37 protein-coding genes and 2 pseudogenes are annotated in these 45,969 nt (G+C 63.4%); 29 read left to right on the forward strand and 10 right to left on the reverse strand.

The window, feature by feature from the left end; genetic code table 11:
• Positions 1-135 precede the first annotated feature (135 nt).
• Entirely contained in the window at positions 136-567 is a 432-nt protein-coding gene (locus QN413_RS23660; RefSeq protein WP_323499050.1) for a hypothetical protein, read from the forward strand.
• On the opposite strand, the gene QN413_RS23665 is transcribed toward QN413_RS23660, so the two are convergent.
• Positions 507-1,379, reverse strand: a complete 873-nt coding sequence (locus tag QN413_RS23665; protein WP_323499051.1) for a branched-chain amino acid ABC transporter permease — start codon at positions 1,377-1,379, stop codon at positions 507-509. The two genes, QN413_RS23660 and QN413_RS23665, sit on opposite strands and share 61 nt — an antisense overlap.
• 305 nt (positions 1,380-1,684) lie before the next feature.
• Here QN413_RS23665 and QN413_RS23670 point away from each other — a divergent pair, with 305 nt between their 5' ends.
• From QN413_RS23670 to QN413_RS23685, 4 genes and pseudogenes are all read left to right on the forward strand, one after another.
• A complete protein-coding gene (locus QN413_RS23670; protein ID WP_323499052.1) occupies positions 1,685-2,878 on the forward strand; it encodes an ABC-three component system protein in 1,194 nt (397 codons plus the stop codon).
• A complete protein-coding gene (locus QN413_RS23675) occupies positions 2,875-3,363 on the forward strand; it encodes a three component ABC system middle component (RefSeq protein WP_323499054.1) in 489 nt (162 codons plus the stop codon). Before QN413_RS23670 ends, QN413_RS23675 begins: the two co-directional genes overlap by 4 nt.
• Positions 3,360-5,336, forward strand: coding sequence for a DUF3732 domain-containing protein (locus tag QN413_RS23680; RefSeq protein ID WP_323499055.1), 1,977 nt, complete (start codon positions 3,360-3,362; stop codon positions 5,334-5,336). Before QN413_RS23675 ends, QN413_RS23680 begins: the two co-directional genes overlap by 4 nt.
• 220 nt (positions 5,337-5,556) lie before the next feature.
• Positions 5,557-5,909, forward strand: a pseudogene (locus QN413_RS23685) (phage integrase N-terminal SAM-like domain-containing protein); the annotation flags it as partial.
• A gap of 1,332 nt (positions 5,910-7,241) precedes the next feature.
• Here the strand turns inward: QN413_RS23685 and QN413_RS23690 are convergent.
• Positions 7,242-8,819: a recombinase family protein gene (locus tag QN413_RS23690; RefSeq protein ID WP_323499057.1), complete on the reverse strand. Its 1,578-nt coding sequence runs from the start codon at positions 8,817-8,819 to the stop codon at positions 7,242-7,244.
• A gap of 29 nt (positions 8,820-8,848) precedes the next feature.
• On the opposite strand from QN413_RS23690, the pseudogene QN413_RS23695 reads away from it, so the two are divergent.
• From QN413_RS23695 to QN413_RS23710, 4 genes and pseudogenes are all read left to right on the forward strand, one after another.
• A pseudogene (locus tag QN413_RS23695) lies at positions 8,849-10,423 on the forward strand (DNA internalization-related competence protein ComEC/Rec2); the annotation flags it as partial.
• 67 nt (positions 10,424-10,490) lie between these two features.
• Entirely contained in the window at positions 10,491-11,993 is a 1,503-nt protein-coding gene (locus tag QN413_RS23700; protein WP_323499059.1) for a circularly permuted type 2 ATP-grasp protein, read from the forward strand.
• A 37-nt stretch (positions 11,994-12,030) separates the two neighbouring features.
• Positions 12,031-12,990, forward strand: coding sequence for an alpha-E domain-containing protein (locus tag QN413_RS23705; RefSeq protein WP_187051468.1), 960 nt, complete (start codon positions 12,031-12,033; stop codon positions 12,988-12,990).
• A 104-nt stretch (positions 12,991-13,094) separates the two neighbouring features.
• Positions 13,095-13,457, forward strand: coding sequence for a response regulator (locus QN413_RS23710; RefSeq protein ID WP_323499061.1), 363 nt, complete (start codon positions 13,095-13,097; stop codon positions 13,455-13,457).
• A gap of 6 nt (positions 13,458-13,463) precedes the next feature.
• On the opposite strand, the gene glpK is transcribed toward QN413_RS23710, so the two are convergent.
• Positions 13,464-14,993 (reverse strand): glycerol kinase GlpK, encoded by a 1,530-nt coding sequence (gene glpK / locus QN413_RS23715; RefSeq protein WP_323499062.1) that lies wholly within the window; start codon positions 14,991-14,993, stop codon positions 13,464-13,466.
• 11 nt (positions 14,994-15,004) lie between these two features.
• A complete protein-coding gene (locus QN413_RS23720; protein ID WP_323499063.1) occupies positions 15,005-15,775 on the reverse strand; it encodes a DeoR/GlpR family DNA-binding transcription regulator in 771 nt (256 codons plus the stop codon).
• A gap of 101 nt (positions 15,776-15,876) precedes the next feature.
• Here QN413_RS23720 and glpD point away from each other — a divergent pair, with 101 nt between their 5' ends.
• The 8 genes from glpD (at position 15,877) to QN413_RS23760 (ending at position 24,480) form a co-directional block, all read left to right on the forward strand.
• The gene (gene glpD / locus QN413_RS23725; RefSeq protein WP_323499064.1) at positions 15,877-17,520 is read left to right on the forward strand and encodes a glycerol-3-phosphate dehydrogenase; all 1,644 of its coding nucleotides are present in this window, start codon (positions 15,877-15,879) and stop codon (positions 17,518-17,520) included.
• A gap of 16 nt (positions 17,521-17,536) precedes the next feature.
• Positions 17,537-18,610 carry an ABC transporter ATP-binding protein gene (locus QN413_RS23730; RefSeq protein WP_323499065.1) on the forward strand — a complete coding sequence of 358 codons (1,074 nt, stop codon included), beginning with the start codon at positions 17,537-17,539 and terminating at the stop codon, positions 18,608-18,610.
• A gap of 1 nt (position 18,611) precedes the next feature.
• Positions 18,612-19,679 carry an ABC transporter ATP-binding protein gene (locus QN413_RS23735; RefSeq protein WP_187051474.1) on the forward strand — a complete coding sequence of 356 codons (1,068 nt, stop codon included), beginning with the start codon at positions 18,612-18,614 and terminating at the stop codon, positions 19,677-19,679.
• 58 nt (positions 19,680-19,737) lie between these two features.
• Entirely contained in the window at positions 19,738-20,628 is an 891-nt protein-coding gene (locus QN413_RS23740) for a sugar ABC transporter permease (protein ID WP_323499066.1), read from the forward strand.
• Between the two features lie 82 nt (positions 20,629-20,710).
• Entirely contained in the window at positions 20,711-21,523 is an 813-nt protein-coding gene (locus tag QN413_RS23745; protein WP_187051476.1) for a carbohydrate ABC transporter permease, read from the forward strand.
• Complete coding sequence (locus tag QN413_RS23750; protein WP_323499068.1) at positions 21,523-21,831, forward strand: DUF2160 domain-containing protein; 309 nt, start codon at positions 21,523-21,525, stop codon at positions 21,829-21,831. The genes QN413_RS23745 and QN413_RS23750 overlap by 1 nt, the downstream gene beginning before the upstream one ends.
• A 93-nt stretch (positions 21,832-21,924) precedes the next feature.
• Positions 21,925-23,655, forward strand: coding sequence for an ABC transporter substrate-binding protein (locus QN413_RS23755; protein WP_323499070.1), 1,731 nt, complete (start codon positions 21,925-21,927; stop codon positions 23,653-23,655).
• Positions 23,656-23,775: 120 nt separating this feature from the next.
• Positions 23,776-24,480: a hypothetical protein gene (locus tag QN413_RS23760; protein ID WP_323499071.1), complete on the forward strand. Its 705-nt coding sequence runs from the start codon at positions 23,776-23,778 to the stop codon at positions 24,478-24,480.
• Positions 24,481-24,489: 9 nt separating this feature from the next.
• Here QN413_RS23760 and QN413_RS23765 read toward each other — a convergent pair whose 3' ends face one another.
• From QN413_RS23765 to QN413_RS23790, 6 genes are all read right to left on the reverse strand, one after another.
• Entirely contained in the window at positions 24,490-25,119 is a 630-nt protein-coding gene (locus QN413_RS23765; RefSeq protein WP_323499073.1) for a tetratricopeptide repeat protein, read from the reverse strand.
• A gap of 3 nt (positions 25,120-25,122) precedes the next feature.
• Complete coding sequence (locus QN413_RS23770) at positions 25,123-25,764, reverse strand: N-methyl-D-aspartate receptor NMDAR2C subunit (protein WP_323499074.1); 642 nt, start codon at positions 25,762-25,764, stop codon at positions 25,123-25,125.
• Positions 25,764-26,825: a lytic murein transglycosylase B gene (gene mltB, locus QN413_RS23775; protein WP_416352239.1), complete on the reverse strand. Its 1,062-nt coding sequence runs from the start codon at positions 26,823-26,825 to the stop codon at positions 25,764-25,766. Before mltB ends, QN413_RS23770 begins: the two co-directional genes overlap by 1 nt.
• Positions 26,826-26,919: 94 nt before the next feature.
• Complete coding sequence (locus QN413_RS23780) at positions 26,920-28,920, reverse strand: DUF3488 and transglutaminase-like domain-containing protein (RefSeq protein ID WP_323499078.1); 2,001 nt, start codon at positions 28,918-28,920, stop codon at positions 26,920-26,922.
• Complete coding sequence (locus tag QN413_RS23785) at positions 28,914-29,891, reverse strand: DUF58 domain-containing protein (protein ID WP_323499079.1); 978 nt, start codon at positions 29,889-29,891, stop codon at positions 28,914-28,916. Before QN413_RS23785 ends, QN413_RS23780 begins: the two co-directional genes overlap by 7 nt.
• A complete protein-coding gene (locus QN413_RS23790) occupies positions 29,888-30,808 on the reverse strand; it encodes a MoxR family ATPase (RefSeq protein WP_323499080.1) in 921 nt (306 codons plus the stop codon). Before QN413_RS23790 ends, QN413_RS23785 begins: the two co-directional genes overlap by 4 nt.
• Positions 30,809-30,885: 77 nt before the next feature.
• Here QN413_RS23790 and QN413_RS23795 point away from each other — a divergent pair, with 77 nt between their 5' ends.
• The 12 genes from QN413_RS23795 to cydX all read left to right on the forward strand — a co-directional run bounded on the left by QN413_RS23795 (position 30,886) and on the right by cydX (position 45,922).
• Positions 30,886-31,839 carry a histone deacetylase family protein gene (locus QN413_RS23795; protein WP_323499081.1) on the forward strand — a complete coding sequence of 318 codons (954 nt, stop codon included), beginning with the start codon at positions 30,886-30,888 and terminating at the stop codon, positions 31,837-31,839.
• A gap of 36 nt (positions 31,840-31,875) precedes the next feature.
• On the forward strand, positions 31,876-33,168 hold the full coding sequence (locus QN413_RS23800; protein WP_323499082.1) for a mechanosensitive ion channel family protein: 1,293 nt from the start codon (positions 31,876-31,878) through the stop codon (positions 33,166-33,168).
• A gap of 153 nt (positions 33,169-33,321) precedes the next feature.
• Positions 33,322-34,071: an electron transfer flavoprotein subunit beta/FixA family protein gene (locus QN413_RS23805; protein ID WP_323499083.1), complete on the forward strand. Its 750-nt coding sequence runs from the start codon at positions 33,322-33,324 to the stop codon at positions 34,069-34,071.
• A gap of 2 nt (positions 34,072-34,073) precedes the next feature.
• On the forward strand, positions 34,074-35,006 hold the full coding sequence (locus QN413_RS23810; RefSeq protein WP_323499084.1) for an electron transfer flavoprotein subunit alpha/FixB family protein: 933 nt from the start codon (positions 34,074-34,076) through the stop codon (positions 35,004-35,006).
• 72 nt (positions 35,007-35,078) lie between these two features.
• Entirely contained in the window at positions 35,079-36,869 is a 1,791-nt protein-coding gene (locus QN413_RS23815) for an acyl-CoA dehydrogenase (RefSeq protein ID WP_323499085.1), read from the forward strand.
• A 62-nt stretch (positions 36,870-36,931) separates the two neighbouring features.
• Complete coding sequence (locus QN413_RS23820; protein ID WP_323499086.1) at positions 36,932-37,894, forward strand: nitronate monooxygenase family protein; 963 nt, start codon at positions 36,932-36,934, stop codon at positions 37,892-37,894.
• A 1-nt stretch (position 37,895) separates the two neighbouring features.
• Positions 37,896-39,125 carry an acyltransferase family protein gene (locus QN413_RS23825; RefSeq protein WP_323499087.1) on the forward strand — a complete coding sequence of 410 codons (1,230 nt, stop codon included), beginning with the start codon at positions 37,896-37,898 and terminating at the stop codon, positions 39,123-39,125.
• Positions 39,126-39,307: 182 nt separating this feature from the next.
• Entirely contained in the window at positions 39,308-41,221 is a 1,914-nt protein-coding gene (gene cydD, locus QN413_RS23830; RefSeq protein ID WP_323499088.1) for a thiol reductant ABC exporter subunit CydD, read from the forward strand.
• Positions 41,218-42,969 (forward strand): amino acid ABC transporter ATP-binding/permease protein, encoded by a 1,752-nt coding sequence (locus QN413_RS23835; RefSeq protein WP_323499089.1) that lies wholly within the window; start codon positions 41,218-41,220, stop codon positions 42,967-42,969. Before cydD ends, QN413_RS23835 begins: the two co-directional genes overlap by 4 nt.
• Before the next feature lie 24 nt (positions 42,970-42,993).
• Positions 42,994-44,595 carry a cytochrome ubiquinol oxidase subunit I gene (locus QN413_RS23840; protein ID WP_323499091.1) on the forward strand — a complete coding sequence of 534 codons (1,602 nt, stop codon included), beginning with the start codon at positions 42,994-42,996 and terminating at the stop codon, positions 44,593-44,595.
• Positions 44,596-44,598: 3 nt separating this feature from the next.
• Positions 44,599-45,753 (forward strand): cytochrome d ubiquinol oxidase subunit II, encoded by a 1,155-nt coding sequence (gene cydB, locus QN413_RS23845; RefSeq protein WP_323499093.1) that lies wholly within the window; start codon positions 44,599-44,601, stop codon positions 45,751-45,753.
• A 19-nt stretch (positions 45,754-45,772) separates the two neighbouring features.
• Positions 45,773-45,922 carry a cytochrome bd-I oxidase subunit CydX gene (gene cydX, locus QN413_RS23850; protein ID WP_323499094.1) on the forward strand — a complete coding sequence of 50 codons (150 nt, stop codon included), beginning with the start codon at positions 45,773-45,775 and terminating at the stop codon, positions 45,920-45,922.
• Positions 45,923-45,969 lie beyond the last annotated feature (47 nt).

The raw sequence follows: 45,969 nt of genomic DNA on the forward strand, positions 1-45,969 counted from the left end.
TCGTCTTCGTCATCTGCGTTCTCCTTGTCTGAATTGAAACACTCAGCAAGGGGTACGTTTTTCGGGGGCAAGGTCAGCGCCCAAGGCTAACGGGACGGGTTAGCCGGACGCTTACTCGTCAACTTCCAACAGAAGTTGACGAGTTCAAAGCCGAACGATTGGCGACTTGAGCTCGTCATCACCGCGCGCACCGGCATCGGCCGCGCTCGCAAGGGCTCGCTTAACGCGACCAAGTCGCCCACGATGATGGGCCATGCCATTTCGCATGCCCTGCAGGGCGCGAACGTCGAGAGCGCCGAGATCGAGGACGTGGTGATCGGCTGCGTGCTAAGCGCCGGCACTGCGGGCATGAACCTCGCGCGCAACGTTTTGCTAGCCGCGGGATTGCCCGCTACCCTGGTCCTTGGCTTTGCGCCGGGTGGACCCAACGAGCTTGTCGCGCGCGTTCGCAATGCGCATCGACATATTGTCGCAATGAAGGCTAGCGGCCTTCGTTGTCCCACCGATCAAATCGTTTCGGCCGTGAGGCGCAGCACGCGGCCGCGCACCAGCGCCCATAGGCCGTAAACGCCTGTCGGTACTATGAAGACCGTGACGATGAGCAGAACGGCAGAGGCGATGCCTTCGGAACCCTTGCCGAACGATTCAGACAGATGAGGCATGAAGACGAGGTACAAGCCGCCAAAGAAGGCGCCGGGCAGCCAGCGGTAGCCGCCCAGGACCATGCCCACGAAGAACGCGATGGAGACGTTCATGGTGAAGCTGTCGGGCGAAACGTATTGCACGACCAAAGCGCTCAGTGAGCCCGCGACGCCGGCATACAACCCGCTGATGCCGAACGCCGTGGCCTTGTAGACGGCGGTGTTCACACCCATGGCCCTTGCAGCGACCTGGCTGTCGCGCACGGCGAGCAGGGCCCGGCCGGTGCGCGTGCGCATCAGTTTGACAGCGACCCAGAGCATGAACACGGCCACGGCAAGCGTGAAATAGTAAAGCCACTGGTCGGCCGTGATAGGAAGGCCGAAAGGGGCCTTCGGCTTGACCAGCGAAATGCCGTTGACGCCGCCGGTATAAGGGATGAGCGGCGTGAGCTTCAAAACCTGCGGCGTGGCGACGGACAGTACAAATGTGGCGAGCGCGAGGTAGATGCCCTCCAGGCGCAACGCCGGCAAACCGAAAAGGAAGCCAAAGCAGAAGCTGACCGCGCCCGCCGCCAGCAACGTGACTGGATAAGGCGCCCAGCCCCGGTCCATCATGATGGCCGCGGTGTACGCGCCGATCGCGAAAAACGCGACGTGGCCGAGCGAGAACTGGCCGCTGTAGCCGGTCAGGATCACGAGGCCCATTATGGCAACGCCATAGATCAGCACAAGCGTCATCTGGAAAGTGACGAATCCTGCGAGCAGGAAGGGCAGGGCGAGCGCCCCTCCAGCGAGTTGGTCGCAGCAGCCAAACTCAGCGCAGCGCGGCCACTTCCTTCTACACATTCAATCCTACGCACGGGAAAGGGCATGGCACCCGTGCACGAGCGTCGCGCTGGCGAACGTATGGTTACACTCTGCGTTCAATCGGCAGAGCAATACGAGTGTCGATGACTTCGGCTCCAGCATCGACACGAACGTGAAGGGCCAAGACATGGTCATCAGGCGATCGTGATTGGTTGCGAGCAACCAAGGTAGGACAAGTGGCAACACACACAGACAAGTATGCCGCCGGCGAGCAGGGGCTGGGCTATGTCTATCAGGTTCGCTTCGCGCTCGCGCACCTGATGAAGCAGGACGAAAGCCAAGCACTGCTCATCGAGGCCGACGACGACGTCGAACTACGCGACGTCGACGGAAAAAAGACGCTGATTTCGCTGAAGCACAAGCAGGTCGGCGAGACCGTCGGCACGCTGTCGACCGACTTCTGGAAGTCTGTCCGCATCTGGCTCGTCCGGTACATCCGCGATGGCAACCTCGCCTGCGACCACTCGTATTGCATGGCGACGACGGCGCGGGTTGGTCCCACCTCGCTGCTTCGGTATTTCCTCGACGGTACCGATGCCAAGCCGGCGGACTTCGCAAACCAGCTCGTCACCGAGCTCAAGGGCTCGCGGGCGGCGCTGAGTGCACAGATTGAAACCACGTTCAGCTCGCTGACCGGGACCCAACAGGACGATTTCCTGGCTCGCATCGTGATTGCCGACAATTCGCTACGCATCAAGGAGCTGGACGCCGCCTTCGCCCCGCTGCTGCGGTCGGTGGCGGCGAAATTCCGCATCGATGTCCGCGAACGCATGGAAGGCTGGTGGCTCAGGGAAGCCATCGAGCTCATCCAGGGCGAGCGCAAGCCCATTACCGGCGCCGAAGTCTGGGCGAAATTCGCACAGGTCAACAGCGAGTATTACGACGAGCGTCTGCCAATCACCTTCGACGACGCGTACCCCGACAAGGAAATCGACGCGATGAAGGACTCGCGGCAGTTCGTCGAGCAACTGCGGGCAATCGGCATGTCCAGCGACAGCCTGGAGATGGCCATCCTGGACTTCTACCGCGCGTTCTCCCAACGCGCGCACTGGACCCGAGTCAACGCCCTCGTGGGCGGCGAGATTCGGAAGTTCGAGCTGCGCCTGGTCGAAGAATGGAAGCGCGCAAGGGGCTGGGCCATAGTAAAGGTGCCGCAGAACGAGGCCGAATTCCAAGCTGCGGGTCGCCAGCTGTATGACTGGGCCGAGAACCAGTCCAAGGGCCTGCAACTCCGCAAAGACGTCACGGAGGACTTCGTTCGCCGCGGCAGCTTTCACATCCTCGCGGACGAGAAGCCGATGCCTCGTCTGCACTGGCATCCCCAGTTCCTCGAGCGCCTGAACGCTGCCACGTTGAAGGTTCCTGCATGAGGGACTGGTCATCTCGTCCTTTTGAAGAACGGAATCTTTTCAACCCGGCGTTCTGCGCGGTGGTCTTGGCTGCAGCCATACGCGAGTACGAGCGCGTATTGGGGAAGCCAATGCCCTATTCCTTGACCCTGCTTGTGCTGCCGATCTGCCTGCACCTAGCCTCACGCGCGAAGATTCTGGAAAACAGGAAGCTTTCGGTGCTGCGTGTCTTCGCGCTTCGCCCGGATTTGCTGGTCGACTTCGCTCAGCGAGCGCGAGCGCTGGTCCAGCACGCCGCAGAGGCTTTCGCATTGCTCGCAAGCAAGGACTGCATCAAGGTCGACGATGAGGGCCGCATCAGCCTTATCCCCAGACGGGTGTCACCCCAGCCGCTGAACACCGAAGACGCCGAAAGGTGCCGCGCCGCTGCAGTCGTCCTTGGTCGTGATTTCGCCCAAATTAACGACCGCATGACGGTCTACACCAGTTTGTCCATCCGCCCATGAAGATTGCTTCGATTCACATCTACAGCCACGACGGCCGTAGGCGCGACCTCACCCTGAATCCCGATGGGCTAAACATCATCACCGGCCTGGCTTCAACGGGTAAGTCATCTCTGTCGGACATCGTCGAATACTGCATGGGCGAAGACGAGTGCAAGATTGCGGAGGGCTTCATCCGCGACAAGGTGTCTTGGTTCGCGGTCACGTTCCAGTTTCCATACGAGCAGGTGTTCATCGCCAAGCCCAACCCCAAGCAGGGTCAGCTTCATTGCTCGCTCGCAATGGTCATGCGCGGTCGGCAGATTCAGACGCCGGACTTCAACGCCCTAAAGCACAACGGTGGCGACGAGCTTGTTCACGAACTGCTTTCGTCCCTGCTTGGCATCCCAGAGACCAAGACGCCTGTTCCTGAGCGCAGCAGTCGCACTGGCTATTCCGTCAACGTCAAGCACACGACGTTCTATCTCTTCCAGAAGCAAGGCCTCGTGGCTAGTAAGGAGCTTCTGTTCTACCGGCAAGCAGAGGAACACCTTCCCCAGACCATCCGTGACACATTTGCCGTCCTCTTCGGCATCTCCAACGTCGGCGACATGGAGACTGAGGCAAACCGACGTGCGACGCAGCGCGAGCTGAAGATTGGTCAGAAAGAACTGAGGCTGGCACAGGAGACGGAGGATGCGCTGGACACGCGCGGCTTGGGCTTGCTGGCTGAGGCGCGGACTGTGGGTATCCCCTTCAATAACTCGCAAGGCCGTGTCGGGTCAAGCACGGACGGAGCCATGAGCGACCTGGTCGCGTCCCTTCGGGAAGTCCTTAGCTGGCGACCCGGCCAGGTAGCGCTTATGGCCGAGAGTGAAATGGCGAAGCTCCAAGCACGTCGTTCAAATCTGCGGACAGAACGCCGCCAGGTCCTGGACCAGATTGCATCCGCACAGAGGTACGTCAAAGGCGCGTCCGACTTCCAGACCGAGGCCCAGGAGCAACGTTCCCGCCTTGAGTCCATCAATTCACTGCCGCGTGCGTCGAATGGCGCCTGGCAGTGGCCGTTTCTGAAAGAGGAAGACGCCCGCATGGATGGCATCGCTCAAGCGCTGATGGCCGAGCTATCGAGCCTGGACAGCGAGCTTGAGCACGTTGGCGGCGCGCGCCCTCGCCTGGATGAGCACATAGCAGCGCTCACCGACCGCTCCAGCCAACTGAAGGACGCCATCCGTGAGGTCGAGGTCGACCTCAACGCTGCGGTCCTGACCGATGAGAAGGCAGCAGCGCAAGAGGACGCCAACACGCGCGCTCTGAAAGTTCAAGGCCGAGTCAGCTTCTACCTGGACATCTTGAATCCAAGCAATGCCATCAGCACGCTGAAACTCAAAGTCGAGCGGCTGCAGGCGAAACTCGACCAGATTCACCAGGGCGCGGACGACGACGACGATGCAGACGCGCGTATGGAATCGGTCATTGCCCACATCTCCAGCACCATGACCTCGCTAGTGAAGGGGTTCAAGGCCTACTTCTCGGGGTTTCCGTTCCGGCTGGACATGCGAAACCTGACCGTGGTGGCGCAGCGTCCCGGCAATCCAGTTCCGATGAATCGCACCGGCGGCGGCGCGGACTGGCTGGCGTATCACATCTCGGCTCTATTGGCCCTGCACCACTACGCATCGGAAAACCGCATCCCTATCCCTCGCTTCCTGATGCTGGACCAGCCGACGCAGGTCTATTTCCCGTCGCAGACCATCTATGAATCGGTGGCGGGGGATGCGGAGCAGGTCAAGCGCGTGGACGCTGACCTGGAGGCTGCCAAGAAGCTGTTTGAGACGCTGCTGAACTACACGAAGGAGCTGGTCCCAGGCTTTCAGCTCATCGTCACGGAACATGCCAACTTCGCTGATGACTGGTTCCAAGACGCGCTGGTCGAAGAGCCGTGGATGAATCCGCTGGCACTGGTGCCGCAAGACTGGCCCAGCTGGAGCAAGTAAGGCGACGACGCCATCACTGCATGAACCGCCGCTAAGGGATCAGAGCCGTCATCCCTCGTGAACGTCCGCTTTCGCTGAGCAGCTACTTCCGCTTAAGGCCCGAGGACTAAACCGCTCGCGCGGTAGTCCGCCGCCAAGACCGCGCCGCCAATAGAGATCGCGCCCCTGTCTATGTTGGCGAGCGAGGCAATCGGCCTCGTTCTTCGACAGGAGCACGATCATGATCCCTTCCACACCGGCGGTGTCCCCGCTGCGCCAGCGCTTGCTCGACGACATGCGCATGCGCAAGCTCGGGCCCAAGACGCAATCTGCGTACGTTCGCGCAGTGCGTTACCTCGCGAGCTTCCTCCAACGTTCCCCAGACACTGCCACGGCGGAGGATCTGCGTCGTTTTCAGTTGCATCTGGTTGACCGGGGCGTCTGGCCGATCACGCTCACGCCACCATCACCGGCCTGAAGTTCTTCTTCGACGTCACGCTCAATCGCGGCGAACTGGTCCAGAGGATGAGTTATGTCCATGTGCCGCAGAAGCTGCCGGTGGTGCTCTCGGCTAGAAACTTCTCGCGGCGCGTTCGCTTCTTCTTCAATGCGTACTCGGCGCTGGCAAAGCTGCGTTGGTTCATGTCCGTTGCCCTCGTAATCTGGTCTTCTCGTGCATGCATGAGGCGTGCCGGGATCGATTAATAAATCAGCGTCTCCCTAGTGCTGCTGACGCCGAGGGAGCACTACCTCATTCACCTCCTGCTATCGAAGCAAAGCTTCGACAAGCAGATCTTTAGCGTGAATGCTTCATCAACGACAGCATCAACATCGGCAGACCGCACCGCTTCGGCCGGTTCCGCTGGACCAGACGCCTGCGCCGCGTTGTTGCCTTGCAGAGTGCCCACAATCCATGGGCCCATCCGAGCCCCTCACATCTGGCGGTTGAACGTCAGCAATCAGCTTGAAACGGTCTTCGAACCTAGTTGGATCGAGGGACCGCAGCCAGTCTCAAGCTGACGTCCAGAGCGTGCGCGTAAATTGGTGTTTGCCAGAAGTCAGCGAGTGACCATTTGCACATCCATGTGAAGCAAGGAAGACCGTGCCGGGTCGAACAAGCCGCTGTCAGCTGGGTGGAGGGAGGCGGGACCGCGCAAACTTCGGGGTGCATCCTACGAAGATGCGGTAAACAATAAATAAAGGAGCAAGAAGGTAGGGCAGAACGAATGCGGATAGCAAAGCAGCAAGCGGAAGAGCCACATGCGGGTGCGTTAAACGGCTGTCAAAGCTGTCGTCGTAACTTGTTCGTTGAGGAGCTTTTAGGCCCAGCTCGGCCTCGCAAGCCAATCCAACCTCGTAAGCCAAGGAAGCCAAGGAAGCCTCGGAAGCCTCGGAAGCCAGTCAAACCCACAGGCCCTATCAAGCCGCTTCCTTCCTTCTCTCCCTTTGCGCCGTATTCGCCGTTCAAAACCTTTACCCCGTTTCGAACTTTCAAAACATTTCTCGGGCGCTGAGCCCTTGTCGTTCGAGCGCTCTTCGTCGCGCTGAACGCGACGTTCAAACTTTTCAAGCCCTCGACAGCTTGAGTTGCGCGACTTACTCGACAGCCAGCACAATAATCTCTCTGCTCGGATAGCGTCGTCGAAGCGCCGCTAGCGCGGCACTTTCGCTACGTCCCTCTGCGGACAACGTTTCCGTAGCGAAAACGGACGGGCGTGTGCCCTTGCTGCCGTACTTGAACCGAACTCTGAGGTAGACCATGCTGAAGGTATCGGGTGATTGCAATGGTTTATTTTTGTCCGCCTTCTAGGCCAAGTACACAGCGGGCTCCTAAAACTTGCGTTGCACGACGGCAGCCGAAGCATGCGATTCGTTGCAGTGATTTGCGATGCATAGCGCAACTGAAAACGCGCAACGTATGACTCTTCACAGGGCGAGCTTGGCGTTAGATCCGGTATTGTTCGGCCTAGTCCATCCGTTGCGAACACCCTTGGGATTTTGAAGGGCAGGGCGCTTATAACGGCGCGTATGTTCGCCGTCGAAACTTCGAAACGTCACGGCGAACGTGCACACATGCTCGTCGTCCGCTCGCTCTTCAGGGAACACACGGATTAGCTTAATGCCCCTGTAAAACGCGGTCCGAATCTCTCGACGAACAGCAAGCAGCTCATCTTTGTTGCCGGACAGGGCAGCATCTTGGTGTTTCTCAACCAGCTCAAGTGCTCGTTCTGGAAACAGCCGCTCATCAAAGTCTGGTTCCTCCTCCACAGCAGACCGCAGGACCTTGAGCTTTAGTTCGTTCGCGTTGTGCCGCGCTAGGAAGGGTGCAGGGTTCAGCGCCTTCGCGATAACGTTTTCTAGCCGAGACTGTTCGTCGGCAAGTTGTTGAATCTCGGCCTCGGTCACCCATCGTTTGGTTGGCTTCTTCTTGTCTCTCAACGGGACGAGCTCCTCATCTTGGTCGACCAACAGCCATCCAATCGCCTCTTTCTCGAAGGCGCCGTAGTTGACGTAAGGAGCGTTACAACCGGCGTTCGTCACCGCCTTCAGGCATCGAACATATTGTTGACTGACGCGCGGTGACTCAGCGAAGAAGCGCATACCAGACCCGCATTCGGCACACTTCAAAAGCCCCGAGAACAAATTTTTTTCGTCCATGGACCGACGACCTCTCTTGGTTCCGATGTCTGAAGACATGAGCTTTTGCACGTCGTAGTAAAGCTCGGAGGGGATGACTCTTGGGTAATACCCCTCCCGCGGCGGATACCCCGCCTGAGAGACCCGAACACCAATTACAGAAGGGTTTTGAAGCAAGTGAACGACCTGCGGTGTTGTCCACTTCATGCCCAGCGTTTCGTTGAGTTGCCTTGCAATCCGATGCGCACCTATCCCTGAACGCCTGGTTTCAAAGACAACGTGCACGAGGTCGACTTGACGCTTGAGGACTCGAAACGTCGTTCGGTTTGGAGCTACTTGCAACCAAAACGGGCATTTGCCATGCTTGATGCCTTTCTCGAGCGAGGCTTGGATGCCGGCTTTTGAGCGAAGGCTTTTCACGACGCTCTCTTCGTGCGCGCGAATCAAGACCATCATGGAACCGAACAGCGACATGCCATGGTCCTTGTTGATCTGCTTGCGCGAATACGCGCGCTCGCCGTCTGAGAGCGTCACCAACGTGACGCCAAGGTTGATGATCCGCATGAAGAGCGGAAGGGCGTCCATGATGGTGGCCCTTGAAATCCGATCCAAACTTTCAACAATCAGCGTGGTGTCGGTCGGAATGAGCCCTTCCTCAAGCGCTTTTACAAATGCGCCGAGCGCACCGTCTGTCGCATTCTTGCTTTTGAATGCGCTTATGCCGAGGTCTTGGTAGCTGGTTTCGTCCAGGCGCATATTGTGGCGGAGCGCATAGTTCCTTGCGTTCAAAAGTTGCCTCGACATGCTGTCACCGGCCATCTGTGCGCGCGTTGAAAAGCGGATGTAGCTATAGGCGGTTGGGCGCATCGGTATATTGTATTTCTAAAGTAATTTAAACAGGCTTGCACATCACCATGTTCGCCTGGCTCGCCGCACTGCTGGTCGGCGCGCTGTGGCGGCGCAGTGACCGGCTCATGCTGATGTGGCCCGCGCCGCATGCTGCGCTGGTCGGTGGCGTGTTGTTGGCGGCGGGCTACGCGCTTTTCAGCGGCTGGGGCGTTCCATCGCAACGCACGATCTGGATGCTCGCAACGGTCGCGCTGTTGCGCCTGACGGGCCGGCGCTGGCCTTGGCCGCACGTCTGGCTGCTGGTCTGCGCGGTGGTGGTGGCGATCGATCCGTGGGCTTTGATGCAAGCCGGCTTCTGGCTCAGCTTCGTCGCGGTGGGCGTGCTCTTTGCGACCGATGGGGGTGCGGCCACTGTCGCCAGGGGTGGCGTGGCCGGCCATCTGGCTCGCACCTTGCGCGAGCAGTGGGTCGTCACGCTGGCGCTCACGCCGTTGAGCGTGTTGCTGTTCCAGCAGGTGTCGGTGGTCGGGCTGGCCGCCAATGCCATCGCGATTCCATGGGTCACGCTGGTCGTGACGCCGCTGGCGATGGGCGGCGTCGTCGTCACGCCGCTGTGGACCGTCGCGGCCTGGTCGGTGCAAGCGTTGGCGCTACTGTTGCAATGGCTCGCCTCGATGCCTTTCGCCACGGTGTCGATGGCGGTGCCGCCGATATGGATGGCGGTTTGCGGCGTAGCGGGCGGTGTGCTGGTGGCCATGCGGCTGCCCTGGTCGATGCGCGCCCTCGGCCTGCCGCTGTTGCTGCCGGTGCTGCTCTGGCAGACGCCGCGACCGCCAGGCAGCGAGTTCGAACTGCTCGCAGTCGATATCGGGCAGGGCAATGCGGTGCTCGTTCGTACCGCCGCACACAGCCTCTTGTACGACAGCGGGCCGCGCTACAGCCTCGAAAGCGATGCCGGCCACCGCGTCATCGTGCCGTTGCTGCGCGCCATGGACGAGCGGCTCGACAAGGTGGTCTTGAGCCACCGAGACATCGACCACACCGGCGGCGCGCCTGCGGTGCTGGCGATGCAGCCGCAGGCAGCACTGTTGAGTTCGATCGAGGCGACGCACCCGTTGCAGGCGCTGCGGCCAGCGGAGCGATGCGTTGCCGGCAAGCATTGGGAATGGGACGGTGTTCGCTTCGAGATACTTCACCCTCTCGCGGACGACTACACGCCGACGGCCAAGCCGAACGCGTTGTCTTGCGTGCTGCGCATCAGCAACGGCCGCGCCACCGCGATCCTTGCTGGCGATGTCGAGCGCGATCAGGAGGCTGCGCTGGTGCGACGCGAGCCGGGCCTCGCCGCAGACGTTCTGCTCGTGCCGCACCACGGCAGCAAGACCTCGTCGACCGCCGCCATGCTCGACGCCGTGTCCCCATCGCTTGCCATCGTGCAGTCGGGCTACCGAAACCGCTTTGGCCATCCTGCGGAAGAGGTGCGTGCGCGCTACGTGGCCCGCAATGCGGCAGTCGTCGACTCGCCGCACTGCGGGGCAGTGCACTGGCACAGCGAATCGCCACAGGCATGGAAATGCGAGCGCACGATCGGGCGTCGTTACTGGCATCACCACGTTCCTTAAAGCGTGCAGCAGCGCGTTTTCAGGCCTTGAACTTGCTAAGCTATGTGCGAAGGAGATTGGTCGTTCCATGCACAAATTCGACGAGATGTACGAGAAGCTTCCCTACGCGGGAGCAGCAATCCGCGGCCACTACCAGCGCTACGACCAATGGCTGGGCAAGCAACCCGGCGAGGTCATGCGCCAGCGCCGTGAAGAGGCCGAAATGATTTTTCGGCGCGTCGGCATCACCTTCGCGGTGTATGGCGCCAAGGACGAAGACGGCGCAGGCACCGAGCGTTTGATCCCTTTCGATCTGCTGCCGCGCATCATTCCGGCCCACGAATGGGAGAGCATGGAAAAGGGCCTGGTGCAACGCGTCACGGCGCTCAACCGGTTCTTGTACGACGTCTATCACGACCAGGACATCATCAAGGCCGGCATCATTCCGGCTGAGCAGATCCTGAACAACGCGCAGTTTCGCCCCGAGATGATGGGCGTGAGTTTGCCCAACAACATCTACTCGAACATCTCCGGCATCGACATCGTGCGTGCGCCCGATGCAGACGGCAACGGCGAGTACTACGTGCTCGAAGACAACCTGCGGGTGCCGAGCGGCGTGAGCTACATGCTGGAAAACCGCAAGATGATGATGCGGCTGTTCCCTGATCTGTTTAATCAGAACCGCGTCGCGCCCGTCGCGCATTACCCCGACCTTCTGCTCGAAACATTGCGCGCCAGCGCACCGGCGGCAACGGCCGAGCCCACGGTGGTCGTGCTCACGCCCGGCATGTACAACAGTGCCTACTTCGAGCATGCGTTCCTGGCGCAGCAGATGGGCATCGAACTCGTCGAAGGGCAAGACCTCTTCGTCAAGGACGACTTCGTCTACATGCGCACCACGCGTGGCCCGAAGCGCGTCGACGTCATCTACCGCCGCGTCGACGACGACTTCCTCGACCCTGAAGTCTTCCGCCCCACATCGACGCTCGGTTGCGCTGGCCTGATGCGCGCCTATCGCAACGGCAACGTGGTGATCTGCAACGGCGTCGGCACTGGCGTGGCGGATGACAAATCGATCTATCCGTACGTGCCCAAGATGATCGAGTTCTACCTCGGCGAAAAGCCGATCCTGAAGAACGTACCGACCTACATGTGCCGCAACAAGGACGAGTTGCAATACACGCTCGACAACATGAAGGACCTCGTCGTGAAGGAGGTTCATGGCGCCGGCGGCTATGGCATGTTGATCGGCCCGGCGGCGACGCAGGCCGAGATCGAAGAGTTCAAGAAGGCCGTCATTGCCAATCCCGAAGGCTACATCGCGCAGCCGACCTTGAGCCTGTCGACCTCGCCGACTTTCGTCGATGCCGGCATCGCGCCGCGGCACATCGACTTGCGGCCTTTCGTGCTGTCCGCCAAGGAAGTGCAGATGGTGCCCGGCGGCCTGACGCGCGTGGCGCTCAAGGAGGGCTCGCTCGTGGTGAATTCGTCGCAGGGCGGCGGCACCAAGGACACCTGGATTCTGGAAGCCGAGCGCACGCCGCGCAAGCCTTCGCAGGCGCAGTCCCAAAGCCAGTCGGCTGCCGCGTAGACACGCGAAGCCTCGAAGAGAACAACGGAGAACATCGATGCTGTCACGCACCGCCGACCACCTCTACTGGATGTCGCGCTACACCGAACGGGCCGAGAACACGGCCCGCATGCTCGACGTCAACTACCAGACGTCGCTGCTGCCGCAATCGGCCGAAGTGGCCAAGTACGGCTGGCAAGGCTTGCTGTCGATCAGCGAGCTCCTGCCGGCGTACAACAAGAAGCACGAGCAGATCGTGCCCGGCGAGGTGATGGAGTTCATGGTCAAGGACGAGGGCAATCCGTCGTCGATCTTGTCTTGCCTGCGGGCTGCGCGCGAGAACGCACGGGCGGTGCGCGGCGCGCTTACCACCGAGGCTTGGGAGACGCAGAACACCACCTGGCTCGAAGTGAATCGCATGCTGCGTGCGGGCGACTTCGAACGTGACCCGGCGCAGTTCTTCGAATGGGTCAAGTTCCGCTCGCACCTGTCGCGCGGCGTCACGCTCGGCACGATGCTGCAAGACGAAGCGTTCTACTTTGCTCGCCTTGGCACGTTCTTGGAGCGCGCCGACAACACGGCGCGCCTCATCGACGTCAAGTTCCATGCGCTGAACAGCGAGTTCTTCGGCACTGCGACTGAAGAAGATCAGGAGTACGACTTCTATCACTGGAGCGCGATCCTGCGCAGCGTGTCGGCCTTCGAGGTGTATCGCAAGGTCTATCGCGACGTCATCAAGCCCGAGCGCGTTGCCGAGCTGTTGATGCTGCGCCCCGACATGCCGCGTTCTTTGCACGCGTGCCTGCACGAGGTCGTTAACAACCTCGCCAAGGTTGCCAATGACCAGAGCGCCGAGACGCAACGCCGTGCCGGCAAGCTGCTGGCCGACCTGCAGTTCGCGCGAGTCGACGAGATTTTGGCGACGGGGTTGCACGCGTACCTGACCCAGTTCCTGGATCGGGTGAACGAAATCGGTGGCCGCATCAGCCAGGACTTCCTGGTGCCGACGGCACACTGAGAAAGTGGAGGCCGTTGCGCGGCTGTCGCCTACCCGCACCGGGTGAGGCGGACGACGCTGCAACTAGCTGTCGGTTCTTAGACTTAGGCGTCCGAGAGGCGCTTATGACACTCCGTATCTATCTCGTCGAAGACCACCAGCGTATTCGCGACCAGTTGATCCCAATGCTGCAAGAGTTGCCGGACTGCCGAGTGGTCGGTGTGGCCGAATCGGAGGCCGATGCGTGCCACTGGTTGAATAACAACCAGGCGGCCTGGGATTTGGTGATCGCTGACTTGTTCCTTCAGGAAGGCTCTGGCCTCGCAGTACTGCGCTGCTGCCGGGACCGCAGGCCGCAACAGCGCGTCGTGGTTCTGACCAATACTCCCAACACGAGCGTGCGCAAGTGGTGCAAGAAGCTGGGCGCCGACGCCGTGTTCGACAAATCCGAAGAGCTGGAAGCGTTCTACGCGTTCTGCGCTGCCTGAAATCTTTCAGGCGAGCGTTGCGCGACGTACTGCCTGTGCCCAGCGCGCCATTGCTTCTTCAGCCTGCGGCCGTTCCATCGTCGGCAAGAATCGCCGCTCCACTTTCCACAGCTTCGTGAGCTGTGCCACGTCGCTGTAGACGCCGGTCGACAGGCCCGCAAGGTACGCAGCGCCGAGGGCAGTCGTCTCGGTCACTTCGGGGCGCACCACCGGAATTCCGAGGAGGTCAGCCTGAAACTGCATCAGCAAATCGTTGACAGAAGCGCCGCCGTCGACGCGAAGTTCTGCCACCGGCTGGCCGCCCGCCGCAACCGCATCCCGGCTCATCGCCTGCAACAGTGCGGCGCTCTGGTAGGCAATGCTTTCAAGCGCGGCGCGAGCGATGTGCGCGACGGTCGTGCCGCGCGTGAGGCCAGTGATGGTGCCGCGCGCATCGGCATTCCAGTAGGGTGCGCCGAGTCCGGTGAAGGCCGGCACCATCATCACGCCGCCCGCGTCCGGCACGCTCTCGGCCAGCGACTGCACCTCGGCGCTGCCCTTGATTGCCTTCAGTCCGTCACGCAACCACTGCACGACCGCACCGCCGACGAAGACGCTGCCCTCCATCGCAAAGCGCGGCGTGGCGTCGATCTGTGCGGCGCTGGTGACCAGCAGGCCGTTTTGCGAGGGCCGAAATGCTTCGCCCGTGTGCATCAGCAAGAAGCAGCCGGTGCCGTAGGTGTTCTTGGCCATGCCGGCGTCGAAGCAAGCCTGACCGAAAAGGGCGCTTTGCTGGTCGCCCGCAACGCCGCCGATCGGCAGCGATCGACCTAGCAAACCGGCGTCGATATCGGCGAAATGCGAGCTCGATGGTTGCACCGTGGGCATTAGCGAGGCGGGGATATCGAGGGCGCTGAGGAGGTCGGCGTCCCACCGGTTTTGGTGGACGTTGAAGAGCATGGTGCGCGATGCGTTGCTGACATCGGTGACATGCGCCTTGCCGCCGGTGAGCTGCCACATGAGCCAGCTGTCGACGGTGCCGAAAGCGAGTTCGCCCCGATCGGCCGCGGCACGTGCGCCGGGCACGTTGTCGAGCAGCCAGCGCAGCTTGGTACCGGAGAAGTACGCATCGATCACCAGGCCGGTCTTGTCGCGGATGGTGTCGGTGAGTCCGTCTTGGCGCAGTCGGGCGCACATCGGTTCGGCGCGGCGGTCTTGCCAGACGATGGCGTTGTGTACCGGCTCGCCGGTCTTGCGGTTCCACAGCACGGTGGTTTCGCGCTGGTTGGTGATGCCGATGGCGTGGATGTCCTTGGCGCCCAGCTTCGCCTTTGTGAGTACGTCGCGCGCCGTGGCGAGCTGGCTCCGCCAGATTTCGCGCGGGTCGTGCTCGACCCAGCCGGGCTGGGGATAGATTTGTGTCAGCTCCTGCTGCGCCAGCGCGACGATGTGTCCTTCTCGGTCGAACACGATGCTGCGGGAGCTGGACGTGCCCTGGTCGAGTGCAAGCAGATAGGGCGCGCCAGATGGCGTGCCGGAGTTCGTCGCGGAAGTCATGGCGGAAGCCTTCAATTGGCGCGAGCGATGTTGCAACGCACTTGTGCGCGCTCGAGCAGTGCGGGAAAGGGCGAGGGCGGATCGGCGTCGGTGAAAAGGCAATCGATCTGCGAAAGCGTGCCCAGTTCGATCATCGCGGGCCGGTTGAACTTGCTGGCATCGGCCGCGAGCCAGACCTCTCGCGCCTGCGCAATGATGGTCTGCGCGACCTTCACTTCACGCAGGTCGAAGTCGCGCAGCGAGCCGTCGGACTCGATGCTCGACACCCCGATCAACGCGATGTCGACCTTGAACTGACGGATGAAATCGATGGTCGCTTCGCCCACGATCGCGCGGTCGCGTGCCCGCACCGAGCCGCCCGCGACGATGACCTCGCAAGCCGGGTTGCCACTCAGGATGGTCGCGACGTTGAGGTTGTTGGTGATCACGCGCAGCCCGGTGTGACGCAGCAGTTGTTGTGCGATGGCCTCGGTCGTCGTGCCGATGTTCAGAATCAACGAGCAGTCGTTCGGCACCTGCTCGGCGACGGCGCGCGCGATGCGTATCTTGCCTTCGGCGTTGAGAGAGGCCCGCTGCGGATAGCCGATGTTCTCGGTGGTCGAACTCGGCACGCGAACGCCACCGTGGAAGCGCGTCAGCAGACCTTCGTCGGCCAGCCGCTGCACGTCGCGGCGCACCGTCTGCAGGGTCACGCCGAGCATCTCGGCGAGCTGCTCGACCGTCACCGTGCCGCGGGCGCGCACGGTGTCGAGCAGGTTGATCTGGCGAGGGTTGGAGTTCACTGGGGAAGTGGTTGAAACGCGAGTCGTGTCACTTTAGAACGAAAAGAAACGAATCCGATTAAGGGAAAACTCTGACCCTAATCGCGTCGTAAGGAGCCAGAATGAAAAAAAACGAACACACGCAACCCCAATTGCGTGTTCGAAATCACAGCCAACCAGGCACCCTCGTGAGCGATATTTCTTCTTCACTGCCCGAATCCGAGACCGACTGCGATGTGCTCATCGTAGGCGGTGGCATCAATGGCTGCGGCATTGCACGCGACCTGGCTGGCCGCGGCTGGCGCGTGGTGCTCTGCGAAAAAGACGATCTCGCTGCGCACACTTCGTCGTCGTCGACCAAGCTCATCCACGGCGGTCTGCGCTACCTGGAGTATTACGAGTTTTCGATGGTGCGCAAATCCTTGCAGGAGCGCGAAGTGCTCCTCAAGAGCGCACCGCACATCATGTGGCCGCTGCGCTTCGTGATGCCGCACGACCCATCGATGCGACCTGCCTGGATGATCCGTCTCGGCCTGTTCATGTACGACCACCTGGCCAAACGCGAAGTGTTGCCCGGCTCGCGCAACATCGACCTGCGCAAGCATGCGGCGGGTGTGCCGCTCAAGAAGTCCTACCGGCGTGGCTTCGTTTATTCCGATGGCTGGGTCGATGACGCGCGGCTCGTGGTTCTCAACGCGATCGACGCACGCGCCAAGGGCGCCGAGGTACTGACCCGCACCCGATGCATCAGCGCGCAGCGGGGCGCCGACCACTGGGTCGCGACGGTGGAGGGCCCCACGGGTCAACGGTCGATACGGGCTCGCGCGGTGGTCAATGCGGCCGGCCCGTGGGCGGAGGCGTTCTTGCGCGGTGTGGCGCATTCGGCCAGAGGTGAGTCGCTCGCAACCAAAAGTCTGCGGCTGGTCAAGGGCAGCCACATCGTGGTCAAGCGCCTCTTCGAACACGACCACGCCTACATCTTTCAGAACCCCGACAAGCGCATCATTTTTGCGATTCCGTACGAGCAGGATTTCACCCTGATCGGCACGACCGACATCGAGCTCACCGGTAACGATCCGGGTGCCGCAAAGATTGGTGACGACGAGATTTCCTATCTTTGCGACCAGGCCAGTCGCTACTTCGAGAAGCCCATCGTCCCTGCCGACGTCGTGTGGACCTACTCTGGCGTGCGGCCTTTGCTCGACGACGAATCGGGCGATCCTTCGGCCGTCACGCGGGACTACATGCTGGAGTCCAGCACGAATGCCGCGCCGCTGCTGTCGGTGTGGGGCGGGAAGATCACGACGTTTCGCAAGCTGGCGGAAGACGCTGCCGACGAGGTCGGCAAGATGCTGGGCGAAGACAGCACCAAGCGGCCCGCGTGGACCGATGGCGCCTTCATGGCGGGTGGCGACCTTTCTGGTTTTATCGGAGCGCCCACACGACCCGACGACGACTTCGAGCGTTTCGTCATCGCTGTCCAGGCCCGCTTTCCCTGGCTGGAGGTGTCGCTGGCACGCCGGCTGGCGCGTGCCTACGGCGCTCGCGTGGTGGACCTTATCGGGCCGGCCGTGTCGATGCTGGACATGGGCGCCGCGGTCTCGCCCGGTCTGCACGAGCGCGAACTGCGCTTCCTGCAAGACCACGAATGGGCAGTGAACGCAGACGATGTCTTGTGGCGTCGCTCCAAGCTCGGTCTGCACTACACCTCGGTGCAACAAGAACAAGTCGCCGCCTGGCTGCATGCCAACGCGAAAAATAACTGACGCAGGGAGGCACTGAATGCAATTGACACTCGAGCGGGTCACCAAGAAGGTGGGTGCCCAAACATGGCTCTATGAGCAAAGCATAGCCCCGCGCAGCGGCGCCGTGACGGTGCTGCTCGGTGCCACGCAGGCCGGCAAGACCAGCCTGATGCGCCTGATGGCAGGCCTGGACACACCGACCGAGGGCAAGGTTTTGGTCGACGGAAAAGACGTCACCGGCATGCCGGTGCGGGAGCGCAATGTCGCGATGGTCTATCAGCAGTTCATCAACTATCCGTCGCTCACGGTGGCAGCCAACATCGCCTCGCCGCTGAAGCTGCGCGGTGAAAAGGACATCGACGCCAAGGTGCGGGCGCTGGCCGACAAGCTGCACATCGGCATGTTCCTGGAGCGCTTGCCGGCCGAGCTGTCGGGCGGCCAGCAGCAGCGCGTGGCGCTGGCGCGCGCACTGGCCAAGAACGCGCCGCTGATGCTGCTCGACGAGCCGCTGGTCAACCTCGACTACAAGCTGCGCGAAGGTCTGCGCGAAGAACTCACACAGCTGTTCGCCAGCGGTGATTCGACCGTGATCTACGCCACGACCGAGCCCGGCGAAGCGCTGCTGCTGGGTGGCTACACCGCGGTCATGGATGCAGGCGAACTGCTGCAGTACGGTCCCACTGCGGAAGTGTTCCACGCGCCGCAATCGCTGCGAGTGGCGCGCGCCTTCAGCGATCCGCCGATGAACCTGCTGGCCGGCACCGCCGTCGACGGCGGTGTCCAACTCACGACCGGCCCCCTGCTGCGCATGGCAGTGCCGCCCAACGTTTCAGGTGCGGTCACCGTGGGCCTGCGCTCGAGTGCGCTCAACGTCGGCGATGGGGAAGGCGACATCGCCTTGCCCGGCAAGGTCGAGCTGGCAGAGATTTCCGGTTCCGACACCTTCGTCCACGTCGAAACCGCCGTCGGCGAACTGGTGGCGCAGCTGACCGGCGTGCACCGCTTCGAGCTGGGTGCTTCGATCACCTTGTATTTCAGTGCAGCGCGTGCCTACGTGTTCGACGCGGCTGGGCAATTGGCGGTCGCGCCTGTGTGGCGCAAAGGAAGCTGACATGGCCCGCATCGACCTCGACCTGGCGCACGCCTACCGTGCCAACCCGACGCAAGACAGCGATTACGCGCTGCTGCCGCTCAAGATGAGCTTTCGCGATGGCGGCGCCTACGCGTTGCTCGGTCCCTCGGGCTGCGGCAAGACGACCATGCTGAATGTGATCTCGGGCCTGCTGGTGCCGTCGCAAGGCACCGTCACTTTCGATGGTCGCGACATGACACATGCCAGCCCGCAGGAACGCAACATCGCGCAGGTGTTCCAGTTCCCGGTGATCTACGACACCATGACCGTGGCCGAGAACCTGGCGTTTCCGCTGCGCAACCGCAAGGTGCCGGCCGACCAGATCAAGAAGCGGGTCGGCGAAATAGCCGAGATGCTCGACATGAGCGGTCAGCTTAACCAGCGCGCGTCGGGGCTCGCGGCCGACGCCAAGCAAAAGATATCGCTCGGTCGCGGCCTGGTGCGCAGCGACGTGTCTGCCGTGCTGTTCGATGAGCCGCTCACCGTCATCGATCCGCACCTCAAGTGGCAGTTGCGACGCAAGCTCAAGCAGATCCACCGCGAACTGAAGCTGACGCTGATCTACGTGACGCACGACCAGGTCGAGGCACTCACTTTCGCCGAAGAGGTGGTGGTGATGACGCGCGGCAAGGCAGTGCAGGTGGGCAGCGCGGAGGCGCTTTTCGAACGGCCGGCGCATACCTTCGTTGGCCATTTCATCGGATCGCCCGGCATGAACTTTCTTCCTGCGCAAAGCATCGGCGGCGGTATCGAGGTCGCGGGAACACGACTCGCCGCGATGCGCGAACTGCCCGATGGTGCGCTCAAGCTGGGCATTCGTCCCGAGTACCTGCGCATGGCAGCGGCGCAAGCGCCCGGCGCCGTGCCCGCGACCGTCACTCAGGTGCAGGACGTGGGCACCCATTCGATGCTGAGCGCAGAGGCCGGGGGCACGAGGCTCAAGGCACGCCTCAGTTCAGAAACGCTTCCACCGAAGGTCGGCGACACCGTCTGGCTCAAAGTGCTGGACGCCCACACCTGCTACTACCGCGACGAGGAATTGGTATGAGACGCTGGGCCGCTCCCAAGATGAACAGTAACGAAGTGCGCAACACAAAGGTTTTGCCATGAGCACCACGACGAAACCTGTCAACCAGAAGGCATGGTGGCTCGTGCTGCCAGTGCTCATCTGCGTCGCCTTCTCGGCCATCATTCCGTTGATGACGGTGGTCAACTATTCGGTGCAGGACATCATCTCACCCGAGCGGCGCGTGTTCGTCGGCACCGAGTGGTTCGCCTCCGTGATGCGCGACAGCGAGCTGCATGAAGCACTGTGGCGGCAACTCACGTTCTCCATCGCCGTCCTGCTGGTGGAGATTCCGCTCGGCATCATGCTCGCGCTGTCGATGCCGGCCAAGGGATGGAAGTCGTCGGCGGTGCTGGTGCTGGTCGCGCTGTCGTTGTTGATTCCGTGGAACGTGGTCGGCACCATCTGGCAGATCTATGCGCGGACCGACATCGGCCTGCTCGGTGCGACGCTGCAGTGGTTGGGGATCAGCTTCAACTACACCGGCGATTCGCTCGACGCCTGGCTCACCGTGCTTGTGATGGACGTCTGGCACTGGACGCCGCTGGTGGCTCTGCTCGGCTATGCCGGCCTGCGCTCGATTCCCGATGCTTACTACCAGGCGGCCCGTATCGACGGTGCGAGCAAGTTCGCGGTGTTCCGCTTTATCCAGTTGCCCAAGATGCGCGGCGTGCTGATGATCGCAGTGCTGTTGCGCTTCATGGACAGCTTCATGATCTACACCGAGCCCTTCGTGCTGACCGGCGGCGGCCCCGGCAATGCAACGACCTTTCTGAGCCAGTACCTTACGCAGAAAGCAGTGGGCCAGTTCGACCTGGGTCCGGCAGCAGCCTTTTCGCTGATCTACTTTTTGATCATCTTGCTGCTCTGCTTCATCCTCTACAACTGGATGCAGCGGGTCGGCACGCAGCAGGTGGAGGTGGAGCAGTGAGCGCAGTGCAGTGCCGCCCCAAACAAGCTTGCGCCCCCTCGGGGGGCAGCGAGGACACGAAGTGCCGAGCGTGGAGGTCAACATGAACGAAAACCGGTTTCAGAAACGCAGCATCTTTCTGGTGCTCTACATCGTGTTCGCGCTGCTGCCCATCTACTGGATGGTCAACATGAGCTTCAAGACGAACGAGGAAATCCTGTCGAGCTTCTCGTTCGTGCCGCATGCCTTCACCTGGGCCAACTACGTGAAGATTTTTACGGACGAGTCTTGGTACTCCGGTTACATCAACAGCTTGATCTATGTCGGGATCAACACGGTGATCTCACTCACCGTGGCGCTGCCCGCTGCCTATGCCTTCTCGCGCTACTCGTTCCTTGGTGACAAGCACGTTTTCTTCTGGTTGCTGACCAACCGCATGACGCCGCCCGCGGTGTTCCTGCTGCCGTTTTTCCAGCTCTATTCGACGGTCGGCCTGATGGACACGCACCTGGGCGTGGCGCTGGCCCACCTGCTGTTCAACGTGCCGCTGGCGGTTTGGATTCTCGAAGGCTTCATGAGCGGTATCCCGCGCGAAATCGACGAAACAGCCTATATCGACGGCTACTCTTTCCCGCGCTTTTTCATTCGCATCTTCTTGCCGCTGATCAAGGCCGGCGTGGGCGTGGCGGCGTTCTTCTGCTTCATGTTCAGCTGGGTCGAACTGCTGCTGGCACGCACGCTGACCAGCGTGAATGCCAAACCTATCGTTGCCACCATGACGCGCACCGTGAGTGCCTCGGGCATGGACTGGGCCACGCTGGCGGCAGCCGGCGTGCTCACTATCGTGCCGGGCGCGATCGTGATCTGGTTCGTGCGTCACTACATTGCCAAGGGCTTCGCGATGGGGAGAGTCTGATGTTTCAATGGATGGTCTGGACCACCCCGGTGGCCGTTTTCTTCTCGTGCATCGGCCTCATGCTGGTCGGTATGACTGTATGGGAATTCAAGTCGCCCACCACGTTGCGGCGCGGCTGGTTGCCGATCGAAACGACCCGTGGCGATCGCCTGTTCATAGGCCTGCTCACAGCAGCCTTTCTGAACCTCATCTTCATCGGCCTCGCGGGCAAATTTCAAGAATGGATGAGCCTGGAAGCCGAGCCATCGATCTGGATCAGCTTCGTACTGTCGATGGGGGTGCTCGCATTGGTGATGCGAAAGGGCTGACTGAATTTCAGGAGGTGAATCCGGCTCGTTGCTTCCCCAGAGCCGCCGAGGATTCCAAACAGGAGGGGAAGCGACAACCGAGGAGACATTCAAATGAAGATGCGTTACAACGCCCTGGCTCTCGCGGCGGCGATGTTCGCCACGCACGGCGCATGGGCTGGCGAGGCGGAAGCCAAGAAGTGGATCGACACCGAATTTCAGCCGTCGACCTTGTCCAAAGACAAGCAGATGGAAGAGATGAAGTGGTTCATCGATGCGGCCAAGAAACTTCAAGCCAAGGGCGTGAAGGAAATCTCGGTCGTGTCGGAGACGCTGACGGTGCACGAGTACGAATCGAAGACGCTTGCCAAGGCTTTCGAGGAAATCACCGGCATCAAGGTCAAGCACGACATCATCCAGGAGGGCGATGTGGTGGAGAAACTGCAGACCTCGATGCAGTCGGGCAAGTCGATCTATGACGGCTGGATCAACGACTCCGACCACATCGGTACCCACTACCGCTACGGCACCGCACTGGCGCTGAGCGACCAGATGACCGGCGCCTGGAAGGATTACACCAATCCCGGGCTCGACCTGAAGGACTTCATCGGCACCAGCTTCACCACGGCGCCCGATAAAAAGCTGTACCAGTTGCCAGACCAACAGTTCGCCAACCTGTACTGGTTCCGCGCCGACCTGTTCGCGCGCAAGGACCTGCAGGACAAGTTCAAGGCCAAGTACGGCTACGACCTCGGCGTACCGATCAACTGGTCGGCCTACGAAGACATCGCGGCCTTCTTCAGCGAAGACGTCAAGACCATCGACGGCAAGCCGATCTATGGCCACATGGACTACGGCAAAAAGGACCCGTCGCTGGGCTGGCGTTTCACCGATGCCTGGCTGTCGATGGCTGGCGCCGCCGACAAGGGCATCCCGAACGGATTGCCAATCGACGAGTGGGGCATCCGTGTCGCAGCCGACAACTGCACGCCGGTCGGCGCCTCGGTGGCACGCGGTGGTGCCACCAACTCGCCGGCAGCCGTCTACGCGCTGACCAAGTACATCGACTGGATGAAGAAGTACGCGCCCAAGGAAGCCATGGGCATGACCTTCGGCGAGTCCGGACCGGTGCCAGCGCAAGGGCAGATTGCACAGCAGGTGTTCTGGTACACCGCTTTCACGGCCGACATGATCAAGCAGGGCCTGCCGGTGGTGAACGCCGACGGTACGCCCAAGTGGCGCATGGCTCCCGGCCCGCATGGCCCGTACTGGAAAGACGGCATGCAGAACGGTTACCAGGACGTGGGCTCGTGGACTTTCCTGAAGTCCAATGACCCGGATCGTGCGACCGCAGCATGGCTCTACGCGCAATTCGTCACCTCCAAGACGACTTCGCTGAAGAAGTCGATCGTCGGGCTGACCTTCATCCGTGACAGCGACATTCGCTCCGACTATTTCACGCAGAACGCGGCGAAGTACGGTGGCCTGATCGAGTTCTATCGCAGCCCGGCCCGGGTGGCGTGGACGCCGACCGGCAACAACGTACCCGACTATCCGAAGCTGGCCCAGCTCTGGTGGAAGAACGTGGCCGTGGCCGTGACGGGCGAGAAGACGCCGCAGGCTGCCATGGACAACCTGGCCAACGAGATGGACGACGTGATGGGTCGCCTGCAGCGCGCTGGCATGGCCAACTGCCCGCCCAAGCTCAATCCGAAGAGCGATCCTTCGAAGTGGCTGAGCAGCGAACATGCGCCCTGGAAAAAGCTGGCCAACGAAAAGCCAAAGGGTGAAACCGTGGCTTACGAGAAGCTGCTGACCGCATGGAAGGAAGGCCGCGTGCGCTAAACCCGCATCGGCTCGCCGACCTCGCCCCGTACCCGCCTCGTGCGGGGCTCGCGCCCTGTCGATCTCTGTGATCGGCAGGGCGTTTTGCCGACCGCAGGCGGCATACTCCAACGCGCTCCCATGAACATCATTTTTCGTTGCGATCCCGCATTGATCGACTTGCTGCCGCGCCCCGTGGCGGCCAAGGCGATGCTGCCGGACTGGTTGCGCCGGATGGCGCCGAGGGCAGAGTCGGCGGTGCACCAGCGCAGCATTCGCACCGTCAAGCAGTGCCCGCCCTTCGTCGACGCAATGACGCACGGCTTCATGTTGCTGCTGCCTTGCGACGTGACGGTGAAGGCGGGGCAGTTCAGCTGGGACTGGCCATTGCCCGCGCTGACCGTGCCCGGTCACCCGCGCGCGCCGCTCAGTTTTCATGTGCCCGAACAGATCGCCGGTTCACCGCTTGCGCACGGTGGGCGGTCGGCGCTCAAGTTCAACAGCTTCTGGACCGTCGAGCTCGATGCCGGCTGGTCGCTCATGGCGGTGCATCCGGTCAACCGCGACGACCTGCCGTTCAGGCTGGTGACAGGGCTCGTCGACGCCGATCGATTCAACGATGTCGGCATTAACTTCCCGGCGGTGTGGATCGATCCCGCGTTCGATGGCGTGTTGCCGCGTGGCATGCCGGTAGCCCAGTGCTACCCGGTACCGCGGGAGGTGATGACGTTGTCTTGCGAGGCGATGTCTGCCGAACGCGTCGCCGCCTACGAAACCGTCGCCACAAAAATCATGGCCGGGCCGGGCGTCTACCGCAAGGGCTATCGCAGCAAACGCGTGAGCTGAGTTGCCGGCTCATGTGGTGGTACCGCGTAGTGCGGCGCGCAAATCATCTAGGTTGAGCCAGAGACGGCCGGCACTCGGCGTCGACAGCGCATGCGCGATGCGCCCGAAAGTGTCTTCGCGCAAGTGGTACGCGCGGCCGTAGGCGTCCATGGCCTCGTCCATCCGGCCTGCCTCCTGCAGCACGATGCCGAGATTGACTTCAACTTCCGCCCGGGGCGGCGCCACGCGCAGCAGCTTCCGGAGCGCTTCGGCCGCACCGTCGAAGTCGCGCAAATCCTGCCGCACCAGCGCGAGTTCGAACCACGCCTTGCCGTTCGCCGGTGCCAGCGCAGCGGCCCGCGACAGCGCGTGCGCCGCGTCGGCAAGGCGGCCTTGCGCCCGCGCCACGCCGCCCGCTACGAGAAGCGACGGCGCATGGTCCGGGCGCGCCATCAAGCTGGCAGCGATGTGCCTGCGGGCGTCCTCCAGTTGGCCGGCGTCGAACTCCAGCTGGGCGAGCAACTGAAGCACCGCGGGGTGCGTGGGATGCGCAGTCAGCGCATGGTCGCAAATGACCCGTGCGCGGTCGGGTTGCCCGGCGTTGACATGAAGGATCGCGAGTTCGAGAAACTTCTCTGCGGGGACCGGTGGCGTGTCCATCGCTCAGTCGATCGCTTTGCGCAGGTTGCGCTTGGCCTGTGCTTCGCAGGCGGCGTGCATGCCGGGCGTGGTGTAGAGCGGATCGCGATCGAAAAAGTGCCGAAGGATATTTCGTCGGCGCGGTTCGAAAACCTCAGGCGGCACATGCGCGTATTCGGCACGGATCTGCCGCTCGTATTCGTCGAAGCGGTCGGTCTGCGCGCCGAGCACCGACAGGTCGATGTCGACAAGCAGCTTTGCATCGTGACCTTCCGGAACGGCATCGTGCCGGGTGGCCAGGATCAGCGAATGAATGCGAGCCGCAGCGTCGACCGAAACACCCGCGGCGATCAATGCGTCACGTGCCCAGTCGGCGCTGCGCTCTTCGTTGTCGTGAGCGTGCACGTCGTAGATTGCATCGTGAAACCACAGCGCCAGTGCGATCTCCGCGGGACGTTCCGCTGCATCCTTTTCGCGCTCGAACCAGGCGATGCATTCGGCCAGATGTTGCAGTGAGTGGTAGTGGCGCTGCGGCTCGGCCCATGCAGTCATCAGTGTTCCAAACAGGGCGGGGGAGGACGACAGGCCGAGCGTCGCCCAAGTCGCCCGCCAGTTCGCGAGCAGCGTGTCGTGGGTTTTTGCAGCGACGTCTTGCACGGGTCCCATCAGCGCATCGCCGCCTTGATCTCGTCGCCCAGTTCGAGCACCGACATCGCGTAGTAGCTGGACCAGTTGTAGCGCGTGATGGCGTAGAAGTTCTCCGTGCCGGCGACGTAGGTCGGCGCATCGCCGCCGTTCTGCAGTTCGATCAGTGCGAGCAATCCGGCGTACCGCGTCGCGTCGCCCTGAAGCACGCCACCGGCGGCGCTGAAGCTGTCTGCGCTGAAGGTCGGAAGGATGTCGGGCGCGAGCAAGATCGTCTTCTTGAGCCGCGTTTCATCGAAGCCGACCGGGAAGGTCGCGGGCCGCCCCGGCAACCAGTGGAACGCCTTGAAGTAGTTGGCGACGGAGCCGATCACATCGTCGGGGCTGTTGACCAGGTCGATGCGGCCATCGCCATCGAAATCGACCGCGTACTTGGCGATGCTGCTGGGCATGAACTGCGGCATGCCCATGGCGCCGGCGTAACTGCCGAGCGGCGCGAGCGGATCGGCAGCGGTGCGACTTTCGGTGCTCAAAAAGCTTTCGAGCTCGCCGCGAAAAAATGCCTGGCGCTCGGCTGCACGCGGATGGCCTTGCGGAAAGTCGAACGACAGCGTGGCCAGCGCATCGATCACACGGAAGCGACCCATATCGCGCCCGTAGATGGTCTCGACACCGATGATGCCGACGATGATTTCCGGCGGCACGCCGTAGGTCGCTTCGGCCCGTGCCAGCGTGTCGGCGTGGGCGCGCCAGAAGCGAACGCCGGCCGCGATGCGCACCGGGTCGATGAAGCGGCTGCGGTAGACGCGCCAGTTCTTCAGCGTGCCGACCGGCGCCGGCAGCATCAGCCGCGGCACGTTCGACAGATAGCGTGCGCTGCCGATGGTGGCGCGCACCCATTCGCGATCGAGGCCGCGCCGTGCGGCCACGTCGTCGGCGAACTGCATGGCGTCGTCGCGGTTCGCGTAGGGGATGCCGCCACGCACGACGGCCGGGCCTGTGGCAGCCGTCGTCGCGATCGTGCGCTTGGCCGGCGCCTTTTGCGCAGTCGCCGGCGTCGCGACGATGCAGGTGCCGAGCATGACGACGATAAAAGAAGTGAGCTTCAAAAGAGAACAGCGCATGCACCGATTGTGCCGGTGGCGCGCGCCCGTTCTTGGCGGGGACAACGCGCCTTCAGCGCGGCCAGGCGAGCCGTCGAAATTCGGCGCGCAGCCTGCGCAACTTGGCGGCTGCTTCCGAAGATGCCCGTGCATACCGTTGCGCTTCCAGCTTCAGCAGCCAGTCGTGCACTGCCTGCCCAGCAGCGCCGAAACGAGCGGTCGTCCGCAGCGCCATCTCCCGCGGTGGCGTCGCATCAGGAACATCGAGCCCGGCACGCTGCAATCGGTTGCGCGCCTGCCTGAGCAACCGGAGCCACGGATCGTGACTACGCCGTTCCCATAACGTCCACCCCGCGCCGATCAGGCTGGCGCCGATCAGCAGGTAAAGCAGTGCGTACGCCAGGTCTTCGAGGCTCGGCGCGTCGAAGCCGATGTTCTTCAGCAGGTTCAACTGCCGGCTCTGCGTGTAGTTGAGCACCCACTGGTTCCAGCCGTTGTTGAGGGCCTCCCACGTCGCGCGCATGTCGATCGCGAAGGTCGGAGCCATCGCGCTGATCGCACCTGCAAACAGACCGGGTGTGGGCGCCAATCGCTGCAACCGCCCGACGCGGCCCGGCGACACCGCACCGGTCGGGTCGACGCGCTGCCAGCCGATGCCTTCTTGCCAGACTTCGGCCCACGCATGGGCGTCGCTGTTGCGCAGGACCCAGTAGTCGTCGATGGTGTTGAACTCCCCGCCCTGGTAGCCGGTGACGATGCGCGCCGGAACGCCGAGCGCCCGCATCAGGATGACGAAAGACGAGGCGATGTGCTCGCAGAAGCCTTCCTTGCGGTCGAACCAGAACTCGTCGGCCGTTTCATTGCCGTAGATGCCGGGGTCGAGCGTGTAGGTGTAGCCGCCGGTGCGCAGACGTTCGAGCACCGCACGCACGAACGCGGGCGTGTCGGCGCCGGCCAGTGCGGGGTCGCTGCGCATCTGCGCGGCCAGCGCGACCGTGCGCGGGTTCGAGCCGTTAGGCAAAGCTTGGTAAGCCTGCAAAGAAGCAGTGCGCTGCAACGGACCGCTGGAGAACTGCGTGTAGCTTTCGGCGCGGTATCGCACGAGGTCGTTCAACGCGCGGTTGGCGAACCACTGCAGGTCGGACGTGCCCGTCACCTCGATACCGGCTGGCACCCGTGGTGCGCTCGCCGCGGCATCCAGCGTCAGCAGCCAGGGCCGATTGCTGGCTTCGAGCGTGACCTCGTAGCGCACGGGCGCGCCTTGCACACGCAGGTTGGGTTGCAGCGCGCCGCGCGCCCACGGCGGCAGGGCGGTCCATTCGCGGCCATCGAACTGCGCCAGTACCGGTCCCCGAAAGTACATGTCGCGCTGCGCGGGCACGGCACCGTCGAACTTGATGCGCGCCGCGATGGTGTCGTCGAGCGCCAGTTGCGCGATGGTGCCGACCCGCATGGTGTTCGATAAGCCGCTGCGTCCCGCCATCGCATCGCCGGGCGTGCCCCACAACGGCGCCAGTCGCGGGAACAGCAGGAACAACGCCAGCATGATCGGCGCACCGGCCAGCGCCATCCAGCCGGCGGTCTTGGCGGCCTGCGTCAACGGCGGACGACCGACCGGCATGTGCGCATTCACCAGCGCCGTCAGCAGGCCGAGCAGCGCGACGAGCATCGTCACCGCGGTCATCAGCGACTGCGAATAGAAGAAGTTGGTGAGCATCGCGAAGAAGCTCAAGAAGAAGATGACGAAGGCATCGCGTTGTGCGCGCAGCTCCAGCGTCTTGAGCGCCAGCAGCACGACGACCAGCGTGACGCCGGCATCGCGACCGAGCAACGTGCGATGCGTGGCGAAGGTGGCGATCAGCGTGACCGCGAGCAGGGCAGCGCGCCACCAGCGGCCGGGCAGCGGCCGTGCCTGCACGGCCAGCGTGCCGCGCCACAGCAGCACGGCGGCGGTGAGACCGGTGCACCACCACGGCAGATTGCCGATTTGCGGCAGCACCACGATGCCGATGACCAGGAGCAAAAACAACGTGTCCCGGGCGTCGCGCGGCAGGGCGGCGAGTCGCTTCAGCATGTCGCCAGCACCTCCAGGCAAGCGCGGCGGTGCGCTTCCCCTTGCGATGGCTTGAGCGTGCGGCCGGCCACGCGCAGGCCGTAGTCGACGCCGAGCCGATCGGCCATCGACACCCAGGCGCACAGGCGCGACAGGCGGGCTTCGAGATCGGGCAGTCCGGTGGCTTCCGCATCGAGCCACAGCTCTTCGCGCTGGGCCTGTTGCGCGTCGCGGCTCACCAGGTCTTCCGAGCCGGCAGCTTGGGCTTTGGCCGCCTTCTTCCAGACCACCAGCTTGAGCGGATCGCCACGCCGGTATGCGCGCACGCCGTCGTATTCGCCCGCGCCTTGCGAGCGCAGCAGTGCGGCCGAAGCGGCCTGGCCGGACAATGCCTCGCCGGGCGGCAGCGGCGGCGGATGCAACTCCGGCGCCGGGTACACCAGCATTTGCGCGGCGGGGCGCCATACAGTCCAGACGCGAAAGGTGCCGAGCGGAAAGCGTGTCTCTGCAGTCAGCGGCGGCACTGGATGCAGCCCGCGCGTTTCCGGCTGGAAGGCGATCTCGACGGTCGCGCTGCCTTCGGCAGGCACATCGGTCCAGGCCCACTGCCCGCTGCCGCGCACCGCCATGCCAATGCCGTAGCGCACCGAACGTCGCGCGTTGTGCAGCACCACGCGAAACACCGCAGCCGCCCTGGCGTACTGTGCCTCGGGTGCGATCAGGTGCATCGACAGGCCGCGCAGCGTGGCGTGGGAAACATGCATCCCGACGCCGACGCTGCCGGCCAGCAAAAAGGTCAGCAGGTAGCCAAGGTTGAGCTGGTAATTGATGGAGGCGATCAGCAGCACCAGTAGCGTCGCGCCGAGCATCCAGCCGGCGCGCGTCGGCACGATGTAGACGTTGCGCTGTGTCAGCTCGAGCGTGTCCGACGGCGGGCGGCGCGACAGGAACCAGCGGTCGATGCGGCCCCGCAGCGCCGCGACAGGGTTCATGGAAGTGGGACCGCCGCGATCATCGCGCGCACCTGTTCGACCGAGCCGCGACCGGCATCGCCGACCGGCGTCAGCCGATGCGCGATCGTTTGTGGCAACACCGCCTGCACGTCGTCCGGCGCCACATAGTCGCGATTGGCCAGCAGCGCCTGCGCCTTGGCCGCGCGCAGCACCGCGATGCCGGCGCGCGGGGACAGGCCTTGCAAGAACCAACGGCCATTACGGGTTGCAGCGATCAGGTCCTGCACGTAGTTGAGCAGAGCTTCGGCCGCATGCACCTGCTGCACCTTTTGCTGGAGTGCGGTGAGTTCGCCCGGTGTGAGCAACGCCGGCAAGCCGCTGAGCATCTCGCGGCGGTCGGTACCGGCCAGCAACAGCCGCTCGGCGGCGCGGTCGGGATAGCCGAGCGAGATCCGCATGAGAAAGCGGTCGAGTTGCGACTCGGGCAAGGCGAACGTGCCGAGCTGGTCGTGCGGGTTCTGCGTGGCGATGACGAAGAAGGGCGTTGGCAAAGGGCGCGTTTCGCCTTCCACCGTCACCTGCTTTTCTTCCATCGCTTCGAGCAGCGCGCTTTGGGTCTTGGGGCTGGCACGGTTGATTTCGTCGGCCAGCAGCACCTGCGCGAAGATGGGTCCGGGATGGAACACAAAGGCCTGTTGCGTGCGGTCGTAGATCGCCACGCCGGAAAGGTCGCCCGGCATCAGGTCGGCGGTGAACTGCACGCGTGAAAAATGCAGCCCGAAGGTGTGCGACAGCGCATGGGCGAGGGTGGTTTTGCCCACGCCCGGCACGTCCTCGATCAGCAGGTGCCCGCCCGCCAAAAGGCATGCCACGCAGTCCTTGACCTGGGCCTCTTTGCCCACAATCACCGTGTTAAGCTGACTCAGAAGACTGGCGAGCTTCGCGGCGACGTCCATTTTTGTATCCATATGCAAACAATACCGTAAGGTCCAACAGCCCCGTGCTGAACGAGGCTTCGGCGGGCGACAGAGACATGGGAAAAACCGGTTACTTCATTCATCGCGACTTCTGGAAGCACGAGATGGGCCGGGGTCATCCCGAATGCCCCGAGCGGCTCGACGCCATCGAAGACCGGCTCCTCGCCAGCGGCGTTGCCGATGCGCTCGAACGCTGCGAAGTCCCGCTGGCCACGCTGCCGCAAATCACCCGGGCGCACAGCGTCGCGCACCTCGAACATCTTGAAGAGTTGAGTCAGCGGCTGATAGCCGATGCGCCCGCAGGCGGCCCGGACCACGCGCCGATCGACCCTGACACATCGCTCAACAAGTTCACCGTGCTGGCCGCGCGCCGCGCTGCCGGCGCTGTCATCGCCGCCACCGACGCGGTGATTTCGGGCGAACTTGAAAACGCTTTTTGCGCCGTGCGCCCGCCCGGTCACCACGCCTGCCACGACAAGGCGATGGGATTCTGTTTTTTGAACAACGTCGCGATCGCTGCGCGCCACGCGATCGAGGTGCACGGCCTGAAGCGCGTCGCCATCGTCGACTTCGACGTGCACCACGGCAATGGCACGGAAGACATCCTGTCGAACGATCCGCACGTGCTGATGGTCGGCATCTTTCAGCACCCCTTCTATCCGTTCAGCGGCGCCGAGCATCCGGCCGCCAACATGCTCAACCTGCCGGTGCCCGCCTACACCAAGGGCATGGATGTGCGCGAGCTGATAGAGATGATGTGGATTCCGCGGCTCGAAGAATTCCAGCCCGAGATGATCTTCATCAGTGCCGGTTTCGATGCGCACCGCGAAGACGATCTCGGCCAGCTGGGCCTGAACGAAAACGACTTTGCCTGGATCACCGGACGGGTGCGCGATATCGCCAAGCGCTATTCCAAGGGCCGCATCGTGTCGATGCTCGAAGGCGGCTACAGCCTCGACGCGCTGGCCCGCAGCGTTGAAGCGCACGTGCGGGTTTTGGCTGACCTGTGACCGCGGACTTGTGACCAGCGCGTGAAGATGGGGTCGATGGATTTCAGCCAGTTCTCCGAGCGCCTGTCGCAGGTCGATCCGCGCAGTGTCGCGATCGAAGTGGCCGTGCTGGTCGGATGCGTCGCGCTGGCATGGATCGTGTGCCGCTGGTTCGGCCGCGACCAGCCCAAGGATTCGATCTGGTTCGGCGAGCGTCTCTGGGACGGGTTGCTGTTCCCGCTGCTGGCATTGCTCTTTTGCGATCTGGCACGGCGCGGTGCGGCGAGCTTTCTGCCGGTGGTCGTGCTTCGCATCGCCGTGCCGGTGTTCCTGTCGCTCGTCGCCATTCGGCTTTTCGCGCGGGTGCTGCGGGCCGTGTTCCCGACGTCGGCGCTGGTGCGGCTGGCCGAGCGAACCATCTCGTGGATCGCCTGGATCGCAGCGGTGCTGTGGATCGTCGGGCTGCTGCCGCCGGTGCTGGCCGAACTCGATGCAATCTCGCTGGACTTCGGCAAAACGCACGTCAGCGTGCGGACAATTCTGGAAGGCATCTTCTGGGCCGGCGTGGTGATGGTGATCGCGCTGTGGATTGCCGCCACGATCGAAAAACGCATCCTGCGCGAGGCGGTATCCGATCTTTCGATGCGCAAAGTGGCATCGAACGCGGTGCGCGCTGCGTTGCTGCTGGTCGGTCTGCTGTTCGCGTTGTCGGCGGTCGGGGTCGACCTCACTGCGCTGTCGGTGCTGGGTGGTGCGGTCGGCGTCGGCCTGGGCTTCGGCTTGCAGAAGCTCGCAGCCAATTACGTGAGTGGTTTCGTCATCCTGCTGGAGCGCTCGATCCGCATCGGCGACAACGTCAAGGTCGACGGTTTCGAAGGTCGCATCACTGACATCAAGACGCGCTACACGTTGGTGCGCGCCGCCAATGGGCGCGAGTCGATCGTGCCGAACGAAACGCTCATCACCAGCCGGGTCGAAAACCTGTCGATCTCCGATATGAAGTTCAACATCACGACCAACATCGTGGTGGGCTACAAGAGCGACGTTGCGCAGGTGCAGGGCATCTTGTGCGATGCGGCCAAGGCGCAGGCACGCGTCTTGAGCGAGCCGGTGCCGATTGCCTACCTGGTCAACTTCGCGCCCGACGGATTGGAGTTCAGCCTGAATTTCTGGGTCGCCGACCCGGAGAAGGGCAAGGACAACGTGCGCTCCGCCATCAACATCGCGATGCTCGAAGGTCTGCGCGTTGCGCATATCGACATTCCGTTTCCGCAGCGCGTGGTGCGCGTCGAATCTTTGCCGACCGCGCCATCGGCAGGTGCTTTGCCCGAACGCGGCACTCGCCTATAATCACATAAAAGCACGATCGTTCGTTTTTGTGTCCTGCCCACCTGCACGGTGGGGTCGGGTGATCGATATGAACAGTCCACGCAGAGGTCGCCGCCTAGAATGTTTGGCTGCCCTGCTGCACACCGGTTTCGTAAATCCAATGGAGTCAAACCAATGAAGGTTCTGGTACCCGTCAAACGCGTCGTCGACTACAACGTCAAGGTCCGCGTCAAATCCGACGGCAGCGGCGTGGACATCGCCAACGTCAAGATGAGCATGAACCCCTTCGACGAGATCGCCGTCGAAGAAGCGGTCCGCCTCAAGGAAAAAGGCATCGTCACCGAAGTCATCGCCGTCTCCTGCGGTGACGTCAAGTGCCAGGAAACCCTGCGCACCGCCATGGCCATCGGCGCCGACCGTGCCATCCTGGTCGAGACCACCGCCGAACTGCAGCCCCTGGCGATCGCCAAGCTCCTCAAAGCCCTGGTCGACAAGGAGCAGCCGCACCTCATCATCCTGGGCAAGCAGGCCATCGACGACGATGCCAACCAGACCGGCCAGATGCTCGCGGCTCTGGCCGACCTGCCGCAGGCTACCTTCGCCTCCAAGGTCGACCTGGCCGCCGACAAAGTCACCGTCTCGCGTGAAATCGACGGCGGCATGGAAACCCTCACCCTGAACCTGCCGGCCGTCATCACGACAGACCTGCGCTTGAACGAGCCGCGCTACGTCACCCTGCCCAACATCATGAAGGCCAAGAAGAAGACGCTGGACGTCTTCAAGCCGGAAGACTTGGGTGTCGACGTCACCCCCCGCCTGAAGACCCTGAAGGTCTCGGAGCCGCCCAAGCGCGGTGCCGGCATCAAGGTGGCCGACGTAGCCGCCCTGGTCGACAAACTGAAAAACGAAGCGAAGGTGATCTGAACATGACCGCATTAGTTATTGCCGAACACGACCACGCCACCATCAAGCCGGCGACCCTCAACACCGTCACCGCGGCCATTGCCTGCGGTGGCGAGGTGCACATCCTGGTGGCGGGCGCCAATGCCGCCGAAGCCGGCAAAGCCGCCGCCCAGATCGTGGGCGTCGCCAAAGTCATCGTGGCCGACAGCGCCAGCCTGGCCGAGAACCTGGCCGAGAACGTTGCAGCGCAGGTGCTGGCGATCGCCGGCAATTACAGCCACATCCTGTTCCCGTCGACCGCCAACGGCAAGAACGTGGCGCCGCGCGTCGCCGCCAAGCTGGATGTCGCCCAGATCAGCGACATCACCAAGGTCGATGCGCCGGACACCTTCGAGCGGCCGATCTATGCGGGCAATGCGATTGCCACGGTGCAGTCGAGCGACAAGACCATCGTCATCACCGTGCGTACCACCGGCTTCGATGCCGCAGCCGCGACCGGTGGCAGTGCCACCATCGAAACCGCCGAAGGCGTGGCCGACAGCGGCAAGAGCGCCTTCGTCGGCCGGGAAGTGACCAAGAGCGAGCGCCCTGAACTGACTGCCGCCAAGATCATCGTCTCCGGGGGCCGGGCCCTGGGCAGTGCCGAGAAGTTCCAGGAGATCATGGCACCGCTGGCGGACAAGCTCAATGCGGGCCTGGGAGCCAGCCGGGCTGCCGTGGATGCAGGCTACGCGCCCAACGACTGGCAAGTGGGCCAGACCGGCAAGATCGTGGCGCCGCAGCTGTACATCGCCGCCGGTATCTCGGGGGCCATTCAGCACTTGGCCGGCATGAAGGACTCCAAGGTGATCGTGGCGATCAACAAGGACGAAGAGGCGCCGATCTTCTCGGTGGCCGACTACGGGCTGGTTGCCGACCTGTTCGTGGCCGTGCCTGAATTGGTCAAGGCGCTTTGAGTTTGCGCAACGTCGGGTAAGTCATTCAAGGGCATCGTTCGCGATGCCCTTCCTGTATCTGGAGACAAAGACATGAGCTACATCGCACCGATCAAGGACATGTTGTTCGACATCGAACATCTGGCCGCCATCGCAGAAATCGCAGAAATGCCCGGCTTCGAAGACGCCGGCCTGGAGACGGCGCAGGCCGTGCTCGAAGAATGCGCCCGGTTCAACCAGGACGTGATCGCGCCGCTGAACGTGGCGGGCGACCGCAATCCGTCGTCGTTCAAGGACGGCGTCGTCACGACCACGCCGGGCTTCAAAGAAGCCTTTGCGCAGTACGCGGCTGGCGGCTGGCAGGGCCTGCAGCATCCGCTCGCCTTTGGCGGTCAGGGCTTGCCGAAAACCATCGGCGCAGCCTGCGGCGAGATGCTGAACTCCGCCAACATGAGCTTCGCGCTGTGCCCATTGCTCTCCGATGGCGCGACCGAAGCACTGCTGACCGCCGGCTCCGAAGCGCTGAATGCGATCTATCTGGAAAAGCTTATCAGCGGGAAGTGGACCGGCACCATGAACCTGACCGAGCCGCAAGCCGGCAGCGATCTGGCGATGGTGCGCAGCCGTGCCGAGCCGCAACCCGACGGCACGTACAAGGTCTTCGGCACCAAGATCTACATCACGTACGGCGAGCACGATATGGCAGAGAACATCGTCCACCTCGTGCTGGCACGCGTGGTCGGTGCGCCCGAAGGCGTGAAGGGCATCAGTCTCTTCGTCGTGCCGAAGTTCATGGTGAACAAAGATGGGTCGCTCGGCGAACGCAACGACGTGCACTGCGTCAGCATCGAACACAAGCTCGGCATCAAGGCCAGCCCGACCGCCGTGCTCCAGTACGGCGATCACGGCGGCGCTGTCGGCTACATCGTCGGCCAGGAGAACCGAGGCCTCGAGTACATGTTCATCATGATGAACTCGGCTCGCTACGCCGTCGGCATGCAGGGCATCGCCATCGCCGAGCGCGCCTATCAGCACGCGGTGGCCTACGCCAAAGACCGCGTGCAAAGTCGACCAGTCGATGGCTCGATGAACGCCAGCGCGCCGATCATTCATCACCCCGACGTCAAGCGCATGCTGATGACGATGCGTGCGTACACCGAAGGGTGCCGTGCGATGGCCAGCGTGGCCGCGGCCGCCTACGACGCTGCGCATCACCATCCCGATGCGGACACGCGCAAGCAGAACACCGCTTTCTACGAATTCCTGGTGCCGCTGATCAAGGGCTACAGCACCGAGATGAGCCTGGAAGTGACGTCGCTTGGCGTGCAGGTGCACGGCGGCATGGGCTTCATCGAGGAGACGGGCGCCGCGCAGTACTACCGCGACGCCAAGATCCTGACGATCTACGAAGGCACGACCGCCATCCAGGCGAACGACCTGGTCGGCCGCAAGACGGCGCGCGATGGCGGCCAGACAGCCAGGGCGATCGCCGCACAAATCGAGAAGACCGAAGCTGAACTCGCCAAGCGCGACAGCGCCGATGGCGCCGCCGTCTTGAAGCGCCTGAAGGCTGCGCGCGAAGCCTTTGTCGAAGTCGTCGGCTTCGTGGCGACCAATACCAAGGCATCGCCTAACGCGGTGTTTTCGGGCAGCGTGCCGTACCTGATGCTGGCCGGCAACCTGATGGCGGGCTGGCAACTGGCGCGCTCGCTCATCGCGGCCGAAGACCTGATGAAGGCCGGCACCGACGTGGCTTTCATGAAAGCCAAGATCGCCACCGCGCGCTTCTATGCAGAGCACATCCTGAACAAGGTGCCTGCGGTACGCGACAGCATCGTCGACGGCGCCGACAGCGTGACCGCGCTGGCGCTCGAGTCCTTCTGACTCTCGACTTCTGAACCCGACTTTCCGACCCTGATTCAATAACTTCAAAAAGACAACAGACCATGTCGAAACTGCCACCTGTGCTTGCGAACCTGCCGCTGCCCATCATCGGCTCGCCGCTTTTCATCATCAGCACACCGAAGCTCGTCATCGCGCAGTGCAAGGCAGGCGTGGTCGGTTCGATGCCGGCGCTGAACGCGCGTCCGGCGGCGCAGCTCGAAGAGTGGTTGATCGAAATCACCGAGGAACTCGCGGCCTACAACAAGGCCAACCCGGACAAGCCGGCCGCACCTTTCGCCATCAACCAGATCGTGCACAAGAGCAACGACCGGCTCGATCACGACATGGAAATGGTCGTGAAGTACAAGGTGCCGATCGTCATCACCTCGCTCGGCGCGCGCACCGATGTCAACGAAGCCATCCACAGCTACGGCGGTGTCGTGCTGCACGACATCATCAACAACAAGTTCGCGAAGAAGGCGATCGAGAAGGGCGCAGACGGCATCATCGCCGTGGCCGCAGGTGCCGGTGGCCATGCGGGCGTCAAGAGCCCGTTCGCGCTCATCCAGGAAATCCGCCAGTGGTTCGACGGCCCGATTGCGTTGTCGGGCTCCATTGCCACCGGCGGCGCGGTGCTGGCGGCGCAAGCCATGGGTGCCGATTTCGCCTACATCGGCACCGCCTTCATCGCGACCGAAGAAGCGCGTGCCAGCGACGAATACAAGCAGGCGATCGTCGACGGCAGCTCCGACGACATCGTCTATTCGAACCTTTTCACCGGCGTGCATGGCAACTACCTGGCGCCGAGCATCGTGGCCGCCGGCATGGACCCGGCCAACCTGCCCGAAGGCGATGTCACGACGATGAACTTCGCATCCGGCGATGGCAGTAAAGCCAAAGCGTGGAAAGACATCTGGGGTTCGGGTCAGGGCATCGGTGCCGTGACGGAGGTCGGCACGGCCGCCATGTTCGTAGAAAAGCTCAAGCGTGAATATGCCGAGGCAAGGGCCCGCCTGTCGCTCTGACATGCCGGACCCGGTGGACGTGTCGACGGTGGAGGACCGCGCGGCGCGCATTCCGCTGCTCGACGCTGTCAAGGGACTGGCGTGCCTGGTCATCGTCGGCCATCACCTGGCGCGCTACGGGCCGATGTCCGAAGTCGCGTTTCCGTTGGCGCCTGCGCTCATTCACTGGTTGTCTACCGATGGGCGCCTGGCCGTACAGGTGTTCCTGGTCATTGCCGGTTTTCTGACTGCTGGCAGCATGGCCCCGGCAGTGCAGCTGAACGCCGGCAGGCCGCTGGAACGTATTGCGCGGCGCTACCTGCGGCTGATCATCCCGTACCTCGCAGCGCTCATCGTCAGCGTGGTCGTGGCCGCGATCGCAAGGCCCTTGCTACAGGACGACGCGGTTCCGGGTGCACCCAACTTGATGCAGCTGCTGGCGCATGGATTGCTGCTGCAGGATCTGCTCGGCTACGACGCTTTGTCGGCCGGTGTGTGGTACGTGGCGATCGACTTCCAGTTGTTCGCGCTGTCGCTGGCCGCGGTTGGCTTGGCGGCATGGGTCGAGCGGCACTGGCGTCGCGGCATCGGAGACGCGCAGGACATTGAAGACATGAGCAACATATCCGACAGCGTCGCGCGTTCGTTGCGTGCACATTGGATCGCCGTGGTGATCGTGTTCGGCCTCGCCACCAGTTCCCTCGTTTTTTTCAATCTGCACGCTGAACTCGACGCGACGGCGCTTTATTTTTTCGGCGCTTATGGTTTGGGGATGTTGACGTTCTGGATCGGTTGCGCCGACCGGTCCGACAAACACGGCAGTCGGGCAGCATGGCGTGCCGGCTTTCTCCTGTTGGTGTTGCTCGGCGTATCGGCATTGGCGTTCGAGTGGCGCAGCCGCATCGCCATTGCGCTCATGACTTCGCTCGCGATAGCGGGAGCGCAGCGTTTGCATTGGCTGAAGTCGTCTGCATGTCCGGCGTGGGCGCGGCCGCTCGCACAACTCGGACGCATGTCGTACTCCCTGTTCCTGATTCACTTTCCAGTGATCCTGCTGGTCAGCGCGGTGGTCAGCCATTGGGCGCCAGCCGCCCCCTGGATCGACGCAGCGGGCATGGTCGCGGCCCTCGCACTCTCGCTGGCGGCAGCGTGGGTTCTCTATCGCCGCATCGAGTTGCGCCCCGCGAGCTGGCGCGCCGTGCTCGCGCTGTTCGCCGGGCTGCTGGTCTGCGGCTTCCTCGTTTCGCTCTGAGCCGCGAGCACCGCCGGCAACGCCGGTGTCCACACGCAGCGCTGGCCGATCTCTGGTCCTTTTCTTGACACAGATCAATTCGGCCTTCTAGGCACGGTTGCGTCTCGCAGGCACAGCGGGCAACCTCACGGCACGGACTGGCGTAGTCAACGAGCGCCGGGGATGTTGTGCAACGTTCAGCAATGGCTGAAACTAAAAAGAACATGAAGAAGATGGGATCTGCCTCGGCTGTGCCGACTCCCGCCGCCCAGGCGCCCTCGCTGCGATTCTTCGCGGCGACCGGCGTGGGCGGTGTGTTGCAGGCGGCGGCGGCGTTGCTCTGGTTGCCTCAGGCGGCGTTGCTGGCCGGGGCGGTTCAGCGCATGTCGCAAACAGTCGGCCATCGAGGCGATACCGATGTCGCAGGTTTCGCGATCGCAGCGCATTCCGGGTCATGGACCGAGTTGCTGTCCCCTGCGCTGTCCGCTGTGCTTGCGCCGGCGCTCGGCATCTTGGCGATCGGCCTGCTGCGCGCGCTCCTGGACGCGTGGGGCACGCGCCAGCTCTTCGGCAAAGCGCGCGCCCATCTGTCGACTTTGCGTGCACGGGCCGCGGCGGCGTTAGCGAGCGGCTCACCGCTCGACCGCCATCGGCCCGCCTCCGGTGCCGCCGCCAGCGTGATCGCCGAGCAGGCCGAGGCGCTCATGCCGTATCTCGTGCGCTATCAGCCGGTGCGTCTGCGCGTCACGCTCGTGCCGTTGGTGATTCTTCTCGTGGTCGCGAGCCTCTCTTGGGTCGCCGCGCTGGTGTTGCTCGTTGCGGCGCCATTGATCCCCGTGTTCATGGCACTCGTCGGCTGGCGCGCCCGCGCCGCCAGCGAGGCGCAGATGGTCGAGATGGGCAGCATGAACGCCTTCCTGCTCGACCGGCTGCGCGGCCTTGCCACGCTGCGTGCGCTCGGCGCTGTCGACCGCACGGCCGAGCGGCTCGGCGACGCCGCGCAATCGCTGCGTCGCCGCACGATGGCCGTGCTGCGCATCGCGTTCCTGTCGTCGGCGGTACTCGAACTTTTCTCGGCGCTCGGCGTCGCGATGGTCGCGGCGTACGTTGGGTTCCACTTGCTGGGCACACTCCATTTCGGCACATGGGGCAGGCCGCTCGGCTTGGGGCAAGGCCTCTTCGTGCTGCTGCTGGCGCCAGCGTTTTTCGAGCCGCTGCGTGAGCTTTCGGCCGTTTGGCACGACCGTGCTGCCGGCGAGGCGGCATTGCAGGCGCTCACGGCGTTGGGTAACGGCACCGTGCGGTTGCCCGGCGCCGTCGTATCCATGAGCGCTCTCGCAGCCGATCCTGCGCCGGTCCGGGCGATCCATGCAGTGACCGCGGCCAATGCAGCTTCCAGCACCACGAGCGTCAATGGCAAGGCATCGTCACCGCATTCCTCGCCGTCCGTCGTCGTGCGCCATTTGCACTTCACACACGCCGGCGAGGCGACACTTTTTTCCGACATCAATCTGCGGGTCGCACCGGGCGAACACGTCGCCTTGATGGGCGAGAGCGGTGCCGGCAAGACGGCGCTGTTGTCGTTGCTGGCTGGCCTGCTGCCGGCCGACAGCGGCGACATCGTCATCGGCGGCATTGTGCTGACAGACCGCAGCGTCGGCGCGCTGCGCCAGCGTATCGGCTGGATGGGCCAGCGGCCGCATGTGTTCGCGGGCTCCGTGCAAAGCAACGTCGGCCTCGGTCGCATCGGCGTCGATGCAGCGCGCATCGAAACCGCGCTCGGCTTCGCGGGCCTCGCCGATGTGGCGCAAGCCCGATTGGGTGTTGCGCTGGGCGAGGGCGGCGGTGGACTTTCGGGTGGTGAGGCGGTGCGGCTGGCGCTGGCGCGTGTCGTGGTGAATGCGGGCGTCGATCTGCTGCTCGTCGATGAGCCGACAGCCCACCTCGACACCGAAACCGCGCTGCGCGTGACCGATGCGCTGATGGCGCTGGCGCGCGGCAAGACTCTGATCGTTGCGACGCATGACCCGGTGCTGGCCGCGCGTCTGGATCGCGTGGTCAGCCTGGGCGCAGCCGACAATTTTGAAGTGCGCGAAGTCGTGAGGGAAGCCGCATGAGCACCGCCCGCAAGGATCGCATCAGTCTGATCCTGCGCCCCTTTCTTGCCACCCAACCCCGCGCATTGCTGCTCGGCGCTCTGCTTGCTGCAATCACCGTGCTCACCGGCATGGCGCTGCTCGGCCTCTCCGGCTGGTTCATCACCGCGACGGCGCTGGCCGGTGCCAACGTCGCGACCGCGTTCATGTTCGACGTCTTCATGCCTTCGGCCGGCATCCGCTTGCTGGCGGTCGGCCGCACGGCCTCGCGCTACGGCGAGCGACTGGTCACGCACGACGCGACCTTCGCCGTGCTGGCGGCGTTGCGCGTGCAGCTGTTCCGCGGCTGGGCGCGTGCCGGTGCCGCGCGCGAGTTGCTGATGCGCCCATCGCGTGTGCTGTTCAGGCTGACCTCGGACATCGACGCGCTCGAGTCTTTGTATTTGCGGCTCGTCGTGCCCGCGATCGCGGCATTGGGCGCTGCGGTGCTGGCCGGCGTCGTCCTCGGCTTCATGCACATTGGCCTGGGCATCGCGCTAGCGGTATGGCTCGTCGCAAGTGGTTGGGGCATCGCCTTCGTCGTGGCGCGTCGTGCACGCCGGCCATCGGTGCAACGTGCGCATGCGATCGAAGTGCTGCGTGCACGCGCCGTCGATCTTGTCGCCGGGCAGAGCGACCTCATCATGGCCGGCCGCATCGACACGCAGAAGGTAGTGCTCGCCGACGCTGACCGACGCCTGGCCGCCGCCGACCTTGCGTTGAACAGGCTCGAAGCCAATGTCGGCGCCGCCTACGGCATGGCCGGCACGATCAGCCTGGTCACGGTCTTGCTGGCGGTCGGCGCATTGGTCGGCGAAGGCCGCATCGGTGCACCTGCGGCAGCACTCGCGCTGCTGGTCGCGCTCACTGCGGTCGAGCCTTTTTCTGCGATGCGGCGCGGTGCGCTGGATGCCGGTCGCACCTGGCTGGCCGTGCGGCGGCTTGCACCGCGGATGGCACTGGACGATGTGCAGTCAGCGCGGTTCTCTTCGGACTCGATCGCGCCTATCGGTGCCGAGTTGTCCGCCGCCGCCGCCGCCGCCTCGCTGACGAGCGGCATCGCATTGCGCTTCCACGAAATCACCGCTGCGCATTCCAGGGCCGGCTCGGCCGTCTTGCACGGCGTGTCGCTGCGCATCGACGTCGGCGAGCGCGTTGCGCTGATCGGCCCCAGCGGCGCCGGCAAGTCCACGCTGCTCGCCATCGCGGCCGGCGAGTTGACGCCACGCTCCGGCACCGTTGCGACGCTGCCTGCCTGCCTGCTCACGCAACGCACCGAACTGTTCCAGGACAGCCTGCGCGACAACCTGCGCCTCGCTGATTCTTCAGCCGACGACGCTCGCCTCTGGCGCGCGCTCGAAGCGGCAGGCCTCGCACACGACATTCGCGCCACCGCTGCAGGCCTGGACACGCGACTCGGCGAAGGCGGTCTCGGCCTGTCGGGTGGCCAGTCGCGCCGGCTCGCGCTCGCGCGGCTGTTGCTTCGCCCCACGGACTTCTGGCTGCTCGACGAGCCGACCGAAGCGCTCGATACAGACATCGCACGTGACGTGCTGCAGCGCCTTGCGCAACACGCCGGACCGCGCACCGTACTCATCGCCACGCACCTGCGCCGCGAGGCCGCGCTGGCCGATCGACTGGTCCGCATGGAAGCCGGCCACATCGTCGCCGACCTGCGCCGTGGCACCCCCGGTTTCGAAGCGGCGCTGCGTGCGCTGCGCCCCGATTGAAGAAGAAAGAGAAAAGGAAACCCCATGGACTTCGACATCGTTGCACTGTCCCGATTGCAGTTCGCCGCCACGGCGCTTTATCACTTCCTGTTCGTGCCCCTCACGCTCGGGCTGTCGATCATCCTGGCCATCATGGAGACCGTCTACGTGATGACGGGCCGCGCGATCTGGCGCGACATGACCAAGTTCTGGGGCGTGCTGTTCGGCATCAACTTCGCGATGGGCGTCGCTACCGGGGTGGTTATGGAGTTTCAGTTCGGCATGAACTGGAGCTACTACAGCCACTATGTCGGCGACATCTTCGGCGCGCCACTGGCCATCGAAGGACTGATGGCGTTCTTCCTCGAAGCGACCTTCGTCGGTCTGTTCTTCTTTGGCTGGGACAAGCTCTCCAAGGTCGGCCATCTGACGACGACCTGGGCCGTCGCCATCGGCTCCAACTTCTCGGCGTTGTGGATTTTGATCGCCAACGGCTGGATGCAGAACCCGGTCGGCGCAGCCTTCAATCCGCAGACGATGCGGATGGAAGTGGTCGACTTCTTCGCGGTGCTGACCAACCCGGTGGCGCAAGCCAAGTTCGTGCACACGGTGTCGGCCGGCTACATCTGCGCGTCGGTCTTCGTGCTCGGCGTCTCGGCGTGGTACCTGCTCAAAGGGCGCCACATCGAACTGGCCAAGCGCTCGATGACGGTGGCTGCGTCCTTCGGTCTGGCGGCGGCGCTGTCGGTCGTCGTGCTGGGTGATGAGAGCGGCTACCTGTCGAGCGAGCACCAGAAGATGAAGCTGGCCGCCATCGAAGGCATGTGGGAAACCAAGCCTGCGCCGGCTGCCTTCACTGTCTTCGGCTTCCCCGACCAAGCCGCCCGCGAGACGCACTACGCGCTGCACATCCCGGCAGTGATGGGACTCATCGGCACCCGGTCGCTCGATACGGTGATCCCGGGCATCGACGAACTCGTGAAGCGCGCCGAGGTCCGCATCCGCGAAGGCATCAAAGCCTACGACGCGCTGCAGCAGATTCGCGCGGCTGGCAGCACGCAGACCGTGTCGCAAGGCGTGCGCGACACCTTCGAGAACAACGCACCCGAACTCGGTTACGCCTTGCTCTTGAAGCGCTACGTCGACGACCCGAGGCAAGCGACCGACGAGCAGATTTCCAAAGCTGCATGGGACACCGTGCCGCAGGTGCTGCCGTTGTTCTGGCTGTTCCGCATCATGGTCGGCATCGGCATGTTGCTGATCGCGTTGACCGCGACGTTCTTCGTGCTGTCGGCGCGCCGCAGGCTCGGCGACCACCGCTGGTTGCTTAAGGTTGCCGTGTGGTCGATCCCGCTGCCCTGGATTGCCATCGAGGCCGGCTGGCTCGTGGCCGAATTCGGGCGCCAACCGTGGGTCATCGAAGGCGTGTTGCCGACGGCGGTCGCAGTGTCGGACCTCGGCGTGAAGACCTTGCTGCTCACCATCTTCGGCTTCATCGCGCTGTACACGGTGCTGCTGGTCATCGAGGTCAAGCTGATGCTCAAGGCGATCCGCAAGGGGCCTGAGCATGAGCATGCGCCCGACGTCGGCGAATCGCACCAGCGCATCGTGCCGGTCGCCCACTTTCCTCTTGCTTCAGCGGAGTAAAAAATGACCCTCACCCAACTCATCGACTACGACACGCTGCGCCTGATCTGGTGGGCACTGATCGGCGTGCTGCTGATCGGCTTCGCGGTGACCGACGGCTTCGACCTGGGCACCGGCATGCTGCTGCCGTTTGTCGGACGCAACGACCTGGAGCGCCGCGTCGTCATCAACAGCGTCGGCCCCGTGTGGGAGGGCAACCAGGTGTGGTTGATCCTCGGCGGTGGCGCTATTTTCGCGGCCTGGCCGCAGCTTTACGCGGTGTCGTTCTCGGGCTTCTACCTGGCGATGTTCGTGATTCTTTCAGCGCTGATCCTGCGGCCGGTGGCTTTCAAATTTCGCAGCAAGCGCGAAGAGCCGGCGTGGCGTGCGCGCTGGGACTGGGTGCTGTTCTTCAGCGGTGCCGTGCCTGCGCTGATCTTCGGCGTGGCAATCGGCAATGTGCTGCAAGGCGTGCCGTTCCGATTCTCCGACGACATGCACATCCTGTACGACGGCACCTTCTTCGGCCTGCTGAATCCGTTCGCTTTGCTTTGCGGGCTGGTGTCGGTGGCGATGCTCGTGACGCACGGTGCTGCGTGGCTCACGCTCAAGACCTCGGGCGTCGTGTCGGAACGTGCGCGGCTCTACGGCATGGTGTCGGCGCTGGCGACCATCGCGCTCTATGCGCTGGCCGGCATCCTGCTGGCATCGTTCATCGGTGGCTACCGCATCACCAGCATGATCGACACGGTCGGGCCATCGAACCCGATGCTGAAGACGGCGGAGTTGCACGCGGCCGCATGGCTCGTCAACTACACCGCGCATCCGTGGACGATGCTCGCGCCGCTGGCCGGCTTCATCGGTGCGGCAGGGGCTTTGGTCGGACTGGCGTTGCGCCGACCGGCGCTCGCACTGCTGACCGCCGCGCTCGCCATTGCCGGCATCATCGCCAGCGTGGGAGCATCGATGTTCCCGTTCATCCTGCCGTCCTCGATCGACCCGCGCGCCAGCCTCACCGTGTGGGATTCGTCGTCGAGCCACATGACGCTTTTCATCATGCTGGTCGTGACCTGCATCTTCATTCCCATCATCGTGGCGTACACGACCTGGGTCTATCACGTGCTCTGGGGCAAGGTCGACGAAGTCGCGATCCGCCAAGAGACCGGCCACGCCTACTGACCCGAGCGAGGAACAAACGATGTGGTACTTCTCCTGGATTCTCGGACTGCCGCTGGCGGCCGCCTTTGCCGTGCTCAATGCCATGTGGTACGAGCTGATGGACGACGACGCGATTCGGCGTGAAAAGCTCGATACGCCGGAGCCTTCGCACAATCAGGAACGGCTTTAGGCGCAGCCGAGGGCGGTGGGTGGCCCCTGCAGCGAAGTAAAGGAGGA

Origin of the sequence: Variovorax sp. LG9.2, assembly GCF_035018885.1 — a bacterium.
GTDB lineage: Bacteria > Pseudomonadota > Gammaproteobacteria > Burkholderiales > Burkholderiaceae_C > Variovorax.

Coding starts and splice junctions, on each gene's coding strand:
- QN413_RS23800 (WP_323499082.1), top strand. CDS start 31,876: ATGGATTTCAGCCAGTTCTCCGAGCGCCTGTCGCAGGTCGATCCGCGC.
- QN413_RS23665 (WP_323499051.1), bottom strand. CDS start 1,379: ATGACGCTTGTGCTGATCTATGGCGTTGCCATAATGGGCCTCGTGATC.
- QN413_RS23825 (WP_323499087.1), top strand. CDS start 37,896: ATGCCGGACCCGGTGGACGTGTCGACGGTGGAGGACCGCGCGGCGCGC.
- QN413_RS23805 (WP_323499083.1), top strand. CDS start 33,322: ATGAAGGTTCTGGTACCCGTCAAACGCGTCGTCGACTACAACGTCAAG.
- QN413_RS23705 (WP_187051468.1), top strand. CDS start 12,031: ATGCTGTCACGCACCGCCGACCACCTCTACTGGATGTCGCGCTACACC.
- mltB (WP_416352239.1), bottom strand. CDS start 26,825: ATGCTCGGCACCTGCATCGTCGCGACGCCGGCGACTGCGCAAAAGGCG.
- QN413_RS23710 (WP_323499061.1), top strand. CDS start 13,095: ATGACACTCCGTATCTATCTCGTCGAAGACCACCAGCGTATTCGCGAC.
- cydX (WP_323499094.1), top strand. CDS start 45,773: ATGTGGTACTTCTCCTGGATTCTCGGACTGCCGCTGGCGGCCGCCTTT.
- QN413_RS23675 (WP_323499054.1), top strand. CDS start 2,875: ATGAGGGACTGGTCATCTCGTCCTTTTGAAGAACGGAATCTTTTCAAC.
- glpD (WP_323499064.1), top strand. CDS start 15,877: ATGAAAAAAAACGAACACACGCAACCCCAATTGCGTGTTCGAAATCAC.
- QN413_RS23785 (WP_323499079.1), bottom strand. CDS start 29,891: ATGAACCCTGTCGCGGCGCTGCGGGGCCGCATCGACCGCTGGTTCCTG.
- QN413_RS23755 (WP_323499070.1), top strand. CDS start 21,925: ATGAAGATGCGTTACAACGCCCTGGCTCTCGCGGCGGCGATGTTCGCC.
- QN413_RS23680 (WP_323499055.1), top strand. CDS start 3,360: ATGAAGATTGCTTCGATTCACATCTACAGCCACGACGGCCGTAGGCGC.
- QN413_RS23795 (WP_323499081.1), top strand. CDS start 30,886: ATGGGAAAAACCGGTTACTTCATTCATCGCGACTTCTGGAAGCACGAG.
- QN413_RS23770 (WP_323499074.1), bottom strand. CDS start 25,764: ATGGGACCCGTGCAAGACGTCGCTGCAAAAACCCACGACACGCTGCTC.
- cydD (WP_323499088.1), top strand. CDS start 39,308: ATGGCTGAAACTAAAAAGAACATGAAGAAGATGGGATCTGCCTCGGCT.
- QN413_RS23815 (WP_323499085.1), top strand. CDS start 35,079: ATGAGCTACATCGCACCGATCAAGGACATGTTGTTCGACATCGAACAT.
- QN413_RS23730 (WP_323499065.1), top strand. CDS start 17,537: ATGCAATTGACACTCGAGCGGGTCACCAAGAAGGTGGGTGCCCAAACA.
- QN413_RS23760 (WP_323499071.1), top strand. CDS start 23,776: ATGAACATCATTTTTCGTTGCGATCCCGCATTGATCGACTTGCTGCCG.
- glpK (WP_323499062.1), bottom strand. CDS start 14,993: ATGACTTCCGCGACGAACTCCGGCACGCCATCTGGCGCGCCCTATCTG.
- QN413_RS23745 (WP_187051476.1), top strand. CDS start 20,711: ATGAACGAAAACCGGTTTCAGAAACGCAGCATCTTTCTGGTGCTCTAC.
- QN413_RS23765 (WP_323499073.1), bottom strand. CDS start 25,119: ATGGACACGCCACCGGTCCCCGCAGAGAAGTTTCTCGAACTCGCGATC.
- cydB (WP_323499093.1), top strand. CDS start 44,599: ATGACCCTCACCCAACTCATCGACTACGACACGCTGCGCCTGATCTGG.
- QN413_RS23690 (WP_323499057.1), bottom strand. CDS start 8,819: ATGCGCCCAACCGCCTATAGCTACATCCGCTTTTCAACGCGCGCACAG.
- QN413_RS23735 (WP_187051474.1), top strand. CDS start 18,612: ATGGCCCGCATCGACCTCGACCTGGCGCACGCCTACCGTGCCAACCCG.
- QN413_RS23820 (WP_323499086.1), top strand. CDS start 36,932: ATGTCGAAACTGCCACCTGTGCTTGCGAACCTGCCGCTGCCCATCATC.
- QN413_RS23740 (WP_323499066.1), top strand. CDS start 19,738: ATGAGCACCACGACGAAACCTGTCAACCAGAAGGCATGGTGGCTCGTG.
- QN413_RS23700 (WP_323499059.1), top strand. CDS start 10,491: ATGCACAAATTCGACGAGATGTACGAGAAGCTTCCCTACGCGGGAGCA.
- QN413_RS23780 (WP_323499078.1), bottom strand. CDS start 28,920: ATGCTGAAGCGACTCGCCGCCCTGCCGCGCGACGCCCGGGACACGTTG.
- QN413_RS23790 (WP_323499080.1), bottom strand. CDS start 30,808: ATGGACGTCGCCGCGAAGCTCGCCAGTCTTCTGAGTCAGCTTAACACG.
- QN413_RS23810 (WP_323499084.1), top strand. CDS start 34,074: ATGACCGCATTAGTTATTGCCGAACACGACCACGCCACCATCAAGCCG.
- QN413_RS23840 (WP_323499091.1), top strand. CDS start 42,994: ATGGACTTCGACATCGTTGCACTGTCCCGATTGCAGTTCGCCGCCACG.
- QN413_RS23750 (WP_323499068.1), top strand. CDS start 21,523: ATGTTTCAATGGATGGTCTGGACCACCCCGGTGGCCGTTTTCTTCTCG.
- QN413_RS23835 (WP_323499089.1), top strand. CDS start 41,218: ATGAGCACCGCCCGCAAGGATCGCATCAGTCTGATCCTGCGCCCCTTT.